At 67.4% G+C, this 45,651-nt stretch carries 39 protein-coding genes and 5 tRNA genes (1 of these 44 running past the window's edge); 31 read left to right on the forward strand and 13 right to left on the reverse strand.

Features of this window, described 5'->3' with window-relative positions; translation table 11 throughout:
• Nucleotides 1-923, forward strand: partial view of an MFS transporter gene (locus tag GWK18_RS03025; RefSeq protein ID WP_166833120.1) — the 3' portion only. It extends 559 nt beyond the left edge of the window; only the last 923 of its 1,482 coding nucleotides appear in the window; the start codon falls outside the window, past its left edge; the stop codon is at nt 921-923.
• 76 nt (nt 924-999) lie between these two features.
• Here the strand turns inward: GWK18_RS03025 and GWK18_RS03030 are convergent, their stop codons facing one another.
• The 8 genes from GWK18_RS03030 to bcp all read right to left on the reverse strand — a co-directional run bounded on the left by GWK18_RS03030 (nt 1,000) and on the right by bcp (nt 8,870).
• A complete protein-coding gene (locus tag GWK18_RS03030; RefSeq protein ID WP_166833122.1) occupies nt 1,000-1,659 on the reverse strand; it encodes an MBL fold metallo-hydrolase in 660 nt (219 codons plus the stop codon).
• The gene (locus GWK18_RS03035) at nt 1,659-2,786 is read right to left on the reverse strand and encodes an S-(hydroxymethyl)mycothiol dehydrogenase (RefSeq protein WP_123825207.1); all 1,128 of its coding nucleotides are present in this window, start codon (nt 2,784-2,786) and stop codon (nt 1,659-1,661) included. The genes GWK18_RS03030 and GWK18_RS03035 overlap by 1 nt, the downstream gene beginning before the upstream one ends.
• Before the next feature lie 136 nt (nt 2,787-2,922).
• On the reverse strand, nt 2,923-4,092 hold the full coding sequence (locus GWK18_RS03040) for a YihY/virulence factor BrkB family protein (protein WP_348535815.1): 1,170 nt from the start codon (nt 4,090-4,092) through the stop codon (nt 2,923-2,925).
• 189 nt (nt 4,093-4,281) lie between these two features.
• Entirely contained in the window at nt 4,282-4,713 is a 432-nt protein-coding gene (locus tag GWK18_RS03045) for a MarR family transcriptional regulator (RefSeq protein WP_233568779.1), read from the reverse strand.
• Nucleotides 4,714-4,975: 262 nt separating this feature from the next.
• Nucleotides 4,976-6,460, reverse strand: coding sequence for a malate:quinone oxidoreductase (locus GWK18_RS03050; protein ID WP_166833126.1), 1,485 nt, complete (start codon nt 6,458-6,460; stop codon nt 4,976-4,978).
• A gap of 123 nt (nt 6,461-6,583) precedes the next feature.
• The gene (locus GWK18_RS03055; RefSeq protein WP_166833128.1) at nt 6,584-8,206 is read right to left on the reverse strand and encodes an ABC transporter substrate-binding protein; all 1,623 of its coding nucleotides are present in this window, start codon (nt 8,204-8,206) and stop codon (nt 6,584-6,586) included.
• A 53-nt stretch (nt 8,207-8,259) separates the two neighbouring features.
• Nucleotides 8,260-8,339 (reverse strand) — tRNA-Leu (locus tag GWK18_RS03060).
• Nucleotides 8,340-8,396: 57 nt separating this feature from the next.
• Nucleotides 8,397-8,870: a thioredoxin-dependent thiol peroxidase gene (gene bcp / locus GWK18_RS03065; RefSeq protein WP_166833130.1), complete on the reverse strand. Its 474-nt coding sequence runs from the start codon at nt 8,868-8,870 to the stop codon at nt 8,397-8,399.
• 201 nt (nt 8,871-9,071) lie between these two features.
• On the opposite strand from bcp, the gene GWK18_RS03070 reads away from it, so the two are divergent.
• Entirely contained in the window at nt 9,072-9,599 is a 528-nt protein-coding gene (locus tag GWK18_RS03070) for a MarR family transcriptional regulator (protein WP_123825201.1), read from the forward strand.
• Nucleotides 9,600-9,756: 157 nt separating this feature from the next.
• On the opposite strand, the gene GWK18_RS03075 is transcribed toward GWK18_RS03070, so the two are convergent.
• Nucleotides 9,757-9,832: transfer RNA gene (locus tag GWK18_RS03075), tRNA-Lys, on the reverse strand.
• A gap of 612 nt (nt 9,833-10,444) precedes the next feature.
• Between GWK18_RS03075 and GWK18_RS03080 the strand changes: the two genes are divergently transcribed.
• From GWK18_RS03080 to ilvC, 3 genes are all read left to right on the forward strand, one after another.
• Nucleotides 10,445-12,349, forward strand: a complete 1,905-nt coding sequence (locus GWK18_RS03080) for an acetolactate synthase large subunit (protein ID WP_166833132.1) — start codon at nt 10,445-10,447, stop codon at nt 12,347-12,349.
• On the forward strand, nt 12,346-12,855 hold the full coding sequence (gene ilvN, locus GWK18_RS03085; protein ID WP_166833134.1) for an acetolactate synthase small subunit: 510 nt from the start codon (nt 12,346-12,348) through the stop codon (nt 12,853-12,855). Before GWK18_RS03080 ends, ilvN begins: the two co-directional genes overlap by 4 nt.
• Nucleotides 12,856-12,954: 99 nt before the next feature.
• Nucleotides 12,955-13,983, forward strand: coding sequence for a ketol-acid reductoisomerase (ilvC, locus tag GWK18_RS03090; protein WP_166833136.1), 1,029 nt, complete (start codon nt 12,955-12,957; stop codon nt 13,981-13,983).
• 170 nt (nt 13,984-14,153) lie between these two features.
• Here the strand turns inward: ilvC and GWK18_RS03095 are convergent, their stop codons facing one another.
• Entirely contained in the window at nt 14,154-14,861 is a 708-nt protein-coding gene (locus GWK18_RS03095) for an AIM24 family protein (RefSeq protein ID WP_123825197.1), read from the reverse strand.
• 133 nt (nt 14,862-14,994) lie between these two features.
• On the opposite strand from GWK18_RS03095, the gene metG reads away from it, so the two are divergent.
• The 10 genes from metG to GWK18_RS03145 all read left to right on the forward strand — a co-directional run bounded on the left by metG (nt 14,995) and on the right by GWK18_RS03145 (nt 25,803).
• Nucleotides 14,995-16,575, forward strand: coding sequence for a methionine--tRNA ligase (gene metG / locus GWK18_RS03100; protein WP_348535816.1), 1,581 nt, complete (start codon nt 14,995-14,997; stop codon nt 16,573-16,575).
• 100 nt (nt 16,576-16,675) lie between these two features.
• On the forward strand, nt 16,676-17,806 hold the full coding sequence (locus GWK18_RS03105; RefSeq protein WP_123825195.1) for a 3-isopropylmalate dehydrogenase: 1,131 nt from the start codon (nt 16,676-16,678) through the stop codon (nt 17,804-17,806).
• Between the two features lie 83 nt (nt 17,807-17,889).
• Nucleotides 17,890-19,038 (forward strand): branched-chain amino acid aminotransferase, encoded by a 1,149-nt coding sequence (locus GWK18_RS03110; RefSeq protein WP_166833140.1) that lies wholly within the window; start codon nt 17,890-17,892, stop codon nt 19,036-19,038.
• 44 nt (nt 19,039-19,082) lie between these two features.
• Entirely contained in the window at nt 19,083-19,859 is a 777-nt protein-coding gene (locus GWK18_RS03115) for a fumarylacetoacetate hydrolase family protein (protein ID WP_123825193.1), read from the forward strand.
• A 45-nt stretch (nt 19,860-19,904) separates the two neighbouring features.
• Nucleotides 19,905-21,521, forward strand: coding sequence for a glutamate--tRNA ligase (gene gltX / locus GWK18_RS03120; RefSeq protein ID WP_166833142.1), 1,617 nt, complete (start codon nt 19,905-19,907; stop codon nt 21,519-21,521).
• 115 nt (nt 21,522-21,636) lie between these two features.
• Nucleotides 21,637-21,708 (forward strand) — tRNA-Gln (locus GWK18_RS03125).
• Between the two features lies 1 nt (nt 21,709).
• A tRNA-Glu gene (locus GWK18_RS03130) sits at nt 21,710-21,782 on the forward strand.
• Between the two features lie 114 nt (nt 21,783-21,896).
• Nucleotides 21,897-21,969 (forward strand) — tRNA-Glu (locus GWK18_RS03135).
• Nucleotides 21,970-22,222: 253 nt separating this feature from the next.
• Nucleotides 22,223-24,127, forward strand: coding sequence for a dynamin family protein (locus GWK18_RS03140; RefSeq protein WP_166833144.1), 1,905 nt, complete (start codon nt 22,223-22,225; stop codon nt 24,125-24,127).
• Entirely contained in the window at nt 24,124-25,803 is a 1,680-nt protein-coding gene (locus tag GWK18_RS03145) for a GTPase (RefSeq protein WP_348535817.1), read from the forward strand. Before GWK18_RS03140 ends, GWK18_RS03145 begins: the two co-directional genes overlap by 4 nt.
• Nucleotides 25,804-25,893: 90 nt before the next feature.
• Here the strand turns inward: GWK18_RS03145 and GWK18_RS03150 are convergent, their stop codons facing one another.
• Nucleotides 25,894-26,670 carry an IclR family transcriptional regulator gene (locus GWK18_RS03150; RefSeq protein ID WP_233568764.1) on the reverse strand — a complete coding sequence of 259 codons (777 nt, stop codon included), beginning with the start codon at nt 26,668-26,670 and terminating at the stop codon, nt 25,894-25,896.
• Between the two features lie 158 nt (nt 26,671-26,828).
• On the opposite strand from GWK18_RS03150, the gene leuC reads away from it, so the two are divergent.
• From leuC to GWK18_RS03180, 6 genes are all read left to right on the forward strand, one after another.
• Entirely contained in the window at nt 26,829-28,292 is a 1,464-nt protein-coding gene (gene leuC, locus GWK18_RS03155; protein ID WP_123825191.1) for a 3-isopropylmalate dehydratase large subunit, read from the forward strand.
• A gap of 81 nt (nt 28,293-28,373) precedes the next feature.
• A complete protein-coding gene (gene leuD / locus GWK18_RS03160; RefSeq protein WP_123825190.1) occupies nt 28,374-28,973 on the forward strand; it encodes a 3-isopropylmalate dehydratase small subunit in 600 nt (199 codons plus the stop codon).
• Between the two features lie 190 nt (nt 28,974-29,163).
• On the forward strand, nt 29,164-30,483 hold the full coding sequence (gene murA, locus GWK18_RS03165; RefSeq protein ID WP_166833146.1) for a UDP-N-acetylglucosamine 1-carboxyvinyltransferase: 1,320 nt from the start codon (nt 29,164-29,166) through the stop codon (nt 30,481-30,483).
• A 14-nt stretch (nt 30,484-30,497) separates the two neighbouring features.
• Complete coding sequence (locus GWK18_RS03170; protein ID WP_348535818.1) at nt 30,498-31,292, forward strand: lysophospholipid acyltransferase family protein; 795 nt, start codon at nt 30,498-30,500, stop codon at nt 31,290-31,292.
• Entirely contained in the window at nt 31,289-32,488 is a 1,200-nt protein-coding gene (locus tag GWK18_RS03175; protein ID WP_166833148.1) for an NAD(P)H-dependent glycerol-3-phosphate dehydrogenase, read from the forward strand. Before GWK18_RS03170 ends, GWK18_RS03175 begins: the two co-directional genes overlap by 4 nt.
• Nucleotides 32,489-32,502: 14 nt before the next feature.
• The gene (locus GWK18_RS03180; protein ID WP_245192794.1) at nt 32,503-33,684 is read left to right on the forward strand and encodes a D-alanine--D-alanine ligase family protein; all 1,182 of its coding nucleotides are present in this window, start codon (nt 32,503-32,505) and stop codon (nt 33,682-33,684) included.
• A gap of 4 nt (nt 33,685-33,688) precedes the next feature.
• On the opposite strand, the gene GWK18_RS03185 is transcribed toward GWK18_RS03180, so the two are convergent.
• Nucleotides 33,689-34,213, reverse strand: a complete 525-nt coding sequence (locus tag GWK18_RS03185) for a DUF3515 family protein (protein ID WP_166833152.1) — start codon at nt 34,211-34,213, stop codon at nt 33,689-33,691.
• Nucleotides 34,214-34,291: 78 nt separating this feature from the next.
• Here GWK18_RS03185 and thiL point away from each other — a divergent pair, with 78 nt between their 5' ends.
• The 5 genes from thiL (at nt 34,292) to GWK18_RS03210 (ending at nt 40,953) form a co-directional block, all read left to right on the forward strand.
• Nucleotides 34,292-35,458: a thiamine-phosphate kinase gene (thiL, locus tag GWK18_RS03190; protein WP_348535819.1), complete on the forward strand. Its 1,167-nt coding sequence runs from the start codon at nt 34,292-34,294 to the stop codon at nt 35,456-35,458.
• Complete coding sequence (locus GWK18_RS03195) at nt 35,448-36,524, forward strand: DAK2 domain-containing protein (protein WP_167739216.1); 1,077 nt, start codon at nt 35,448-35,450, stop codon at nt 36,522-36,524. Before thiL ends, GWK18_RS03195 begins: the two co-directional genes overlap by 11 nt.
• An 82-nt stretch (nt 36,525-36,606) precedes the next feature.
• The gene (locus tag GWK18_RS03200; RefSeq protein WP_166833206.1) at nt 36,607-38,841 is read left to right on the forward strand and encodes an ATP-dependent DNA helicase RecG; all 2,235 of its coding nucleotides are present in this window, start codon (nt 36,607-36,609) and stop codon (nt 38,839-38,841) included.
• A complete protein-coding gene (gene rsmD / locus GWK18_RS03205; protein WP_123825185.1) occupies nt 38,841-39,494 on the forward strand; it encodes a 16S rRNA (guanine(966)-N(2))-methyltransferase RsmD in 654 nt (217 codons plus the stop codon). Before GWK18_RS03200 ends, rsmD begins: the two co-directional genes overlap by 1 nt.
• 106 nt (nt 39,495-39,600) lie before the next feature.
• Nucleotides 39,601-40,953, forward strand: a complete 1,353-nt coding sequence (locus GWK18_RS03210; RefSeq protein WP_123825184.1) for a UDP-glucose/GDP-mannose dehydrogenase family protein — start codon at nt 39,601-39,603, stop codon at nt 40,951-40,953.
• 55 nt (nt 40,954-41,008) lie between these two features.
• Here the strand turns inward: GWK18_RS03210 and GWK18_RS03215 are convergent, their stop codons facing one another.
• Entirely contained in the window at nt 41,009-42,274 is a 1,266-nt protein-coding gene (locus GWK18_RS03215; RefSeq protein ID WP_245192746.1) for an aminotransferase class I/II-fold pyridoxal phosphate-dependent enzyme, read from the reverse strand.
• Nucleotides 42,275-42,325: 51 nt separating this feature from the next.
• On the opposite strand from GWK18_RS03215, the gene coaD reads away from it, so the two are divergent.
• The 5 genes from coaD to mutM all read left to right on the forward strand — a co-directional run bounded on the left by coaD (nt 42,326) and on the right by mutM (nt 45,493).
• Nucleotides 42,326-42,808, forward strand: coding sequence for a pantetheine-phosphate adenylyltransferase (coaD, locus tag GWK18_RS03220; RefSeq protein ID WP_166833156.1), 483 nt, complete (start codon nt 42,326-42,328; stop codon nt 42,806-42,808).
• 179 nt (nt 42,809-42,987) lie between these two features.
• Complete coding sequence (locus tag GWK18_RS03225; RefSeq protein WP_245192798.1) at nt 42,988-43,533, forward strand: YceD family protein; 546 nt, start codon at nt 42,988-42,990, stop codon at nt 43,531-43,533.
• 2 nt (nt 43,534-43,535) lie between these two features.
• Nucleotides 43,536-43,739 carry a 50S ribosomal protein L32 gene (gene rpmF / locus GWK18_RS03230; protein ID WP_047690457.1) on the forward strand — a complete coding sequence of 68 codons (204 nt, stop codon included), beginning with the start codon at nt 43,536-43,538 and terminating at the stop codon, nt 43,737-43,739.
• Nucleotides 43,736-44,506: a ribonuclease III gene (gene rnc / locus GWK18_RS03235; RefSeq protein WP_166833212.1), complete on the forward strand. Its 771-nt coding sequence runs from the start codon at nt 43,736-43,738 to the stop codon at nt 44,504-44,506. Before rpmF ends, rnc begins: the two co-directional genes overlap by 4 nt.
• Before the next feature lie 3 nt (nt 44,507-44,509).
• Nucleotides 44,510-45,493 (forward strand): bifunctional DNA-formamidopyrimidine glycosylase/DNA-(apurinic or apyrimidinic site) lyase, encoded by a 984-nt coding sequence (gene mutM / locus GWK18_RS03240; protein WP_166833158.1) that lies wholly within the window; start codon nt 44,510-44,512, stop codon nt 45,491-45,493.
• Nucleotides 45,494-45,651 lie beyond the last annotated feature (158 nt).

Consider the following 45,651-nt stretch of genomic DNA (forward strand, 5'->3'; position numbering starts at 1 on the left):
GCATTGCCACAAGGCTGCGGTGGCCCTCGATCCTCCGCCACCACCGCGACCAGTCACTCCCGGCCCTGACCATGCGGCACGACGCCGTCATGGACGCTTTGGCCATGGTCCTGGGCGCACTCGTGGCCGGGGTGATCGCCATCATGGCCGGGTCCCTCGTCGGGGTCATGGCCGGCTCCGGGCTCCTGGTGATCTCGACCGCCATGCTGCTGCTGCATCCCACCGCCGGTCTCCCCGTGTGGGGCACAGCCCTGTGGGTGAGCTCGAGCAAGAACCTGAACCGCGCTGAACGTCGTCGTCGGCGTTCACGGCGCATCGTGCGGTTCCTTCCGGTTCTCGGTGGGGGTTGGTTGGGTCTGTTGTGGGGCTCCGTGCAGATCGGCCTTGTCTATTTCGCCGCCAGCATCGACGTCGTCGAGAGCATCGGCGCCCAGTTCGCGGCACTCGGTCTCCTGTCGGCGATCTCCGCGGTGATCACGGCCGGATTCGGTATCCGCCGCCCGTGGAACCTGTGGATCCTGTGCGCCGCCGCGAGTGTCCTGGCCACCATGCTCATGTCGGTTCCCTCGGGACCGTTCAGCATGCTGCTGGTGCTCGCGGTGATCGGGGCCGCCACCGGCCCCACTCTGGTGGCCGTGTTCGGGATCGTGCCCATCATCAGCCCGCGGCGCCTCACGACCGGGCTGAGCGCGATCACGTACGTGCTCATCCAGGTCGGCATGGCCGCGGGCCTGGTGCTGGCGGCGTGGCTGGGGAATTACGGGGGCTACCAGACCGTGGCGCTGCTGCCCGTCATGGCTTCGACCCTCCTGCTGGCCACGGCCTTCCTCTTCATCGACCGACGCCGTCGTGTGGCGCTGGACATGCCGGCCAGTGCACACTGGGCCCCGGGCGGTGACTTCTCGACCTCCGTCGGCATGTGAGTGACAGACCCTCTGCGCACCGGGGACCGACACCGATCGGTGTCGGTCCCCGGTGCGCCTTGCGGGCGTTCGCGGATCAGTGGCCGCGGTCCAACCATTCCTGGACGTGCCCGGCCTCTGAGCCGATCGTCGTCGAGTCGCCGTGCCCGGTGAGCACCACGGTTTCTGGAGCCAGGACCAGAAGGCGCTCGCGGATCGACTCGACGATGGTGGGGAAGTCCGAGTAGGAACGGCCCGTTGCGCCGGGGCCACCCTGGAAGAGGGTGTCACCGGAAAACACCACACCCAGTTCCGGGCTGTGGAAGCACACGGAACCGGGGGAGTGGCCCGGCGTGGACAGAACGGTCAGCCCGATGCCGTCCAGTTCGAAGACCTCCCCGTCGGTCAACTCGTGATCCGGGGCGGTATCGGGATGGACGCTGTCCCAGAGCATCCGATCCGCTGGGTGCAGATGGATCTGACCACCGATGAGCGCTGCGGTGTCCTGCACGGCGCGGATGTGGTCGTCGTGACCGTGGGTCAGGAGGATGCCTTTGACCGTGCGTCCACCGACCGCCTCGGCGACGACGGCCGGGGAGTGGGCGGGATCGATCACAAAGCATTCGTCGTCGTTGCCCACGACCCACACGTTGTTGTCCACGTCCCACGTTCCCCCGTCCAGGGAGAACGTGCCACTGGTGACGCAGTTCTGGACCCGAACGCGGCCGTCGGCCGATTCCTTGGCGATCTCGGTCATCACTGGACCTCCTGGTCGGCGAGGGTGTGCAGATTCTCCAGTTCGACCACCGAGCGCAGGACCTTGCTCTCGCGCATCTTGGTGAAGGCCGGTTCGACGTCGTTGATCGAGATACGTTCGGACACGAACCCGTCCAGGTCCAGGTTCCCCAACCGGTAGTGGTCCACGAACATCGGGAAGTCACGATTGGGCAGGCAGTCGCCGTACCACGCGGACTTGATGGACCCGCCGCGGCCGAACACCTGGTCCAGCGGAATCTCCCACGTGGTCCCCGGATCCGGAACCCCGACCAGGACCATGCGCCCGGCCAGGTCGCGTGCTTCGAAGGCCTGCTGGAAGGTCTTGGCAATGCCCACGGCGTCGATCACCAGATCAGCCCCGTTTCCGTCCGTCAGTTCCTGGATCGCGGCCACCGGGTCCTGGTTGCGTGAGTTCACGAGGTCGGTGGCACCGAATCCCTGCGCGGTGGCAAGCTTTTCGTCGTCCAGGTCCACGGCGATGATGCGCGTGGCTCCGCCCAGCTTGGCCCCGGCGACGGCGGCCGTCCCCACCCCGCCGCAGCCGAAGACGGCCACGGTCTCACCGCGCTTGAGCGCCCCGGTGTTCAACACGGCGCCCAGCCCGGCGGTGACGCCGCAGCCCAGCAGGCCAACGGCCGCGTACTGCGAGGGTTCCAGGTCGCCGTCGATCTTGGTGCACTGCCCGGCGGCCACCAGCGTCTTCTCCGTGAAGGCGCCGATGCCCAGAGCGGGGGTGAGCTCGGTTCCGTCCTGCAATGTCATCTTGGTGCTCGCGTTGTGGGTGGCGAAGCAGTACCAGGGCTCTCCGCGACGGCAGGCCCGGCATTCACCACAAACGGCGCGCCAGTTGAGGATCACCCGATCGCCGACCGCCAGGCCCGTTACGCCCTCGCCCAGCGCGGACACCACGCCCGTGGCCTCGTGCCCCAACAAGAAAGGGAAGTCATCCGAGACACCGCCCACCTGGTAGTGGTGGTCGGTCTGGCACACTCCGCAGGTGAGAACGTCCACCAGCGCCTCACCGGGGCCCGGGTCGGGAACCAGGATCGTCTCGACGACGGCGGGTTCGTTCTTGGCCTTGACGACGACGGCCTTGACCTCATGCATGGATTGACTCCGCTTTCGTGGTTGGCGTGCAGGGTGCCACCATTCTAGGGACACAAAGGACACGGCCAACCGGTCAGCTTCATCAGGAAGCCACCCGGTCGGCCGTGTCCTCGACTCGTGTCCGACGCCCGGTGCGTCAGCGGGTACGGGTCCGCTCGCGTTCCAGGACCTGCTTGGCGTCACCGTCAAAATTGGCGACCTCCGCGCGGCCCTCGGACCCCCCGTCCTTGCCCTGAGAGCGGTAGTCCACGGTCTCGTTGGCCAGGCGGACCTTGCGGCCTTCCTCGACCAGCTTCTCGTGCTTGGTCAATGCCTTGGTCACCGTCTTGACGTCTCTGGGAGGCAGGTGAAGCATCTCCTCGGACGGGATGCCCGCCTCGAGTTCACGGCCACGCTGGATCTCGGCATCGATTTCAGCGCCCATCAGCAGGACGTTGTTGAAGATCCAGATTCCCAACAGGCCCAGGATCACGCCACCGATGACCCCGTATGTCGAGGTCTGGGAGGCGAATTGGGTGGCATAGACGGAGAAGGCCGCGCCGGCCACGATCGCGCCGACAATTGCGAACAGCGCACCCGGGGAGACCCACTTGAACTTGGGCTGCTGGACGTTCGGCGTGAAGTAGTAGAGCACTGCCACGAGCAGGACCAGCAGCAACAGGATCACGGGCCACTTGGCGATGTTCCACACCATCACGCTGGTCTCGCCGAGACCGATCAGGTCACCGACCGATCGAGCGATCCCGCCGGACAGGAGGACCATGAGGAAGACCAGGACCACGCTGACGACGACGAACAAAGTCACCCCCAGCATGGTTGCCTTGTGTTTGACGAACCCGCGGCCTTCGGAGATGTCGTAGACCCGGTTCATGGCGCGGGAGAACGCACCGACGTAGCCCGATGCCGTCCACAGACCGGATGCGACACCGATGATCAATGCGGCCAGGCCGGCTCCGCTCGAGCTGGCGAGGTTACTGATCGTGGGTTCCAGCAGCGTGTTGAGTTCGGCCGGGACCCTGCCGGAGAGGAAGTCCGTAATCGCCTTGGTGGTCTGCTCACCCTGCCCGAAGACACCCAGCAGGGACACCACGGCCAGCAGACCGGGGAAGACGGACAGCACGGTGAAGTAGGTCAAGGACGCTGCCAGGTCCGTGCAGCCGTCCTGCGTGAACTCAGCCAGTGCGCGCTTGAAGACGTACATCCAGGAGCGCTTGGAGACGTCTCCGGGGCTGTTGGGTTTGGACCTGCTCTCCGTGGCGGGTGCCTCCGCCCGCTCGAGGGTTTCGCGAAGGGTGTTCTTGGACACGTCGTCTCCATTCCTGTGTGACAGGGTCACCCCGCAGCTGCTCATCGATGGGGGACCGACGAGTGGTGTACAGCATGAAGGATGCCTCCCATCAGTTTACTGATGGGAGGCATCTGGACGTGCCACATCACGCCGTCCGGTCTTGGGCGATGCAGACCAGGTTGCGGGTGACGCGCAAAAGCTGTCGGGTCAGTCTCGAAGGCTCTGCCGTAAGCGGTCGGACAAACGGGTCAGGATCCGCAGTTCCTCCGGGTCCAGACCGTTGGCCATGAGTTCGTGCACGTGGCGGTCGAAGTGCTCAGCGATCCGCGCCTGTAGGTCATGACCGTCCTCGGTCAGACGGATCCGCAGGCCCCGCAGGTCCTGGGGGTCCTGCCAGCGGTGGACCAGGCCTTTGGACTCGAGACGTTCCAGCATCCGGGAGAGGCTCGACTGGGTCAGCAGGACGTACTCGTTGAGTTCGTTCAACCGGATTCCGCGGTCATCTGCCCGGGAGAGGTTGAACAGGACGTCGTACTCGCGCATGGAGAGATCAGCGAATTCTTCGCGACGCTGCAACCGACGCATCACCGTGACCTGTGCACGGTACAGCGCTTCCCAGGCTGCCGTGGAGGTCTCCACGGGGTCATTTGTGGTTTCTCTGATGGGCACGGAGCAATAGTAAGCGAAGTGATTCCGATTGGCCGGGCCTGGTCGTCCGCCATTGTGTGGCAATTTCGTTGAATTGGCATAGACCATCACAAGGGGATCTCCGGGGGCGGAAATCAGTCGCGTTCGGGCCCGGAAACGGGCATCGACGGCGACGGCCGGTGCGGCGTCGCCGTCGATGACTGCTTCGTGCGGCACGTGACGGGCACTTCCCCTGGAGGTCAGTGCATGAAACTCACTTGATGCCCAGAACTCCGCCGGTGTGTCCCATGATCTCGTCGGCCAGACGCGGATCGTCGTCGAGCGTGCGGCCGTAGGCGGGGATCAGTTCCGTAAGTCGGGACTGCCAGGTGCCCTTGTGGTGCGGGAAGCACTTGGCCAACAGGTCCAGCATGATCGGCACAGCGGTCGAGGCTCCGGGGGAGGCACCCAGCAGCCCGGCGATGGACCCGTCCTCGGCGGTGATGAGCTCGGTCCCGAACTGGAGGACGCCGCCCTTCTCCTTGTCCTTGCGCATGACCTGCACGCGCTGACCGGCGTGAACTAGCTCCCAGTCGTCGCCGTCGGCCGTGGGGTAGTACTCCTGCAACGCCTCGACCCGCTGTGCCTTGTTCTTCATGAGCTCCGAGATCAGGTACTTGACCAGATCCAGGTTGGCCAGGCCCGCGCGGGTCATGGGGTACAGGTTGTCGGTGCGCACGGAACGCGGCAGGTCGAAGAGCGAGCCCTGCTTGAGGAAGTTCGGCTTGAAGCCGCCGTAGGGGCCGAACAACAGCGACTTCTTGCCGTTCTCGAACCGGGTGTCCAGGTGCGGGACGGACATCGGGGGAGCGCCCACGGAGGCCTGGCCGTAGACCTTTGCGTTGTGTTGTTCGGCGATCTGCGGCTTGGTGTTGCGCAACCAGAGACCGGAGACGGGGAAGCCGCCGAACCCCTTGATCTCAGGGATCCCTGACTTCTGCAACAACGGCAGTGCTCCGCCACCCGCGCCGACGAAGACGAACTTGGCCCGGATCTCCCGACTGTCCTCGGAATCCAAACGATTGGTGGTGCGGGCGGTCCAGGTTCCGTCCGACTCCTTGTTGAGGTTGCTCACCTGCGTTCCGGTGCGGACCTCGGCACCGTTGGCCGACATGTGGGCGACCAGCTGACGGGTGAGTTCACCGAAGTTGACGTCAGTGCCTTCCGGCGCGAACGTGGCCGCCACGGATTCGGAGCCGCGGCCGCGCATGGTCAAAGGAGCCCACTGCGCCAGCTGGTCACGGTCCTCGGAGTACTCCATGCGTTCGAAAAGCTTGTGCTGCTTGAACGCCTCGTGGCGTGCCTTCAGGTAACGCACGTGATCGTCGTTGAAGACCATCGAGATGTGCGGGACGGGGTTGATGAAATCGGAGGCCCGGCCCAGCTTGCCTTCCTCAACCATGGTGGCCCAGAACTGGCGGGAGGTCTGGAACTGCTCGTTGATGGTCACGGCCTTGGCGGTGCCAACGGTCCCGTCGGCCTTCATGGGGGCGTAGTTCAACTCGCACAGTGCGGAGTGGCCCGTGCCTGCGTTGTTCCAGACGCCCGAACTCTCCTTGCCGATCTCGTCCAGGCGCTCGACAAGGGTGATCTTCCAGGTCGGCTCCAGCTCGGTGAGCAGGGCACCCAAGGTGGCCGACATGATGCCGCCTCCCACCAGCAGTACGTCTGTGGACTCGGTGGTTGTCGCGTGCTTCACTACGTGCTCTCCTGTCGTCTCGCGCGGGCCTTTCTTCGCGATCCCGGTCCCGCGCACATAAATACCAACAGGTTAGTCCTCGCTGCGCCCGCGGTGCACACCGACCGGATGGAGCTCCCGGTATCAGTCCTGGTTGATCTGGATCGCGTTGAAGTCCTCGAATCCGGTCGAGCTGAGAGGGAAGGATGCCGTGCGGGAATCAACGGCCACGCCGCTGGTGGGGAACGCGAGCGGGAGGGCCGCCTTTTCCATCGTCGCCCTGCGGTTGACCCGCCGGTACAGGTCCTGCCGATCGTCCCCATCCGACGACTGGGCCGCCTGATCCACCAGGTCGCGCAGCATCTCGGAATCCAGGTCGAGCTCCGGGGTGGGGGCACTGAACAGCGTCGAGGCGAAGTAGTCCGGGTCGCGGAAGCCGCCGTCGGCACCGAACAGGAACATGTCGTGCTCCTCCGAACGGGTGCGAAGTGTCTCCGCGTACACGCTCCACGGGACGGGGACCGGGGTGATCTCGAACCCCGAACGGGCGAGGGAGGCGGAGATGTCCGCGTAGAGCCGTTCCGGATCCAGTGCCCATTGGCGGGAGGCGCCCGTGGGATACAGGAAGCGCAACGGTGTCCCGTCGTACTTCGACTTCTTGAGCAGGTCGCGTGCCTGCTGGGGGTTGTACCCGGGGTAGCCGAGGTCGTCGTCGGGGACATTGAACCGCGCGGGCAGGAACTCCTGTGCGATCGTCGTCCCCTCCGGGAAATGGTCGCGGACGATCGCCTGCCGGTCCACGGAGGCCATGAGGGCCTCCCGGAGGTTGATGTCGCTGAGCAGCCCAGAGCCACCGTGAATACCCAGGTACGCCACGGAGTAGGGGTCGCGCTGGAGCACCTGTACGGCCTCCCGAGCCAGGGGGGCGAAGGCGTCCAACCCCACGAGGTCGTATCCGTCCACTCGTCCAGTACGCAGTGCGACGTAGCGCAGCTCTGAGTCCGGGATGGCCACGAACTCCAGGGTTCCCAGAGGGCCCAACTCGCCCCAGTACGTGTCGGCTACCTCGAGAATCACTGACTGCCCGGGTCGCTGACCCGCACCGGCTTCAAGGCCCTCCCGGACCTTGAAGGGCCCGGTCCCGACAGGCGAGGTACCCACGGAGTCCGAACTGATGCAATTGGGGGCCGCGATGCCGAACGCGGGATGGGTCAAGGCCTTGGGCAACGCCGGGTAGGGGCGGGTGAGGTGGATCCGGATCTTGTGCGAATCCACGGCCTCGCAGGCGCGATAGACCGATCCGTGGGGTGTTCCCCGACGAAAAACGGCATCGAACAAGCTGTGTCGGCCGGTCGAGGTGTCACGCACCGAGGCGGCGGCCCAGCGGTCCAGGTTACGGACGACCGCTTCGGCGTCGAAGGCGGACCCGTCGTGGAACAGGACGTCGTCGCGCAGGGCGAAGTCCCAACTCAACCCGTCCTCGGACGCGCGCCAGGCCGTGGCCAAGGCGGCGGTCGGGTCTCCGGTGAGCGGGTCGGGTGCGACCAGACCGTCGAGTACCTGCCGGGCGATGCGGTTGGTCTCGAGGTTGTCCGTGAGGGACGGATCAAGCGTCGGGGCCGTGGCGGCATTGGCGAACACGTAGTGCGCCTCGGGCACCTCGCGTGAGGGGGTGCTGTCGGGGTCGGAGCCCTCTGAAGTGCCGCAGCCCGCCAGGACCGTCACGGTCGCTCCGGCCAGGAAAGCGCGTCGGGAGTACCGGCTCACCACGCAAACTCCCTTCCTGGTTCCCTCACGAACCGGGCACGGAGGCCCGTCGGTGCGCGAGGCGGGACTTGAACCCGCACGCCGGAGCACAGGAACCTAAATCCTGCGTGTCTGCCAATTCCACCACTCGCGCGTAGGCCCCGCGGTGTGCTGCGGGGCCGAACGATTGTACCGAGAACTCGGGGCCGCCTCAGTCGGACAGGCCGAGGTCCCGGCGCAACTTGGCCACGTGACCCTTGGCCCGCACGTTGTACTGCGCGACTTCCACGGCACCCGACTCGTCGACGACGACAGTGGAGCGGATGAGCCCCTCGTAGACCCGTCCGTAGTTCTTCTTCTCGCCCCAGGCGCCCCAGGCCTCCGCAACGGCGTGGTCGGGGTCCGACAGCAGCGGGAAGGTGAGGGACTGCGCGTCCGTGAACTTCTGGAGGGCAGCCTGGCTGTCCGGCGAAATGCCGACCACGCGGTATCCGTCCGAGGTGAAGCTGGCCAGGTTGTCGCGGAAGTCGCAGGCCTGAGTGGTGCACCCGGGCGTCGAGGCCTTGGGGTAGAAGTAGACGATCACCTTGGTGCCGGCGAAATCGGACAGCGACACAGGGGAACCGCTCTGGTCGGTCAGGGTGAAGTCGGGAGCCTTCTGGCCCGGGGTCAGTGCGTGGCGCATGGGAGTCCTTTCCTTTCGTGCACTCTGCCTGCAGAGTCCTTGATTCATCATGCCCTGCTCGGGGGGGACACCGCGATGGCTCGTGATCAGCCGTGCGCCTCCGAGGCCTCGCCCGGTGACCCCTGGTGTACGGCAGCGGTGCGTTGTAATGTGTAAGCACCCTTAGTCAAGTGTTTCCCTCGTCATGGGTATAATCACGTCATGCCCAAGAATTCCCAGTGGCCCACCAATCGGCTCTTGTCCACAGCGGCGCGCCTCGTCGAACATTCGTGGAATGAACGCCTCGCCTCGCTGGGGATCACGCATGCCGGTGTCATGGCTCTCGACGTCCTGGAGGCACAGGGCGGACTGACCCAGGCTCGTCTCGCGCAAGAGGTCCGCGTCCAGGCCCAGACCATGGGCAAGACGCTGCACCGCCTCGAAATCCACGGTCACGTGACGCGGAGCCGGAACCTCAATGACCGACGCAGCCACCTCGTCGTCATCACCGAAGAGGGGCGTCGCGTCCTGGCCGAGGCCACGCGTGTGGAAGAAGATCTCACGGGGGACGGTGCCCTTGCGGACGAGCAGTTGCGGCGCTCCCTGGCTCACATCGTCACCACGCTCGGCGGAACCCGGTGGAAGCTGAAGGTGGACTCCGACGGTGAGGTCCACGAAGTCGGAGGTTCCACGGCGCCGAGTTCGGAAACGCCCATGGTCGGTGTTGATCCGGAGATCGCCCCGCGTTGATCTGCCTCCGCGCACAGTTCTGAGTCACGCCCCGCGAAGCTCCTGCTCGGTGCTTCCCGGGGCGGTTCTGTTTCATCGGGCATCAATTCTGACCGGCGCCGAACGCAAAAAAAGCTTGTGGCCCGCATCGAAACGTCGATGCGGGCCACAAGCTGTGTGGTGCGCCCCCACGGACTCGAACCGTGAACCCGCTGATTAAGAGTCAGCTGCTCTGCCAATTGAGCTAGAGGCGCATGTCGTGGCTGCTGGCCACGGCGGTAAACAGTACCACATTCCGGGGCGGTTGTTCGCCACCTCCGTCTGCCGTCCGGTCGCAGGTGAATCACCCGGAGGGCGATTCCCGTGGACCTTCTGGCGGTGCCGGAATGTTGTACGCAGACCGTCTGGGCCGGACAACGAGCCGATACTCTACGATGTCGGTCCGCGGAGGTCCATTCGAGACGGGAAATGTGGGTTGTCTCACGATGTGAAACACGCTGACCGCTGTTTGACACGGGTCCCGTAGCGGCGGACCATGAACTCATGCAGTGCATCACGGTTGAGGCAGAGGCGCCCGTCGACAAGATCGTCGGCGAGATTCTCGATGTCGTAGTAGAGCCGGTCGTCCTCGTCGGACGACGGGCCTGACGCCGTACACCGCACGCGCACCGGGCCCCGAAAGCCGCTCCACCAGGCGGCCGGGGCCTTCTTCGTGTCTGACCCACACCGCGGACGACGGCGGGGCGAGTGCACCACAACCATGGATCCTCGAGCGGGCACGGACGGCGCGGGAGCGACCCCCTTGCCCGGCCTTGCGGATGCGACCGGCCAGTATCGATGGAATCGATTGAATTGAAGGACGCGAGATGAGTAAGGGACAACCCATCAGCCCGGCACTGATGGCCAACAAGCGGACCGGCACGTCCTCCGCCGAGCGGCGTGCCGCCGGCGAAGCCTCGGGCGTCGTCGTTCCGGAGGTCCCCGGAGACCAGAACGTCGTGGAACCGGTGTCGATGACCGGTTCGCAGGCCGTCATCCGTTCCCTCGAGGAACTCGGTGTCACGGACGTCTTCGGTCTTCCCGGCGGGGCCATTCTCCCGACCTACGACCCGCTGCTCGAGACGGAGACCATCAATCACATCCTGGTCCGGCACGAACAGGGTGCCGGACACGCCGCGCAGGGCTACGCATTGGCTTCCGGGAAGGTGGGGGTGTGCATCGCGACCTCGGGACCGGGTGCCACCAACCTCGTGACAGCGCTGGCCGACGCGAACATGGACTCGGTGCCCATGGTGGCCATCACCGGTCAGGTGGCCTCCACCCTGATCGGCTCCGACGCCTTCCAGGAGGCGGACATCGTGGGCATGACCATGCCCATCACCAAACACTCGTATCTGGTGACCAAGTCGCAGGACATCCCGCGAGTCCTGGCCGAGGCCTTCCATCTCGCCGCCACCGGGCGTCCGGGCCCCGTGTTGGTGGACATCGCCAAGGACGCCCAGGTGGGTCAGATGGAGTTCTCCTGGCCGCCCGTGCTCGACCTTCCGGGGTACCGTCCGGTGGCTCGGGGCCACTCCAAGCAGATCCGTGAAGCGGCTCGTCTCATGGCGCAGGCCCAGCGTCCCGTTCTCTACGTCGGTGGGGGTGCGGTCAAGGCCGATGCGGCCGACTCCCTGCTCGAGTTGGCGACGGCCACGGGCGCCCCCGTGGTGACCACGCTGACCGCCAGGGGAGTGTTCCCCGATTCCCATGACCAGCACCTGGGCATGCCCGGGATGCATGGCACCGTCCCGGCCGTGTACGCGATGCAACAGGCGGATCTGCTCATCACGCTCGGGGCTCGCTTCGACGACCGTGTCACGGGCGTGCTCAGCACCTTCGCTCCGGGTGCCAAAGTGATCCACGCCGACGTCGACCCCGCGGAGATCTCCAAGAACCGCACCGCCGACGTGCCGATCGTGGGCGACCTGGCCTCGATCATTCCCGAACTCACGGAAGCCTTCCGGGCGGAGACGGAGGAGGCCGGTACGCCCGACCTGTCCGCCTGGTGGCGCGTGCTCAGCGGCCTGCGCGATTCCTATCCGCTGGGATGGACTCCCACCGAGGACGGGCTGCTGGCGCCGCAGTACGTGATCCAGAAGCTCTCCGAACTCACCGGTCCCGAGGCCTGTTACGTGGCCGGCGTGGGACAGCACCAGATGTGGTCCGCACAGTTCGTCAAGCACGAGCGTCCGCGCCAGTGGATCAACTCGGCGGGTCTGGGAACCATGGGCTTCGCCGTCCCGGCGGCCATGGGCGCCAAGGTGAGTCAGCCGGACCGGGTCGTGTGGGCCATCGACGGCGACGGCTGCTTCCAGATGACCAACCAGGAACTGGCGACCTGCGCCCTGAACAACATTCCGATCAAGGTCGCGGTGATCAACAATTCGTCGTTGGGCATGGTGCGCCAGTGGCAGACGCTGTTCTACGACGGCCGCTACTCCCACACCCACCTGAACACGGGCCACGACACCGTTCGGATCCCGGACTTCGTGAAGCTCGGTGACGCCTACGGCTGCGCAACCTTCCGCTGTGAGCGCGAGGAGGACGTGGAAGCCACCATCAAGGCGGCACTCGAAGTCAACGACCGCCCCGTGGTCATCGACTTCGTGGTCTCGGCCGACGCCATGGTGTGGCCCATGGTGCCCTCGGGTGTGTCCAACGACCAGATCCAGATCGCCCACAACATGACCCCCGAGTGGGTCGGAGAAGACGAAGGAGCAGGGGCATGAGCCGCCACACCCTTTCTGTGCTGGTCGAGGACAAACCGGGCGTCCTGACCCGTGTGGCCGGCCTGTTCGCCCGCCGCGCCTTCAACATCGACCAGCTTGCCGTGGGAAACACCGAAGTTCCCGGCCTGTCCCGCATCACGGTCGTCGTCGACGCCGACGGCGAAGCCCTGGAACAGGTCACCAAGCAGCTCAACAAGCTCATTCACGTGATCAAGATCGTGGAGTTGGCACCGGAGACCTCGGTGCAACGCGAACACATCATGATCAAGGTCCGCGCCGACGCCGCAACCCGGCTTCAGGTCACCCAGGCCGCGGACCTGTTCAGAGCCTCGATCGTCGACGTCTCCACCGACTCGGTCGTCATCGAAGCCACGGGGGCCACGGAGAAACTCAAGGCCTTACTCGAGGTCCTTGAGCCATTCGGCGTTCGAGAGATCGTCCGGGCCGGTACGCTGGCGCTCGGACGTGGCCCCAAGTCGATGTCCGACCGGGCGCTGCGGCACTGAGCCGCTCGCCCCGGGCCCGGGCACCTCGTACTTCTCACCACACACCACGACCTGCAGTGGGCAGGTCGAGCAACTGCAGCACTAAGGAGACACATCCCCATGGCAGCTGAGATCTTCTACGAAGACGACGCAGACCTCTCAATCATCCAGGGCCGCAAGGTCGCCGTGATCGGTTACGGCTCCCAGGGCCACGCCCACGCCCTCAACCTGCGAGATTCCGGTGTCGACGTCCGTGTGGGCCTGTCGGAGGGCTCCTCCTCCCGGGCCAAGGCGGAGGCCGAAGGCCTGATCGTCAAGACCGTCGCCGAGGCCGCGGCCGAGGCCGACGTGATCATGATCCTGACCCCGGACCAGGTCCAGCGCACGGTCTACGCGGACGCGATCCAGCCGAACCTCAAGGACGGCGACATCCTGCTGTTCGCCCATGGGCTGAACATCCGCTTCGGCTACATCGAGGCCCCGCAGGGCGTCGACGTCGCCATGGTTGCCCCCAAGGGTCCCGGGCACACCGTGCGCCGCGAGTACGAGGCCGGTCGTGGCGTTCCCTGCCTGGTCGCCGTCGAGGTGGACGCCTCCGGAAAAGCCCAGGAAATCGCCCTGTCCTACGCGAAGGCCATCGGCGGTACCCGCGCCGGCGTCATCAAGACCACCTTCACGGAGGAGACCGAGTCCGACCTGTTCGGCGAGCAGGCCGTCCTGTGCGGTGGCATGTCCCACCTGGTCCAGTACGGCTTCGAGACCCTGACCGAGGCCGGCTACCAGCCGGAGATCGCCTACTTCGAGGTCCTGCACGAACTCAAGCTGATCGTCGACCTGATGGTCGAGGGCGGCATCTCCAAGCAGCGGTGGTCCATCTCCGACACCGCCGAGTACGGCGACTACGTCTCCGGCCCGCGCGTGATCGACCCGTCCGTCAAGGAGAACATGAAGGCCGTGCTTTCCGACATCCAGGACGGCACCTTCGCCCGCCGGTTCATGGAGGACCAGGACGCCGGAGCTCCCGAGTTCAAGCAGCTCCGCGAGAAGGAGGAGGGCCACCCGATCGAGGCAACCGGTCGCGAACTGCGGAAACTTTTCGTTTGGACTGACTCGGATTCCGACTACACTGAAGGAACCGCTGCCCGCTGAGCCCCCGCTCGGCGTTGAGCAGGCACATCATGTGCCACTGAGTTTGCGTGGAGTACTCGGTTCAGATCTTCCCGTCTTCCCTGACTGAGGTTTCACGACGACGGCGCCCCGCTCACCTGATCAGGTGGGCGGGGCGCCGTCGTTCTTGGGGTCGGGGAGACCCGGCCGGATCAGCTCAGGAGGCTGCCGAGGCCCCCCGAGCTGCCGGACGAGGAAGCCCCGACCACGGGGGTGCCCTCCGAGGGCTGCACGACCACGAACCCGGGGCCGTGGAAGGCCAGCTGGAAGGCTTCACCGGAGCCCCCGCGGAACATTCCGGAGAAGTTGAAGTCGTTCTTGATGGACGGAGCCAGGTTGGCCGACCAGCACACGGCCGCCTGGGGATCCACGAAGGTCGGTTGCTGTGAGGCGTCCAGGACCATGGGGTCGCCGTCGGAACAGACCGCCACGTATCCGTGGCCGGAGAGTTCCAGGTTGAACAGGCCACCGGCGAGCATGCCCGCGCCCTGGACGCGACGGATGTCCCAGCTCAGGGACGAATCGAAGGCCAGCAGCGAGGATGAGTTGACCGTGATGGCTTCGCCTTCCAGCAACAGCAGGAAGATGAAGCGGCTCTGGCGGGCGAAGAAGACCTCACCCTGGCCGGAGACGCGCATCATGGGTGCGTCCTCGTTGGTCAGTGCCTTCTTGAGGAACTTCCCCACGGAGCCCGAGCCTTCGTGCTTGAACGACATCTGACCCTGGTAGGCGACCATGGCGCCCTTCGTGGCGATGATGTCCTGCGTCATGTTGACCCGGAGCATCTTCTTGGACTGAAGCGCCCACTGGTCCTGGGTCTGGCGTTCCATGTGTTCGGGGGCGAAGAGTTCGCTGCGCATGAGGATCCTTTCAGGAGGGCCCGGACCGGGCCGGGAGAGTTCCGACGGTGCCAGCTTGGCACGTCCGATTGCAAATGTAAATCCATGACGCCGGTGGGATTCGCGCGTTGCTCTCGACGCTACGATGGGGCGCGTGACTTCCGAGGTAACCGCAACCGAGACCGATGCCCGCCCCACGTTCTACGTGACCACCGCGATCTCCTATCCCAACGGCGCCCCTCACATCGGACACGCCTACGAGGCCATCGCCACGGACACCCTGGCGCGCTTCAAGCGACTGGACGGGTACGACGTCCGGTTCATGACCGGCACGGACGAGCACGGTCAGAAGATGCAGCAGACCGCGGAGAAGGAAGGCATCAGCCCCAAGGAACTGGCCGACCGCAATGCCGCCGCGTTCAAGGCCATGGACGACGCACTCGGCGTGTCCTACGACCGCTTCATCCGCACCACCGACGACGACCACACCGTGGCCTCGCAAGCGATCTGGGAACGGATGGAGGCCAACGGGGACATCTACCTGGACTCGTACTCCGGGTGGTACTCGGTGCGTGACGAGGCGTTCTACGGCGAGGACGAAACCGAGGTCCGTGTCGACGGGCTGCGCTACTCCAAGGAGACCGGGACCGAGCTGACCTGGACGGAGGAGGCCTCCTACTTCTTCCGACTCTCGGCCTACCAGGACCGGCTGCTGGAGTTCTACGAGCGGGAGGGGTTCCTGTACCCGGAGACACGGCGCAACGAGATCGCCGAGTTCGTCCGTTCCGGATTGCGTGACCTCTCCATTTCCCGGACGACCTTCGACTGGGGGGTTCCCGTGCCCGGGGACCCCGAACACGTCATGTACGTGTGGGTGGATGCCCTGACCAACTACCTCACCGGCGTGGGTTTCCCGGCCACGGACGACGACGCCTTCACCCGCTACTGGCCGGCCGACGTCCACGTGATCGGCAAGGACATCGCCCGCTTCCACTCCGTGTACTGGCCGGCGTTCCTGTGGTCGGCCGGACTGGAGTTGCCGCGCAAGGTCTTCGCCCACGGGTTCCTCTACAACCAGGGCGAGAAGATGTCGAAGTCCGTGGGCAACGTGATCGACCCGCACGCGCTCATCGGTGAGTATGGGCTGGATCAGGTGCGCTTCTTCCTCCTGCGCGAAGTCTCGTTCGGGCAGGACGGCTCCTATTCGCACGACGGCATCGTCTCGCGGATCAACGCGGATCTTGCCAACGACCTGGGGAACCTGGCCCAGCGGTCTTTGTCCATGGTGGCCAAGAACTGCGACGGGGCCGTGCCGGACATGGGTGAGCTGACGGAGGCCGACCGCGCCATCCTGGACGCCGCCCACGACCTGCTGGGGCCCGTCCGGGAAGCCTTCGACGGACTCCAGTTCCATCGAGCGCTCGAGGCCATCTGGCGCGTGGTCGCCGACTGCAACCGCTACTTCACGGCCCAGGAGCCCTGGGTTCTGCGCAAGACCGATCCGGCCCGGATGCAGACCGTCCTGTGGACCACCCTGGAAGTGGTGCGCGTGGTGGCGCTGTTGGTGCAGCCCGTCATGCCCACGTCCGCGGAAAAGCTCCTGGATGTCCTGGGGCAGCCCGAGGACCGCCGCCAGATCGCGGACATCTCCGAACGCATCGTGGTGGGCACGGCCCTGCCGAAGCCCACGCCAGTGTTCCCGCGTTACGAGGAGCCGGCTGCCCTCCAGGGGTGAGCATTCCGGGGCGAGGTCCCTGGCTCCCGACTGGTCCAGATAGTGAGATGATCTTTTGACATGTGGGACAGCCGTCACGAGCGGTCCTAAGGTTGTGAGCATGAGCGAGCCCACATCTCCCGCACCCCCGGAAGCCTCGGAACCCGCAGCCGGGACGTCGCCAGAAGGCGCAGGGGTGTCCACGACCCATCGGATCGCGGTCATCCCCGGAGACGGCATCGGACCGGAGGTCGTGGCCGAGGCCGAGAAGGTCTTGGAAGCGGCATGTGTGCCCGCGGGTATCGCCCTCGAGAAGAAGTCCTTCCCCCTCGGCGCCGAACACTGGCTGGCCACGGGCCAGACCCTGCCCGAGGAGACTCTCGAGGAGATCCGTGATCAGGACGCCATCCTGTTCGGCGCGGTGGGGGCCGCTCCCGGGGACACCCGGATCCCTTCGGGGCTGATCGAGCGTGACATCCTGCTCAAGTTGCGTTTCAGCCTCGACCACTACGTGAACCTTCGACCCTCCGAGCTGTTTCCCGGCACGGTTTCGCCGTTGCGCGATCCCGGGGAGGTCGACTTCGTCGTCGTCCGCGAAGGTACCGAGGGGCCGTACGCGGGTAACGGTGGGGTGCTGCGCCAAGGCACGGACCAGGAGATCGCCACCGAGGTTTCGCTGAACACGGCCCACGGGGTGCGGCGTCTGGTGCGGTTCGCCTTCGAACTGGCCAACTCCCGCGAGCGCAAGAAGCTCACCCTGGTGCACAAACACAACGTCCTGGTCAATGCCGGTCACCTCTACCAGCGGACCGTCAATGCCATGGCGGCCGAGTACCCGGACGTCACGGTCGACTACCTGCACGTGGACGCGGTGACGATCTTCATGACCACGGACCCGTCCCGGTTCGACGTCCTGGTCACGGACAACCTTTTCGGTGACATCATCACCGACCTTGCCGGAGCCATCACGGGCGGGATCGGCCTGGCACCGTGTGGGAACATCAATGCGGACCGTACGGCGCCGTCCATGTTCGAACCGGTGCACGGCTCCGCCCCGGACATTGCGGGGCAACAGAAGGCCAACCCCGTGGCCACCATCCTGGCCGGGGCCATGATGCTCGAGCACCTCGGTCACCCCGAGCAGGCCGAGCAGATCCGTGGCGCGGTGCGTCATGACCTGGAGGTCAACGGTGTCCAGGCCAGGTCCACCGCCAAGATCGGCGACGCGATCGTCGCCGCGCTTCAGGCCTGAACCGCCACTGCCGTGCCGTAGCGCCCGGCCGCAGCACAACCGACGGGGCGCAGCTCCGAACTTTTCCCGAGGACCCGATGCACATGACTCACGAACCGTCTTCCACAGCCCCCTCGACCAGCACCGCCGAGGTCGATTCCCGGGAGTTCGTCAAGACCCTGAACCCCGCCCCGGCGACTTCGGCACGTCGGGACGCGATCCTGGCGAATCCGGGCTTCGGCCAGTACTTCACCGACCATATGATCCAGATCCAGTGGACGGGGAACATCGAACAGGGCACCGGGCAGTGGCAGCAGCCGACCCTGGTCCCGTACGGCCCGCTCGCCCTGGACCCGGCGGCGGCCGTCCTTCATTACGGTCAGGAGATCTTCGAAGGTCTCAAGGCCTACCGGCACGACGACGGCTCGGTTTGGACCTTCCGCCCGGAGAAGAACGCGGCCCGGCTCAACCGTTCGGCCGAACGCATGGCGTTGCCCGCTCTGCCCGAGGACCTGTTCCTGGACTCCTTGCGCACGCTGGTCGAACAGGATCGTGACTGGGTGCCCGACGGGGAAGGGCAGTCGCTCTACCTGCGGCCCTTCATGATCGCCAACGAGACGTTCTTGGGCGTGCGGCCCTCCCGCGAGGTGCTCTACTCCGTGATCGCCTCCCCGGCCGGGAACTACTTCGGCGAGGCGAAGGCCGTGGACATCTGGTTGTCCGAGCACTGGGCCCGGGCGGGCCGTGGCGGCACCGGTGCCGCGAAGTGCGGCGGCAACTACGCCGCGTCCCTCATCGCGCAGATGGAGGGCGATGCCCACGGCTGCCAGCAGGTCATCTTCACCGACCCCGACAGGGACGAGGCCATCGAGGAACTCGGCGGCATGAACGTCTTCTTCGTGTTCGACGACGGCAGCCTGGTCACCCCCGAACTGACGGGAACGATCCTCGAGGGCGTGACCCGCGATTCCATCATCCAGCTGGCCAAGGACCGGGGTATGACGGTCGAGGAGCGGGCCTTCACCCTGGGGGAATGGCGCGACGGTGTGGCCTCCGGGAAGCTGACCGAGGTCTTCGCGTGTGGAACGGCCGCCGTGATCTCCCCGGTCGGTCGTCTGATCAGCGCACAGGAGACCATCGGACCCGAGGACGCAGAGCCGGGCGAGGTCACCATGTCCTTGCGCAAGGAGCTGCTGGACATCCAGACGGGTCGTGGCGAAGACCGCCACGGATGGCTCACGCGCCTTGCCTGACCGGCTTGGTTCGCCCCCGCCGTCGGATTCACTAGCCTGGACCCATGCGTATCGCCCGTTTCACTGCAGAAGACGAGATCCACTACGGCCTGGTCCAGGGAGAGGAAGGCGAGGAGCGCGTCGTGCCCCTGGCCGGTGACCCGTTCTTCAACGGCATCCAACCGGTCGAGGGGACCTCGTGGGCGCTCGAGGACATCCGTCTCCTGGCCCCCGTGATCCCGCGGTCGAAGATCGTCTGCGTGGGCCGCAACTACGCCGACCACGCCAAGGAGATGGGCAACGAACTGCCCACCAGCCCCTTGCTGTTCTTCAAGCCCAACACCTCGGTCACGGGTCCCGGTGACCCCGTGACCCTGCCGTCGTGGACCGAAGAAGTGTCCTACGAAGCCGAACTGGCGGTCGTCATCGGCCGAATCTGCAAGGACGTTCCGGTCGACAAGGTCGACGAGGTGGTCTTCGGTTACACCTGCGCCAACGATCTGACGGCGCGAGACGCCCAGCGCACGGACGGCCAGTGGGCCCGGGCCAAGGGCTTCGACGGCGCGTGCCCGCTGGGGCCCTGGATCGAGACCGAGCTGGACACCTCCGAGCTCCAGGTGCGCTCGTTCGTCAACGACGACCTCAAGCAGGACGGGAACACCTCCCAGATGGTGTTCGGCGTGGCCGATCTGATCTCCTACGTCTCCAGCGCCTTCACGCTGCTGCCCGGGGACGTGTTGCTCACAGGCACCCCGGCCGGGGTGGGAACTGTCGACGAAGGTGACCGTCTGGACGTGGAGATCGAAGGCATCGGGAAGCTCGCAACCGTCCTGCGGCGCTGAGCTCCGCTCGGGGGATCGGCGGCTGCCAATAGAATGGCGACCATCATGACTGAGACACCCCAGACCGATCCCGCCACAGACCTGACCTCCGATGCGGCTGCCCCTGAGTCGGCCGCCGTCGACACGGCGTCGACCAGAGACCTGCCGCTGACCGCTTCGGCGGTTTCTGCGGGTACCGAAGAAGCCACGGGGGCAGACGTGCGTGTGCGCTTCTGCCCGTCGCCCACCGGCACGCCGCACGTGGGGCTCATCCGCACCGCGCTGTTCAACTGGGCCTACGCGCGCCACACCGGCGGCAAGCTCGTGTTCCGGATCGAGGACACCGACGCCGCCCGCGACTCCGAGGAGTCCTTCGAACAGCTCCTGGACGGCCTGGGTTGGCTGGGCATCACGTGGGACGAGGGCGTGACGGTCGGTGGCCCGCACGAACCGTACCGCCAGTCCCAGCGTGGCGAGATCTACCAGGACGTCATCGCCAAGCTCAAGGACGCCGGGGCGATCTACGAGTCCTACTCGACCCCCGAAGAGGTCGAACAGCGCCACCGTGATGCCGGACGCGACCCCAAGCTGGGCTACGACAACTTCGACCGGGAGCTGTCCGCAGAACAGATCGCAGCGTTCCGCGCCGAAGGCCGTGAACCCGTGCTGCGCCTGCGCATGCCGGACGAAGCCATCGTCTTCAACGACCTGGTCCGCGGGGAGATCACCTTCGCGGCCGGTTCCGTGCCGGACTTCGTCGTCGTGCGAGCCAACGGCAAGCCGCTGTACACCCTGGTCAACCCCGTGGACGACGCGCTCATGCGGATCACCCACGTGCTGCGCGGCGAGGACCTGCTCTCCTCCACACCCCGACAGATCGCCCTGTACCGTGCCCTGGTGGCCATCGGCGTCGCCGAGCGCGTGCCCGAATTCGGTCACCTGCCGTACGTCATGGGGGAGGGCAACAAGAAGCTCTCCAAGCGCGACCCCGAATCGAGCCTGTTCAATCTTCGGGACGCGGGCTTCATCCCGGAGGGCCTGCTGAACTACCTGGCGTTGCTCGGCTGGTCCCTGTCGGCCGATCAAGACGTCTTCACCCAGGACGAGTTCGTGGCCGCCTTCGATGTGCACGACGTGTTGGCCAATCCCGCGCGCTTCGACCTCAAGAAGGCCACGGCCATCAACGGTGACCACATCCGTCGCCTGGACCCGCAGGACTTTCGTGATCGCCTGGTGCCCTACCTGCAGGCCGGGGGCGTGCTGGGCGAGGAACTCACTGCCCGGGAGAACGAAATCCTGGACCAGGCGGCGCCGTTGGTGCACACCCGCATGGACCTGCTGGGAGATGCTGTGGGGTTGCTGCGTTTCCTGTTCGTCAGCGACGAGTCCCTCGAGTACGACGACAAGGCCGTGTCCAAGCTCAAGGACAACGCAGGCGAAGTGTTGGCCGCCACTCGCGGAGCACTCGCGAACCTCGAGGACTTCATGGCAGAGCCCATCCAGGCAGCATTGCGTCAGGTCCTGGTGGAGGAGATGGAGATCAAGCCCCGCCTGGCCTTCGGCCCGGCCCGGGTGGCGGTCTCCGGACAGCAGATCTCTCCGCCGCTGTTCGAGTCCATGGAGATTCTGGGCCGGCAGTCCACGCTCGCGCGCCTCGACCGCCTGGCCGGGATGATCGGCTGACGAGCCGCCCGTCACTGCGGGGCCCGGAGATTTGCCGGGCCCCGCAGTGACGGGTATAGTCTTAGCTCGTTGCGCGCGGCCGGCGAGGTTCCGACCTCCGGTACGACGTGCGCAGTGGGGTATGGTGTAATTGGCAACACAACGGTTTCTGGTACCGTCATTCTAGGTTCGAGTCCTGGTACCCCAGCGGCCCCATCGTATAGCGGCCTAGTACTCCGCCCTCTCACGGCGGCAACACCGGTTCGAATCCGGTTGGGGTCACTCCGCTTACATTTCCTCACCGCATCAGCGGTGGGGAAATTCTGCTGAAAGCACGCCGAAAGGCGTGTTCCGGTGGTTCAACCACCACATGCCCGGCGTGCGCCGGGCAGCCGCGGCCCCATCGTATAGCGGCCTAGTACTCCGCCCTCTCACGGCGGCAACACCGGTTCGAATCCGGTTGGGGTCACACCTGCCGAATGCCTCGGACGCCCATGACGGGCTCCGGGGCATTGGTCGTTCCCGGCCCTGTTCGGCGGCCTCCCACGGGACCTGACTCCAGAACCGTGGCGGCCCATGTCGGCCGGGTGATCTCCCGGCCCACGGGGAGGGCATGGGGCATGATGAAGCCTGTGAGCACATCCGATCATGAGTCCGACGCCGACCGATCGTCCGGTCCGACGGACGGCCAGAGCACGCCGACGTCCTCGGCCCCTGCGGGCATGCCCTGGGGCAGATCCGAAGAGGCCAGTTCCGAGACTCCACAGACCGAACGTCCCGACGACGGCACCCGTCCGATCGGCGACGACCTCCCCACGCAGGCAGAGCAGCCCGACCGGGAGCTCGGGCGATCGCACCTGGGTGCCGCGGAGGCCACCGCCCTTGCGGTGGACGATCTGCGTGGCCTGCTCAGGCAAACACACCTGCCGTTGGAGACGTCTGGGGCCGAATCCGGTCGAGACGTCGTCCGACGCACCCTGGCGCAGATCGAGGACTACGTCCTTCCTCGTGTGAAGTCCTTGGATGCCCCGCTTCTGGCCGTCGTGGGCGGTTCCACCGGTGCGGGCAAGTCCACCCTGGTCAACGCATTGGTGGGTCGTCCCGTGACCCGCGCCGGCGCGGTCCGTCCGACCACCCGGCAGCCCATGCTCATCCATCACCCGCTGGACGGGGCCGCCTTCGAAGGCACCCGTGTGCTCCCGCACCTGGCCCGTGTGCGCGGCCAACTGACCGGGTCCGTGGGCGCCGGTGGCGCGTCGTCGGGCGAAGGCCCGGAAAGCACCGGAGGGGACACTCGCACCAACGCCGCGGAACCCACCCACAGCCTGGTGCTGCTGGCCGATTCGGGGATGGAGCGGGGCATCGCCCTGCTCGACGCCCCCGACATCGACTCGGTCTCCGAGGAAAACCGCCGCCTGGCCGCCCAGCTCCTGGCGGCCGCCGACCTGTGGCTGTTCACCACCACCGCGAATCGCTACGCCGACGCCGTTCCGTGGGAACTGCTGGTCGAGGCCGGGCGACGGGACATCACCGTCGCCGTCGTGCTCGACCGTGTTCCCGACGGGGTGGCCGACGAGATCCTTCCCGACCTCCAGCGGATGCTCACGGAGCACGGCCTCGGGGAGGCCCCGGTGTTCGTCATTCCGGAGGCCCCGCTGAACGCCGCGGGCATGCTGCCCACCGGGACCGTGGACCGGCTGCGCACCTGGCTGGCGGACCTGGCCGCGGACTCGGCGGCCCGCGCCGAGGTGGCCCGACGCACCGTGGGCGGTGCACTGCGGCAGGTGGCTGACCGCGGTGTGGACATCGCCGACGACGTCGCCGAGCAGGAATCCGTCGCCGGACAGCTTCGCGCCGACGTCGTGGAGGCACACGAGCGCGCCCTGCAGGAGATCATCGCCTCCACCAAGGACGGATCCTTGCTGCGCGACGAGGTGCTGGCCCGCTGGCAGGACTTCGTGGGGACCGGGGAGTTCTTCCGCGGCCTGGAGGCCCAGATCGGCCGATTGCGTGACCGGATCGGCGCGGCCCTGCGCGGCAAACCGGCGCCGGAGGTTCAGGTCGAGCAGGCGCTCGAGACGGGCCTGCAGGCGGTCATCGTCGAGGAGTTGGCCAAGGCCGGGGAGAACACACAGCGCCGTTGGCGTTCCGAACGGGCCGGACGCTCGTTGCTCGGTGACGAGGACCTGGGTCGGCTGCCCGATGATGCCCAAGAGCGCTCGGCGGCCGTGATTCGTGCCTGGCAGGGCGATGTCATGGAACTGATCCAGCAGGAGGGTGCGGGTAAACGCACCCAGGCCCGGGTGCTGTCCCTCGGCCTCAACGTGGTGACCGTGGCCCTCATGGTCACCGTGTTCTCCATGTCCGCCGGGCTCACGGGTGCCGAGATTGGCATCGCTGGGGCATCGGGTGTGGTGGGCACCAAGCTGCTTGAGGCGGTCTTCGGCGAGGACGGTGTGCGACGCATGGCGGACAAGGCGCGCCGTAGCCTGGAGAAGCGATTGCGTGAATTCGTGCAGTCGCTCGAAGACCCGTGGCTGGAACGCCTCGAGATCCTGACCGATCCGTCCTCCGGCGTCGTCCGCGAGGCCGCCAACCGCGTGAAGACCACGGGAGACCAGCTGTGATCCGGCTCGGCCGTAAGAAGACCCAGACGTTCAACATCGATCAGCGACTTGTCGGATTGCGCGACGCGGTCGACGCCGGACGCGGCAGACTGGACGACGACGCCGTCAACGGTGCCGACGACGTCCTGCAGCGCGCCGTGACCCGACGCTCGCTGTCGGCCGACCACACCGTCGTCGGTTTCTTCGGGGCCACCGGTTCCGGCAAGTCCTCGCTCATGAACGCCGTGGTCGGCCGCCCGGTGGCGCAGGCCGCCGTCCGGCGCCCGACCACGACCTCGCCGCTGGCCGTCCTGGCCAGCCCGGAGGGGGCCGACCCGCTGCTCGACTGGCTGGGCATCGAATCGCGCTACGTGCTCGACGACTCCCAGGACTCTCCGTGGTCCACCGGGGTGGCCGGGCTGTGGACGGAGGTCCCGGCCGGTCTGGTGCTGCTCGACCTCCCGGACGTCGACTCCGTGGCACGGGAGCACCGCGCCATCGCCGAACGACTGGTGGGGATGGTCGACGTCGTCGTGTGGGTCGTGGACCCGCAGAAGTACGCGGATGCCGTCCTCCACGACGACTTCATCGCCCCGCTGTCCCGGCACGCCGCTGTGACGCTGGTGGTGCTGAACCAGGCCGATCGGCTCTCCTCCGAACAAGTGCAGTCGGTGTTGAGTTCCCTGCGGCAGCTGCTCAAGGAGGACGGACTCGAGGCCTCCGGACGCGCGGCGCCCATCGCGACCTCTGCCGCCACCGGCGCCGGGATCGGAGCGGTCCGGGCCCGGATCACCGAGGTGGTCGAAGGCAAGGAGGCCGCCGCTGCGCGCCTGTCGGCGGATCTCGAAGGGTCCGTCGAACGGTTGCGAACCTCGCACGGAACCGGGCAGCCGACGGGCGTCACGCCGTTTGCCCGCGACGGGCTCACCGAGGGCCTGGTGCGCGCCGCCAACGCCGACGGCATCGCCCAGGCCGCCCGCCGCTCCTACGTGCTCAACGCCGGCAAACGGACCGGGTGGCTTCCTGTGCGGTGGGTCAGCGGCTTCCGCAAGGACCCCCTGCGGCGGCTGCACCTCCAGGACCTCGACGACGATGCCAGGGACCCCTCACTGCGCCGTAGTTCCCTGCCGCCGATGTCGGCCGCGCAACGTGCGGCAGCCGACACCGCGGTCCGTCACTTCGCCGACGAGGTGGCCGAGGGGTCCTCTCCCGCCTGGGAACGCTCGATCCGGGAGGCTGCCCGGTCACGGCAGGACACGCTGCCGGACGCCCTGGACCAGGCTCTGGCCCACACGGATCTGCGCCGCGGCTCCAAGTCCTGGTGGTGGATCCCGCTGGACGTACTGCAGTGGCTGGCCCTGCTGACGGCCGTGGCCGGTCTGTTGTGGCTCACCGGGCTGTTCGCGTTGCAGTACCTGCAGGTTCCGGTCCCGGCACCGCCGACGGTCGAGGGGACCGACATTCCCGTGCCGACACTGTTGGTGGTCACGGGGCTGGTCGTCGGCATCGTGATCGGCCTGCTCGGTGCGATCTTCGCCCGGTGGGGCGGAACCTGGCGGGCCAAGCGGGTGTCCAAGCGACTCCGGGAGCAGATCGCCGTTGCCGCCAACGACAACGTGGTGGTCCCCGTGGAGGAGGAGCTGAGTCTCCACGACAAGGTCGGACGGGCACTCGAACAGGCCTCCGCGCTCAAGTGACCGGCGTTCCCCGGTAGAGCCTGAAACCGCCCGCGCTGTTCCGAAAGGAACGCCGCGGGCGGTTCGTGTTCGGGGCGGTGGGCCGGCGTGTCAGGTGCCGGGGCGGATCGCCTGGGTGAGCTGCCGGGCCGCGGTGACCACGGTCTCGGCGTGCTGGCGCCCCGGTTGCCGCGTGAGTCGTTCGATCGGCCCCGAAATGGACACGGCGGCGATCACGCGTCCTCCGGGGCCTCGGACTGGGGCAGACACGGAGGCGATCCCTGACTCGCGTTCGCCGATCGACTGGGCCCAGCCGCGGCGTCGTACACCGGCGAGCATGGTCGCGGTGAAGCGGGCGCCGTTGAGCCCCTCCAGCAGACGGTCGTGGTCCTCCCAGGCCACCAGGACCTGCGCGGCGGAACCGGCCTTCATGGACAACTGGGTGCCCACGGGAATGGTGTCCCGCAGGCCGATGGGGCGTTCGGAGGAGGCGACGCAGACGCGCCATTCGCCCTGCCGCCGGAAGATCTGGGAGGACTCACCCGTGGCGTCGCGGAGCTGCACCAGGACGGCTCCAGCCGCGGCGATGAGCCGGTCCTCACCGGCGGCGGAGGCGAGTTCGACCAGGCGGGAACCCAGGACGAACCGACCTTGGATGTCGCGCCCCAGGAGACGGTGGTGCGCCAGGGCGGAGGCCAGGCGGTGCACGGTCGGGCGCGAGATGCCCGTGGCCGAGACCAGTTGGGAGAGCGACGCCGGACCCGCCTCCAGGAGGTCGAGGATCAGCGAGGCCTTGTCGATCACTCCCACCCCGCTCGGTGAGAACGAGGACTCCGGGTCCTGCTGATCGATCTCCGTGGCGGGTGGCTTACGGCCGATGATGTCCATGTGTTGATATTAGCGTCTCAGTATTCGAGAAGTGTACGAAAGTTGTGGCGCCGCTCGCGTGCGCTCCGGATGCTTGTCCTACAGCTTCATCCGCAATCGCCACCACCCGTACGGGTAGACACCCCGGGCTGTGGCACCCGCATCCGGAGGACAACATCATGCCGAGCAGCCCGAGCCCGTTCACGGCGGCCGTCGCTTCCGACTCCGCGCCGAAAACTCTTGCCGAGAAGGTCTGGGCGGCCCACTTGGTGCGCAAAGGGGAGGGTGGTCAGCCGGACCTGCTCTACATTGACCTGCACCTGATCCACGAGGTGACCTCGCCGCAGGCCTTCGAGGGGCTGCGGTTGGCCGGGCGCGGACTGCGGCGGACCGATCTCACCCTGGGCACGGAGGACCACAACACCCCCACCCAGGACATCTTCAAGCGCATCGCCGACGAGACCTCCCGCAAGCAGATCGAGACCTTGCGCGCCAACGCGGAGGAATTCGGTGTCCGGCTGCACTCGCTCGGCGACGACGAGCAGGGAATCGTGCACGTGGTGGGCCCTCAGCTCGGCATAACCATGCCCGGCATGACGGTGGTGTGCGGTGACTCCCACACCTCCACCCACGGTGCCTTCGGGGCGCTGGCCTTCGGCATCGGCACCTCAGAGGTCGAACACGTGATGGCCACGCAGACCCTTCCGCTGGCACCGTTCAAGACCATGTCCATCCGCGTGGACGGGCACCTGCGTCCGGGAGTCTCGTCCAAGGACATCATCCTGGCCGTGATCGCCAAGATCGGCACGGGTGGCGGGCAGGGCTACGTCCTGGAATACCGCGGCAGCGCCATCGAGGAACTGTCCATGGAAGCCCGCATGACCATCTGCAACATGTCGATCGAAGCGGGCGCCCGGGCCGGAATGATCGCCCCGGATCAGACCACCTTCGACTACGTCCAGGGCCGCCCGCACGCCCCGCAGGGGCAGGACTGGGAGGAGGCGGTCGAGTACTGGAAGTCCTTGCGTACCGATGACGGTGCGATCTACGACGCCGAGGTGGTCATCGACGCCGACCAGCTCGAGCCCTTCGTGACCTGGGGGACCAACCCCGGCCAGGGGGTTGCGCTCTCCGAAGCGGTTCCCGACCCCGAGGCCTTCGGTGAGGACAACGACAAGGCCGCGGCTCGACGCGCACTCGAGTACATGGACCTGGTCCCGGGCACTCCCATGAAGGAGATCCCGGTTGACGTCGTGTTCCTGGGCTCGTGCACCAACTCCCGGATCGAGGACCTCAGGCTGGCCGCCGACATCGTCAAGGGACGTTCCAAGGCCGCCAACGTGACGATGATGGTGGTGCCCGGCTCCCAGAAGGTCCGCATCCAGGCGGAGGAGGAAGGTCTGGACCGGGTCTTCAAGGATTTCGGTGCGGACTGGCGCTTCGCGGGTTGCTCCATGTGCCTGGGCATGAACCCGGACCAGCTGGAATCCGGGCAGCGCTGCGCATCGACGTCGAACCGCAATTTCGAAGGTCGTCAGGGCAAGGGCGGGCGGACGCACCTGGTGTCCCCGGTGGTGGCCGCCGCAACGGCCGTGCGAGGCACCCTTGCGGCACCGTCCGACCTGGACCCCGTCGACGCCTGAGCCGCGACGCCGCCCCACCGTTCGACCGAGCCGCCCGCGCTGACCCGGCGCCATCGATCCCAGCACACAGCAGGAGCACCCATGGAAAAGTTCACCACCCACACGGGCGTCGCGGTTCCGCTGCGCCAGTCCAACGTCGACACCGATCAGATCATCCCCGCGGTCTACCTCAAACGGATCACCAAGACCGGCTTCGACGACGCACTGTTCGCCTCCTGGCGCAAGCAGGAGAACTTCGTGTTGAACCAGGAGCCGTACCGCAACGGGTCGGTCCTGGTCGCCGGCCCTGACTTCGGGACCGGATCATCCCGCGAACACGCCGTGTGGGCGCTGCGGGACTACGGGTTCAAGGTGGTCATCTCCTCCCGATTCGCGGACATCTTCCGCGGGAACTCGGGCAAGCAGGGGCTGCTGGCGGCACAGGTCGACCAGTCCGACGTCGAACTGATCTGGAAGCGCATCGAGGAGGAGCCCGGAACCGAGGTCACGGTGGACCTGGAAGCGCGCACGGTGAGCGTGGGATCACTCACGGTCCCGTTCCAGATCGACGACTACACGCGCTGGCGGCTCATCGAGGGCTTGGACGACATCGGTCTCACGCTCCAGCACGAAGAGGACATCGCCGCTTATGAGCGGCAGCGTCCGGCCTGGCTGCCGCGGACGCTACCAGCGCGAACCTGAATCGGACCTGGCTCTCCGAGAGAACGTGGACGGGGTGAAGCTACGGGTGAGTAGGCGAACTGGCCGCGACCCACGCGCGGCGTCGTCGAACGCCCGTCAATCACCCCTAAGATGGGGCAGTGCTGAATCCGGGGCAAGGCTCGGCACTGCCCTCGGAGGACAGAGGGCATCGACGACAGATCGGGAGACCATGACCAGCGCACTGCAGATCACCGGCGGCGTTCCGCTGGAAGGCACCATCGAGGTGCGCGGCGCCAAGAACTTCGTGCCCAAGGCCATGGTCGCCGCACTGCTCGGCTCCACGCCCTCCGTGTTGCAGAACGTGCCGGAGATCAAGGACGTCAAGGTCGTGACCGACCTGGTGGCTCTCCACGGCGTCGAGGTCAACAACGACGGTCAAGGTGCGCTGACCCTGGATCCATCGAACGTGACCCGCGCCCGCTACGCGGACATCGACGCCCACGCGGGCGATTCGCGCATCCCGATCCTGTTGTGCGGTCCGCTGCTGCACACCCTGGGGGAGGCTTTCATCCCGGACCTGGGTGGGTGCAAGATCGGCGACCGGCCCATCAACTACCACCTGGACGTGCTGCGCAACTTCGGCGCAAAGGTGGAGAAGCTCGAATCCGGCATCAAGATGTCGGCCCCCAACGGCCTGCACGGCGCCAAGGTCGAGCTGCCCTACCCGTCCGTGGGTGCGACCGAACAGGTGCTGCTGTCGGCCACACGCGCTCGCGGTCGCACCGAACTGCGCGGGGCCGCAACCGAACCCGAGATCATGAACCTGATCGCGGTCCTGCAGAAGATGGGCGCCATCATCACCGTGCAGACCGACCGGGTCATCCACATCGAAGGCGTGGAGGAGCTCAAGGGCTACAACCACCGCGCCATGTGCGACCGGATCGAGGCCGCGTCCTGGGGGTCGGCCGCGCTGGTCACCGGCGGCTCCATCTTCGTCAAGGGCGCCACCCAGTCCGACATGATGACCTTCCTCAACGTGTTCCGGAAGACCGGTGGTGACCTGGACATCCGCGACGACGGCATCCAGTTCAGCCACCCCGGCGGGTCCCTCAACCCGCTGGTGGTGGAGACGGACGTGCACCCCGGCTTCATGACCGACTGGCAGCAGCCCCTGGTGGTCGCCCTGACCCAGGCCGACGGCGTGTCGATCGTGCACGAAACCGTCTACGAGAACCGGTTCGGTTTCACCCGCGCACTCAAGGGCATGGGGGCCGACATCCAGTTGCACCGCGACTGCCTGGGCTCCACCCCCTGCCGGTTCGGCCAGTCCAACTTCGTGCACTCCGCGATCATCTCCGGGCGGACCCCGCTCAAGGCCAAGGACATCCACGTCCCGGACCTGCGCGGCGGCTTCTCCCACCTGATCGCGGCGCTGGGGGCCGAGGGACGGTCGAAGGTGACCGGCGTGGAACTGATCCAGCGCGGTTACGAGCGCTTCACCTCGAAGCTCGAGGCCCTGGGCGCGAATTTCGACGTCGTCGACGCCTGAGGCGCGGTGGACCGGTGAAGCCCCGCACTGTCCACCGGACGGATGACCCCAACACCACGCGGTTGGTGCGGTTCCTGGCCGCCTTCATCCAACCGGCTTACGTTGCACTGGCCGGGCTCGAGTACGAAGGCATGGAGCATCTCCCGCGCAGTGGGCCGTTCGTGCTCACACCGAACCACACCTCCGAGCTGGATCCGATGACGGTCGCCATGGCGGTGGTCGACTACGGACTCAACCCCACCTTCCTGGCGAAGGATTCACTGTTCTCGGTCCCCGTGCTCGGTACGATCCTGCGCCGCACGGCCCAGGTGCCGGTCAAACGCGGGACCGCCGACTCCGTGAAGTCGCTGTCGGCGGCGCAGAAGCACATTGCCGCGGGCGGGAGCGTGATCATCTACCCCGAGGGGACGCTGACCCGCGACCCCGAGCTCTGGCCGATGCACGGCTTCCCGGGTGCCGCGCGGCTGGCGATGTCCATGGACGTCCCCGTGATCCCCGTGGCCCACTGGGGCGACGAGCAGATCCTCGGCCGCGGCCCGGACCCGCAGCGCAAACGGCACTTCCGACCCTTTCCCCGCAAGACGGTGCGGGTGAAGTTCGGGCCACCCGTGGACCTGTCGACCTGGGCGCCGAGCACTGCGGAGCTCACGGCTTTGAGCCCGGACGAGCGGCTGCGCATGATCCCGCACGGCAAGACCGTGGCCGCGGCCCGGGCGATCACCGACGCCATCACGGCTCTGTTGGCCGACCTGCGGGGCGAACAACCGCCCGCGAAGCGATGGGACCGACGTCGAGGGGAACGGCGATGAACACAACCGGAGTGACCGGACCGTCCCGGGCTGCGGAGGCAAGCCGCGTCCAGAACGAGCACGACGGTGGATTCCGGAAGGCCGCGGTGCTCGGGGCCGGATCATGGGGAACCACCTTTGCCAAGGTCCTGGTGGACGCGGCCTGGGACGAGGAACGACGACGGCAGCAGGCGTCCGCGGAGGACTCACCCGAGGCGGCGGACGCGCTTCACGGCACGGCCAGGGGCGTCGTCCTGTGGGGCCGCAACGCGGACGACATGACCCGGACCGCCAGGACCCGCGTCAATCAAAAATACGTCCCCGGACTGCACCTGCCGGACCCGCTGGAGATCACCGCCGATCTGGCCGAGGCCCTTGACGGTGCCGACCTGGTGGTCCTGGCCCTGCCCGCGCAGACCTTGCGCGGACAGCTGCCCGCCATTGCCGAGCACCTGAACCCGGACGCCGCGCTGGTGTCCCTGGCCAAGGGCCTGGAACAGGGCACGGGGCTGCGCATGACCGAGGTGGTGGCCAAGGTCCTGGCCGAACACCGGCCCGAGGCCGACGGCGGCCATGACCCCGCGGGGTGGTTCGCCCGGACCTGCGTGCTGTCCGGCCCGAACCTGGCGATGGAGATCGCCGACGAGCAGCCCACGGCCTCCGTCGTCGCCGCCCGGGACCCGGAGCTGGCCGCGGCAGTGGCCCGCGCCTGCGCCGCACCCTACTTCCGGCCCTACACCAACACCGACGTGGTCGGCACGGAGATCGCGGGTCTGACCAAGAACGTGATCGCGGTGATCGTGGGGATCTGCGAGGGACGCCACTACGGCGACAACTCCAAGGCCTCGATCATCACCCGCGGCCTGGCCGAGTCCACGCGACTGGCCATGGCGCTGGGCGGGAAACCGGAGACCATGTCCGGGCTCGCCGGCATTGGAGACCTGGTGGCCACGTGTTCCTCCCCGTTGTCCCGCAACCACACCGCGGGGCGCCTGTTCGGCCAGGGCAAGACGCTCGACGAGATCCACCGGGAGATGACCCAGACCGCGGAAGGTCTCAAGTCCGCACCTGCGGTGCTCGCCCTGGCACGCGCCCACGGAGTGGACATGCCGATCACCCAGGCCGTCGTGGCTATCCTGGAGGGTCGCATCACCGTCGAAAACCTGGCCCCGCTCTTGCTGGGCCGACAACTCAAATCGGAGGCAACCCCCTCATGACCTCTGGCAACACCATGCCTTCGGCCGCCGACGACTCTGCCTCGGGGGGCGCCGTCGCTGACGCGACTCCGTCGGGAAAGCCCTGCGTGGCGGTCCTCTTCGGTGGGGTCTCCTCCGAGCACAGCATCTCGTTGATCACCGCGCGGGGCGTCCTGGGTGCCATCGACCGGGACAAGTGGGACGTCATCACCATCGGTATCGCCCGGTCCGGTGAGTGGTTCCTGTACTCCCAGGAGGAACTCGAAGCGCTGCTCGACGCCCAGACGATCACCGAACTGCCCGTGGGGGAGCAGCGCGTGACCTTGCCCTTGGGTCGGCGGGAGAGCGAACTGCTGGTGCAGAAGGACAACTCCCCGGTCTCTGAGATCTCCCGGTTCCGGCACGTGGACGTGGTCATGCCGCTGTTGCACGGTCCCTACGGTGAGGACGGAACGTTGCAGGGCTTCCTGGAACTGGCCCACGTCCCCTACGTGGGCTGCGGCGTGACCTCCTCGGCGATCGGCATGGACAAGCACTTCATGAAGATGGCCTTCGAATCGGCCGGACTCGAGGTGGGCCCGTACGTGGTCGTCCGCGACCGGGCCTGGCGGGCGGACAAGAACGCCGCCATGGCGGCCGTTGCCGAACTCGGGGAACCGGTGTTCGTCAAGCCGGCCCGCGCCGGTTCGTCCTTCGGCATCACCAAGGTCGAGGACCCGACCGATCGGGCGGCGCTGGAAGCTGCCGTCGAGGAGGCACGGTCCTTCGACCCCAAGGTGGTCGTGGAAGCGGGAATCGTGGGCCGAGAGATCGAATGCGCCGTCCTGGAGGGTCACGGCACACAGGCGCCGCGGACGTCGATGCCCGGTGAGATCGAAGTGGTCGACGAGCACTCTTTCTACGATTTCGAAGCCAAGTACGTGTCCCAGGCCTCCGCGCGGTTGAGTTGCCCGGCGGAGTTCCCGGAGCACGTGATCGCCACGATCCGGGAGCGCGCCGCTCAGGCCTTCGAGGCGATCGAGGGCGAAGGGCTGTGCCGCGCGGACTTCTTCGTGACCGAGGACGAGCGTGTGATCATCAACGAAGTCAACACGATGCCCGGCTTCACGCCCATCTCGATGTACCCGCGCATGTGGGCGGCGTCTGGACTGGAGTACTCCGAGCTGATCGACGAGTTGCTCACGCTGGCCCTGGAACGCCCCGTGGGCCTGCGCTGACGGGTCAGCCTGCGTCCTCCAGGGTCTCGTCCACGGAGAGACACTCGCGGTCCTGGTCCACGGTTTCCACCGCGCTGCTGAGGTCGATGAGTGCGGTCGACGAGGCAACCACGGTCGTGTCGAAGGTGACCTCGAAAGCGGGTTCCCGGCCGTAGGTGGTGGCCTTCCAACGGTTCTCCTGGTCCGTCTCACGGATGATCCAGTCCACGCCGTTGACGCGGCTGCACATGTCGGTCGTCGGTTCCGGGGGAGTGACGCCGCACCGTACGATCAGGGAAGCAGGGTCCCCGTAGGCCGTGGTCGCCTGGCTCGTGGTCTCGCGTTGGGCCTGGTCGGAGATCTCCCCGGGCATCGCGAGCATGGCGGATGCACAGTCCGCGTTGGCAGCGTCCACCGCGGGTTCGACGACGACGGCCCCCGGGCCACAGCCGGTCAGCGCAGCGGCCGTGCAGACCGCCAAGAGCGCGGTCAGTGTTCGACGAGGGAGGCGAGCGCGGGCACGCGGAAGGACGGCGGGGGCGGAAGGCATGTCTGCAGTCTAGTGAGATCTGCGGTCTCGCGAGGTCTGCGATGGCGGCAGGAACCGATGGTGGAAGGATTCGAGGCGGTGCGCCCAGTGGCAGAACGGACCCCGCGGGACGAGCCCCCGAGGTCCTCGGCCGATGCCGACCGAGGCGGCTTGACCGTCGACCAGCTCAGCGAGACCCAGCTGATCGCCCGCTTCGCCCCGCACCTACGGGCTCACGAGCCTGGTGGCGGGTCACGGTACGAGATCCTGGGTCCGGGGGACGACTGCGCGGTGGTCGCCGCGCCCGACGGACGATTCGTGATCTCCACCGACACCCAGGTTCAAGGGCAGGACTTCGAGCTGACCTGGCCCAACGGCGTCGTCTCCACGGGTTTCGACACCGGCCACAAATGTGCCACCCAGAATCTTGCGGACGCGGCCGCGATGGGTGCGGTGCCCTCCGCCCTGGTGGTCTCCCTGACCCTCCCGGGCCGTACCAGCGTCAGGTGGGTCGAGGACTTCGCCCGCGGTCTACGCGCCGGCGCCATCGCGTGCGGAGCCGTTCACTGCGGCATCGTCGGGGGTGATCTGGGGCGCGGTGGAGAAATCTCGGCCACGGCCACCGTAACGGGCGACCTGGAGGGGCGTGCGCCGATCCGCCGGAACGGGGCCCGTCCGGGAGACCTGGTGGTGCTGGCGGGGACGGTGGGCCGGTCCGCCGCCGGGCTGGACCTGCTCCAGGACCCGTCCACCAAGGGAACGGTCGAACCGTACCTGGTCGAGCTCATGGACAACCAGCTCCGTCCGGTGTCGCCCACGCCGTTGGGTGCACAGTTGGCCGAGGCGGGGGCCACCGCGATGATCGACGTCTCCGACGGTCTGGTGCGTGACCTGACGCGGGTGGCGGAGGCCTCCGACGTCGTCGTGGACCTGGATCCCGCCGCGCTGGACGACCTGGCGCGGCCGCTGGCCGCGGCGGGGGAACGGCTGGGACGAGACCCGCTGTACTGGGTGCTCCACGGCGGAGAAGATCACGGATTGTTATCCACCGTCCCCGCCGGAACGCGACTGCCGCACGGGGCACGTCCGTTAGGCTCGGTGAGGGCTGTGCCTCCGGGCTGGGGGGCGACTGCCGTCGTCACCACCGGAACCGCACGGGAATCTGTCGCCGACCGTGTCCGGGTCGGGACGACACCAGTACGTGAGCTCCCCGCGGAGCTCCGGGGACGAGGATGGGACCACTTTGAACCAGAGGATGGCGTCTAACACGACGGCGGTGCGCCGCTGGTTGGAGACCGCCGCCCAGGATCTTCGGGAGTACACGGAGGTGCTCAACGCCCTCAACGTCTTCCCCGTGGCGGATGCCGACACCGGCACCAACCTCGCAGCGACCGTCGAAACCGCCGCCCAGGCCGCGGCGGTGCTGGAAACTCCTGACCTCAGCGAACTCGTGACCCTGGTGGGGCAGGCCGCGCTCGAGGACGCCCGAGGGAACTCCGGCACGCTGTTCTCCGTGTTCCTCACCGCACTGGGCGGGGGACTCGACGGAGCCGAACGGCTCACGGCCCAGTCTTTGTCCAACGGGATCGGAGCAGGATCCGTGCGGGCTTGGTCGGCGCTGACGGATCCCGTTCCCGGAACCATGCTGTCCGTGGTGAAGGCCGCCGCAGACACCCCTATTCCGGAGGTCGGCGAAACCGGGTCCAACCACCAGTTCGCCGAATACCTCCGGGCCATGGTGACCGCCGCCAAGGACGCGGTGCTCGCCTCGACCGAGGACCTGGAAGTCCTGCACGGGACGCACAAGGTGGACGCCGGTGCCCTGGGCATGTTGATCGTGTTGGACGCGCTGCGCCGCGCGATCACGGGGCAGGAAGCCTCCGGGGCACACCTGTGGGCCGGTGCGGAGAGCGACGCAACGGCCCCCGACGATCAGGCGATTCCGGCGAACATCCAGCCCGTGGCGGACGTCCTGGAGGAGATGGGGTACGCCTACTACCCGCCCGCTCATGACGAGGACGCCTCGACTCTGGAGGCGCTCCAGGACGCGCACACCGGGGTGGAGGTCATGGCCACGGTGGACCTCACGGCACTGGACGCCGCGCAGATCCGACACGAACTGGCCGAAGCGGGGGACAGCGTGATCGTTTCCGCCGTGTCCCAGATCGACGAGGACACCTGGCGGTGGCGCGTGCACGTGCACGTCCAGGAACAACGGCAGGCCGTGGACGTGCTCCGGGGACGCGGCACTCCGCGCAACATCACGGTGACCGGGCTGTCCAAGGACGACCGAGGCCGCCAGTTCCGCGTGGACCCCACGGACCTTGGCTGACGTGAGCAGCCCCGTGGACGCCCACAGGGGCGATCTGGACACCCCGCTCGGCAAACTGCTGGGGGCACAGACGGCCCAAGCCATGGCCAAGGGGTTGGACCTGAACACGGTGGGCGAGCTGCTCGACCACGTGCCCCGGCGGTTGGTCCAACGCGGAGAACTCACCTCGTTCGCGGACCTGGAGCTGGAGGCCCACGCCACCCTGGTGGCCGAGGTGGTCTCCGTCAACACCCGCCGGATGCGCAACCGGCGCGGATCCATCACCGAGGTGGTCATCACGGACCGCTCGGACCACCCGGGCAGCGACCTGCTCGGGCGCCGGGAGAACCGCATGACGCTGAGTTTCTTCAACGCCTGGACGGCCGCGCGGGAACTCACGGCCGGAACCCACGCGTTGTTCAGTGGCAAGGTCACGCACTATCGCGGGAGCCTGACCATGACCAACCCGCACTACGCGCCCCTGGACGTCGACGACGACGTGGACACCCGCGAGGCCATGCAGAACGCGACCCGGCCGATCGCGGTGTACCCGGCCACGGCCAAGGTCACCAGCGACCGGATCGCCACCGCCGTGCACACTGTTCTGGGCGTGATCGACTGGCGGACGGTCCCGGACCCCCTGCCCGCGGAGATCGCCGACCGCCACGGCTACACCGATCTCCCGACCGCCTACGAGCACCTGCACCGCCCACCCGACGAATCCGCCTGGTACCGAGCCAAGGCACGCTTCCGCCACACCGAGGCGCTGGTGCTGCAGACCGCCCTGGTGCGCCGTCGTCGTGCGGTTGAACTCCGACCGGCGCCCGCCCTGCCGGGGAAGCCCGACGGCGTGGCGGCCCGGTTCGAGGCCGCGTTGCCGTTCCGGCTGACCGACTCCCAGGTCGCAGTGGGCGAAGAACTGGCCGCCGACCTTGCCCGCGAGCACCCCATGAACCGGTTGCTGCAAGGCGATGTCGGCGCAGGGAAGACCGTGGTGGCCCTGCGTGCGATGCTGCAGGCCGTTGACTCGGGTGCCCAGGCCGCGCTGCTGGCACCCACGGAAGTCCTGGCCGCCCAGCACTTCGCGTCGATCGAATCCGCACTGGGACCCCTGGCCCATGCCGGAACCCTGGGCGGTGACCCGGACGGGACCACCGTGGTCCTGCTGACCGGCTCCATGCCCCAGTCCGCCCGCAAACGGGCCTTGTTGCAGATCGCCTCGGGTGAAGCGGGCATCGTGATCGGCACGCACGCCCTGCTCTCCGACACCGTGCAGTTTGCCGATCTCGGGCTGGTGGTCGTGGACGAGCAGCACCGGTTCGGCGTCGAACAACGCGACAGGTTGCGGGAGGCGGGTCTAACCGTGCCGCACCTTCTGGTCATGACCGCCACTCCGATCCCGCGGACCGTGGCGATGACCGTGTTCGGTGACCTCGACGTCTCCGTGCTGCAGGGTCTCCCTGGCGGTCGGCAACCGATCTCCACCCACGTGGTGGGACTGCTCGAACACCCCACCTGGGAGGACCGGATCTTCGCCCGCGCCCGCGAGGAGGTCGAGGCCGGGCGCCAGGTCTATTTCGTGGCCCCCAAGATCGGTGACGACGACGCCGTGCCACCCATGGGCCTGGCCGATTCCGCCCGCGCGCTGGCCGAGATCCCCGAAGCCACCGACCCCGTCACGGGCGCCCAGGATTCTGCCGAGCAGGCCCCGGGGCCGGAGGAGGCCATGGTCTCCACGGCCTGGCTCGCGGAACTGGTCGAACAGTCTCCCCAGCTCGGAGGAATCCCCAGCGCTGTGTTGCACGGGCGCCTGGACCCCACGGACAAGGCAGAGGTCATGGCAGCTTTCGCCGACGGCCGGACCGGGGTCCTGGTGTGCACCACCGTCGTGGAGGTCGGTGTGGACGTGCCCAACGCGACCTTCATGGTGGTTTTCGACGCCGACCGGTTCGGGATCTCGCAACTCCACCAGCTCAGGGGCCGGATCGGGCGCGGCTCCCACGCGAGCACGTGCCTGCTGGTCACCCGGCGCGAACAGGGGCATCCCTCCAGGGAACGGCTCGACGCGGTTGCCGCCACCACGGACGGTTTCGAGTTGGCCCAGGCGGACCTGAACCTGCGGCGCGAGGGAGACATCCTGGGGGACGCCCAGTCCGGTGGACGCAGCACCCTGCGGCTGTTGCGGGCGCTCGACGACGTCGCCGTCATCGAGGAAGCACGCACGGAGGCGACGGAGATCCTGGAGGCCGATCCCGACCTGGAGAACCATCCCGGGCTGGCGGCCGCGATCGCGGCCTCTCTGGACGAGGACACCGAGAAGTACCTGGAGCGTGGGTGATGAGCCGCATCGTGGCCGGAGCAGCCGGTGGTCTGAAACTGCGTTCCGTTCCGGGCAACGCCACCAGACCCACCACGGACAGGGTCAAGGAGTCGCTGTTCTCCCGTCTCGAGTCCTGGGGGATGCTGGCCGACGCGCGGGTTCTGGACCTGTTCGCGGGCTCCGGTGCCCTGGGATGTGAAGCCGGCAGTCGGGGTGCGGCCTCCGTGCACCTGGTCGAGCGCGAGGCGCGAGCGGCCGCGGTATGCCAACACAATGCCCAGACGGTGAATCAGGCCTTGCAGCGCTCCGGCCGTTCCACCGAAGGCGGCGCAGATGACGGCATAGATGGCCCAGCGGAGAAGCCGGTGGTCACAGTGACCCGCCGCAGCGTGTCGAGCTTCCTGACCGAGGCGACCGGCCCGTGGGACCTGGTCCTGGCCGACCCTCCCTACCCGCTCACGGAGGTGGAACTCACGGACGTGCTGGCGCCCCTGGCCGGAAGGCTGGGGCCCGGGGCGGTAGTCGTCGTCGAACGCTCCTCCCGCTCCCCGGAACCGACCTGGCCGCTGGGGCTGCGTCGCTTGGAGGTCTCGAGGCACGGAGAGACCACCCTCTGGTACGCCGAGGAGGATCCGGACGGCCCCGCGATCTCCACATGTATGGCCACATGAGGCTACAAATCGCGGCCATGTCATCGACGATTCATGTTGGACACCTATCGTGGGACGGGCGCCGCTTCGCGGCGCAGGTCTGAGCACCACCGAGGAGGATCCCCGTATGAGAATCACCGTCCTGGGCACCGGATACCTGGGGGCCACCCACGCGGCGGCCATGGCCGAGATGGGCTTCGAGGTCATGGGTGTGGACGTGGACGAGGCGAAGCTCGAAGCGCTCGCCGCCGGGGTCCTGCCGTTCCACGAACCGGGTTTGGGCGAACTGGTCCGGAAGCACGTGGAATCGGGGCGGTTGCGGTTCACCTCCGACTATGCGTTGGCTGGGGAATTCGGGGATGTTCATTTCGTAGGGGTCGGTACCCCACAGCGAGCAGGTTCGTACGCGGCGGACATGACGTTCGTGGACTCCGCGGTGACATCCATCGCCCAGCACGCCACTCATGACGCCGTGATCGTGGGCAAATCCACCGTGCCCGTGGGATCCGCCCGGCGGCTGCGGGCACTGGCCAAGGACAACGCCCCCGAGGGCGTGGACGTGGACCTGGTCTGGAACCCGGAGTTCCTCCGGGAAGGTCACGGAGTTGAAGACACCCTGCGCCCCGACCGCATGGTGCTGGGACTGCCCGGACACGGGAGCACCGGCGACGGTGACCGTGCGAACGACTCCCGGCTAGAAGCCATCCTGCGGGAGGTCTACGCACCGCAGCTCGAGGCGCAGACACCGCTGATCGTCACGGACTACGAGACCGCCGAACTGGTCAAGGTCGCGGCGAACTCCTTCCTGGCCACCAAGATCAGTTTCATCAACTCCCTGTCCGAACTCACCGAGGCCGTGGGCGGCGACATCCGGACCCTGGCGGACGCGATCGGGATGGACGAGAGGATCGGTCGCAAGTTCCTCAATGCCGGTGTGGGCTTCGGCGGTGGTTGCCTGCCCAAGGACATCCGGGCGCTGCGGGCCCGCGCCTCGGAACTCGGACTGGACCAGTCCGTGCGGTTCCTGGTGGAGATCGACGACATCAACGTGCGTCGTCGTGACCACACCGTGGGGGTGGTCACGGACATGCTCGGGGGGTCGATCATGGGGCGTCAGGTGGCGGTGCTCGGTGCAGCCTTCAAGCCCGAGTCCGACGACGTCCGCGACTCACCCGCCCTGGACATCGCGGCCCGGTTGCACTCGATCGGTGCCGACGTGCACGTCTACGACCCGAAAGCCAATGCCAACGCTGCCAAGCGGTACCCGCGTGTGGACTACGTGGACTCGCTGCCGCAGGCCGTGGCCCGCGCGGAGGTGGTGGTCCTGCTGACCGAATGGGACGAGTTCCGTTCCATGACACCCGAGCAGTTGGCGCCTCTGGTCAAGACCCGGCAGATCCTGGACGGGCGCAATGTTCTGGACCCGGTGCAGTGGGAGCAGGCCGGTTGGACCTACCGCGCACTGGGGCGCAAGGGCTGACCGCCCTCCTCGGAAGCGGCCGCGGGGCGGGACTCAGGGCGGATTCAGGGCGGTTTCAGGCCAGGGAGGTCTTGAGCCTGTTCATGGCTTCGACCAGGACCTCTTCCTGCTTGCACGCCGCCACGCGCATCCACCCGTCGTACAGAGCCGCGTTCCGCGCCGACGCGAAGGCTCGGACCGGCAACAGGGCCACCCCGGTGTGTTCGATGAGCGAGGGGGAGAGTTCCAGGCTGTCGCGCACCCCCAGTCGGTCGTGGAAGGGCGAGAAGTCCGCCACCACGTAGTAGGACCCTGCGGGGTCGGCCACGGTCAGGCCCAGGTCCCGCAGGGCGTTGACGACCAGCGCCGAGCGGCGGCCCTGTTCGGCCGCCAGGTCCTCGACCCACGGACGAGGGTTCTCGAGGGCGTGGGCCACGGCCAGTTGCAGGGGCGCGGCGGGGGAATGCGTCAGGTAGGTCTTGATCGCGCGTGCACCCGTGACCAGTTCCTGCGGCCCCGTGAGCCATCCGATGCGCCACCCGGTCGCGCGGAAGGTCTTGGAGGCGGAGGAGACCACCAGCGTGCGTTGCGCGATCGCCGCGGCCAGCTCCGGTTCCAGCGGCGAGCTCCCGCCGCCGGCGGCCAGACTCGCGTGGGCGCCGTTGAAGCGCAGATGTTCGTAGACCTCGTCCGTGATGACCACGGCGTCGTTGGCAAGGGTCTCCCGGGCGATGATCTCTGCCGTCGCCGTGTCCAGGACGGTCCCGGTGGGATTGTGCGGGTCGTTGACCAGGACCGCGGCCGTCCGGGGCGTGAATGCCTGCCGTAATTCCTCGGGATCCGGGGTGAAATGCGGTGGACGCAGGGGGACCGGACGCAGGTTGGCCCCGATGAAGGACACCACCGCCGCGTACAGGTCGTAGTAGGGCTCGAGGACCACGACGTCGTCGCCGGGCTTGACCACGGACAACAGGGCGGCGGTCAAGGCCTCCGCGGCACCGCAGGTGACGAGCACCTGGGTGTCCGGATCCAGCTCCCGGCCCTGGGTCTCCCGCTGCTGGGCGGCCACGGCCGCGCGCAACCGCGGGTGGCCGACCGCGGGGGCGTACTGGTTCTGCCCCGACCGAATCGCGGCCACGGCGGCCTCCGTCATGGCCTCCGGGCCGTCCTGGTCCGGGAAACCCTGGCCCAGATTCACGGCACCGTGCCGGGCCGCCAGGGCGGAGGTCTCGTCGAAGATCGTGGAGCGGAAGGCACCCGTTGCGTCCAGGAGCCCACCCCCGGAGGCCATGGCCCGCCACGGGGCCGCCGCCGGAGTTGCATTGTCGGTGCTGGGGATCATGCAGTGAGTCTAGGAAGTCCGTCCGCGCGAATGCCCATTACGGTGGGGTGCATGTCGTATTCACCACGCCGCGCGATCTGCCCGGGCTCCTTCGACCCCATCCACCGGGGGCACGTCGAGATCATCAAACGTGCCGCGGAGATGTTCCAGGAAGTGGTGGTCGCCGTGAGCGACAACCCCAAGAAGTCGTACCGTTTCGGGCGGCCGCAGCGTCTGGACCTCGCCGAGCGGGCGCTGGAAGGCGTCTCCGGCGTCGTCGTCGAACCCCTGGACACGGGGCTGCTCGCCCAGTACGCGGCCGATCGCGGTGCCGTGGCGCTGGTCAAGGGGCTGCGTTCCGGTCAGGACTACGACTACGAACTGCCCATGGCCGCCATGAATCGCGCCCTGACCGGGGTGGAAACCGTGTTCCTCCCGGCGGACCCGGAGTTCCTGCACGTGTCCTCGAGCCTGGTCAAGGAGGTCCACTCCTTGGGAGGTGACGTGCGGCCGTTCGTGCCGGCGCCGGTCTTCGCGGCCCTGAACGAAGGGTGAGGCGCGGCCCGCGTCCGGGCTGACCGCCAGATCCTCGGTCGGCTCCACCGGGGGACAAACACGAGACATCCGCCACGCCACATCCGCGGCGGTTGAGCCCGGGGACACGGACCGAGTAACATGGGCCGCTGGTATTGGACCCACAGGAGTTAATCATCGCTCGCGAGACCCCGTCCCCCTTGGCCATCAACGTCAGGGATCTGGAACACCGTCCCGGGACGATGCGCACCTGGCAGGAGACAGTGCCCGCGCCGAGCGAATTCGGCAACGCACTGATCGGAGCCCCCGAAGGCTCCGACATGGTCTGCGACCTGAGACTCGAATCCGTCCACGACGGAATCCTGGTTTCCGGGGACGTGACCATTAACCTTGAAGGTCAGTGCAGTCGCTGCCTCGACCCGATCACCGATCAGATGGTCGTTGAGGTACAGGAACTCTTCCTGTTCGACGCCCCCTCCGAAGTGCCGGAGGACGACGACGAGGCCGACGAGATGTACGAAGTCCAGGACGAGACGATCGACCTGGAACCGATGCTTCGGGACGCGGCGATCACCAAGCTGCCGTTCCAACCGGTGTGTCGGGAGGACTGTGAAGGTCTGTGCGCCCAGTGCGGCGTACGACTGGACGAGAACCCCGGACACCGACACGAAGTGCTCGATCCGCGGTGGAGCGCCCTTGAGGGGTTGTTCGACGCGGACGACGACACCACGAGAGAAGAGAGATAGCAGTGGCTGTTCCCAAGAGGAAGCTCTCGCGTGCCAACACGCGTATGCGCCGTTCACAGTGGAAGGCGAAGGCCCCCAAGCTGGTCCGTTCGGTCGAGAACGGCAAGACCGTTTACAGCTTGCCGCACCAGGCCAAGCTGGTCACCGACTCCGCCGGCACCGCCCTGTACTACGAGTACAAGGGCCGCAAGGTAGCCGACGCCTGATTTCGGTGCCCGAATTTCAGGACCTTGAGAAGCGTCTCGGCGTCGACATCGACGCCGAGACGCTTCTCATTGCCCTGACGCACCGTTCCTTCGCCTACGAGCACCCCGGGACCGTGCACAACGAACGTCTGGAGTTCCTGGGGGATTCGGTGCTGGGTCTGTCCGTCACGGACGAGATCTACCGCCGCTACCCGGACCAGTCCGAGGGCGACTTGGCCAAGATCCGCGCCTCCGTGGTGTCCACACGGACGCTGGCGCAGTTGGCCCGGGCGATCGACCTGGGGTCCTTCATCCGGCTCGGCAAGGGCGAAATCCGCACCAACGGACAGGACAAGGCTTCGATCCTGGCGGACACCATGGAATCCCTCATCGGTGCCGTGTACCTGACCCACGGGATCGAACGCGCCCGGGCCTTCGTACTCGGAATGATCGTCCCGCTGCTGGAAGACGACTTCGTGATCCACGAAGGGCGCGACTGGAAGACCGAGATCCAGGAGCTGGCCGCCATGCGTCATCTGGGGACGGTGGCCTACGACGTCGTCGGGACCGGGCCGGATCACAACCGGTCTTTCGTGGCCACGTGCGTGATCGGGACCGACCGCGCGGGGACGGGCGACGGAACCTCCAAGAAGGAGGCGGAGCGCCGCGCGGCGGCCAACGCGTACCTCAACCTCACCGGGACCACCGTCACGGACGGCCACGGCCGCCCCGTTGAAGCACCTCCCGCTCCCAAGCAGTCCCGCCGTTCGCGCCGTCAACGGGGCTGAGACGTGCCGGAACTGCCCGAGGCCGAAGTCGTCCGCCGCGGACTCGAACGGTGGGTCACCGGCCGCGTGGTCGAAGGCGTGGAGATCCTGGACCCGCGTTCCGTGCGTCGACACGTTGACGGGCCACAGGCCTTCGTCGAGGACCTGACCGGGACGCGCGTGCTCGACGTCGTGCGCCGCGGCAAGTTCCTGTGGATGCCACTCGCGGCACCGGGGGACGCCGTGGACGACCCGAGCAGCTACCGCCCGCGGCAGGCGCTCATGGCGCACCTGGGCATGTCCGGGCAGATGCTCATCAAGGATTCCTCGCTCCCACCGGACCGGCACCTGAGAATCCGGCTCACGCTGTCCGACGCACCCGATCCGGACGACCCCTCCCAGCTGTTGCCGACCGAACTGCGGTTCGTGGACCAGCGGATCTTCGGCGGCATGTTCCTCGACCCGCTCCTGCCCACCGACGACGGCGCCCCGGGCGGCCTGGGCCGCCACGGTCACGCGGTGGTCCCCGAACACGCGGCGCACATTGCCCGGGATCCGTTGGACCCGGCTTTCGACGTCGACGCCGTGCACGACCGCCTCCGGCGACGGAAGACCGGGATCAAGCGCGCCCTGTTGGACCAGGGACTGGTGTCCGGGATCGGCAACATCTACGCGGACGAGGCCCTCTGGGAGGCCCGCCTGCACTACGCCCGGCCCACGGAGACCCTCACCCGGGCCGAGACCCGGCGGGTGCTGGAAGCGGTACAGACCGTGATGACCCGGGCCCTGGACGCCGGAGGCACCAGCTTCGACTCCCTGTACGTCAACGTGAACGGGGAGTCGGGCTATTTCGCGCTGTCCTTGAACGCCTACGGACAGACCGGCCGCGCTTGTCCGCGCTGCGCGGCGGAGGGGCGTGACGGGGTGATTGTGCGGGAGCAGTTCATGAACCGGTCGTCGTTCCGGTGCAGCCGTTGCCAACGAAAGCCTAGGAACGCTCGGTACTAGCCGCGACCGGAGCTCGCGGAAAACTTTGAACATGGTTTCCTACCGATCCAGCGCCGGAATCAGTAGCAAACCATGTTCAAAGTGGGGGGGTGCCTCTATGGTTTCCGTCAAGCGGCCAGGGCCACCGGTGACGGGGTCTGAGACTCGGTGGGGTCTTG

The sequence above is a fragment of the Kocuria sp. JC486 genome, assembly GCF_011602805.1.
GTDB classification, from domain to species: Bacteria; Actinomycetota; Actinomycetes; order Actinomycetales; family Micrococcaceae; genus Kocuria; species Kocuria soli.

Excerpts from the sequence above, each read along its gene's own strand:
- GWK18_RS03200 (WP_166833206.1), top strand. The coding sequence starts at position 36,607 with ATGGCCAAGGGGTTGGACCTGAACACGGTGGGCGAGCTGCTCGACCAC.
- rsmD (WP_123825185.1), top strand. The coding sequence starts at position 38,841 with ATGAGCCGCATCGTGGCCGGAGCAGCCGGTGGTCTGAAACTGCGTTCC.
- GWK18_RS03095 (WP_123825197.1), bottom strand. The coding sequence starts at position 14,861 with ATGCGCAGCGAACTCTTCGCCCCCGAACACATGGAACGCCAGACCCAG.
- GWK18_RS03215 (WP_245192746.1), bottom strand. The coding sequence starts at position 42,274 with ATGATCCCCAGCACCGACAATGCAACTCCGGCGGCGGCCCCGTGGCGG.
- leuC (WP_123825191.1), top strand. The coding sequence starts at position 26,829 with ATGCCGAGCAGCCCGAGCCCGTTCACGGCGGCCGTCGCTTCCGACTCC.
- GWK18_RS03140 (WP_166833144.1), top strand. The coding sequence starts at position 22,223 with ATGCCCTGGGGCAGATCCGAAGAGGCCAGTTCCGAGACTCCACAGACC.
- bcp (WP_166833130.1), bottom strand. The coding sequence starts at position 8,870 with ATGCGCCACGCACTGACCCCGGGCCAGAAGGCTCCCGACTTCACCCTG.
- GWK18_RS03115 (WP_123825193.1), top strand. The coding sequence starts at position 19,083 with ATGCGTATCGCCCGTTTCACTGCAGAAGACGAGATCCACTACGGCCTG.
- GWK18_RS03195 (WP_167739216.1), top strand. The coding sequence starts at position 35,448 with ATGGCGTCTAACACGACGGCGGTGCGCCGCTGGTTGGAGACCGCCGCC.
- GWK18_RS03175 (WP_166833148.1), top strand. The coding sequence starts at position 31,289 with ATGAACACAACCGGAGTGACCGGACCGTCCCGGGCTGCGGAGGCAAGC.
- leuD (WP_123825190.1), top strand. The coding sequence starts at position 28,374 with ATGGAAAAGTTCACCACCCACACGGGCGTCGCGGTTCCGCTGCGCCAG.
- gltX (WP_166833142.1), top strand. The coding sequence starts at position 19,905 with ATGACTGAGACACCCCAGACCGATCCCGCCACAGACCTGACCTCCGAT.
- coaD (WP_166833156.1), top strand. The coding sequence starts at position 42,326 with ATGTCGTATTCACCACGCCGCGCGATCTGCCCGGGCTCCTTCGACCCC.
- GWK18_RS03210 (WP_123825184.1), top strand. The coding sequence starts at position 39,601 with ATGAGAATCACCGTCCTGGGCACCGGATACCTGGGGGCCACCCACGCG.
- GWK18_RS03185 (WP_166833152.1), bottom strand. The coding sequence starts at position 34,213 with ATGCCTTCCGCCCCCGCCGTCCTTCCGCGTGCCCGCGCTCGCCTCCCT.
- ilvC (WP_166833136.1), top strand. The coding sequence starts at position 12,955 with ATGGCAGCTGAGATCTTCTACGAAGACGACGCAGACCTCTCAATCATC.
- GWK18_RS03110 (WP_166833140.1), top strand. The coding sequence starts at position 17,890 with ATGACTCACGAACCGTCTTCCACAGCCCCCTCGACCAGCACCGCCGAG.
- GWK18_RS03150 (WP_233568764.1), bottom strand. The coding sequence starts at position 26,670 with ATGGACATCATCGGCCGTAAGCCACCCGCCACGGAGATCGATCAGCAG.
- ilvN (WP_166833134.1), top strand. The coding sequence starts at position 12,346 with ATGAGCCGCCACACCCTTTCTGTGCTGGTCGAGGACAAACCGGGCGTC.
- GWK18_RS03080 (WP_166833132.1), top strand. The coding sequence starts at position 10,445 with ATGAGTAAGGGACAACCCATCAGCCCGGCACTGATGGCCAACAAGCGG.
- GWK18_RS03070 (WP_123825201.1), top strand. The coding sequence starts at position 9,072 with ATGCCCAAGAATTCCCAGTGGCCCACCAATCGGCTCTTGTCCACAGCG.
- murA (WP_166833146.1), top strand. The coding sequence starts at position 29,164 with ATGACCAGCGCACTGCAGATCACCGGCGGCGTTCCGCTGGAAGGCACC.
- GWK18_RS03035 (WP_123825207.1), bottom strand. The coding sequence starts at position 2,786 with ATGCATGAGGTCAAGGCCGTCGTCGTCAAGGCCAAGAACGAACCCGCC.
- GWK18_RS03105 (WP_123825195.1), top strand. The coding sequence starts at position 16,676 with ATGAGCGAGCCCACATCTCCCGCACCCCCGGAAGCCTCGGAACCCGCA.
- GWK18_RS03030 (WP_166833122.1), bottom strand. The coding sequence starts at position 1,659 with ATGACCGAGATCGCCAAGGAATCGGCCGACGGCCGCGTTCGGGTCCAG.
- GWK18_RS03180 (WP_245192794.1), top strand. The coding sequence starts at position 32,503 with ATGCCTTCGGCCGCCGACGACTCTGCCTCGGGGGGCGCCGTCGCTGAC.